We start from the raw sequence: 55,928 nt of genomic DNA on the forward strand, positions 1-55,928 counted from the left end.
CTACGTGGGCGCGCCCCTGCCGATCGCGGCCTACCTGTCCGTGGTCGGCAAGGCGGTCGGTTTCTCCGGCCTGATCCTCGTCACGGTCATCGCCCTCCCGTCCTACGCCGACGTCTGGGGGCCGGCCCTGGCGGTGCTGGCCGCCCTCACCATGACGGTCGGCAACGTCGGAGCCCTCCGCCAGCAGACCACGCGCGCGTACAGCGCGGTTCGACTGCTCGCCTGGTCGTCCGTCGGCCAGGCCGGCTACCTCCTGGTGCCGATCGCCGCCGCCGCGTACTCCGACGAGCCCGAGCGGGCGATCGGCTCCACCGTCGCCTACGCCCTCATGTACGCCGCGGTGAACCTCGGTGCCTTCGCGGTGGCCGCGCTCGTCGGCCGTACGCGGACCCGGAACCGTGTCGCCGACTACCGCGGCCTGTACGCCTCCCACCCGCTGACCGCCCTGCTCCTGGCGTTCTTCCTGCTGTGCCTCGCCGGGCTGCCGCCCGGCATCATCGGTCTCTTCGCCAAGGTCACGGTCTTCTCGGCAGCCGTCGAGGCGGGGCTCGGCTGGCTGGCCGTCGTCATGGCGGTCAACGTCGTCATCGCGCTGTACTACTACCTCCAGTGGACGGCCCTGCTGTTCCGGACGCCCGCGGACGCGACGGTGAAGCATCGCGTCCCCGCTCCCCTCACGGCCGCGCTCACCGTGACCGCGGTCCTGGCCGTCGCCCTGTCGGGAGCGCCCCAGCTGATCCTGCGCTTCGCCGACACCGGCCTCTTCTGAGCGCGGCGGCTTCGGGCACGCGCGCGTGCGGTACCCGCCCGCGGCGCGCGGCGCCCGCTGCGGCCGTCACCCGTACGGACCACGCGCGCCGCGGTGAACGGCAGGGAACTGGCGGCCCTCGCCTGGCGTTGACCAGTACGGAAGGGTCCACTGGACGTGATGCCACGGCACCGGTGGCATCACGAGGCCAGGAAGCAACCACAGCGAGCGACACCTGCAAGCAAAGGGTTCCCCTGCTGCACCACTTGGAGGGCGTACCGTGCACCGCCGGCACAACGGGCTCAGGACGGCAGTACTCCTCGGGGGACTGTCGGCGCTCATCATTGTCATCGGCAGCTTCTTCGGCCGAGCGGGGCTCGTCGTCGCCGTACTCGTCGCCCTGGGCACGAACGCGTACGCGTACTGGAACAGCGACAAGCTCGCACTCCGCGCGATGCGCGCCCGCCCGGTGAGCGAGTTCGAGGCCCCCGGGCTCTACCGCATGGTCCGCGAGCTCTCCACCCAGGCCCGCCAGCCCATGCCCCGCCTGTACATCTCGCCGACGGAGGCACCGAACGCCTTCGCGACCGGCCGCAACCCGCGCAACGCGGCCGTGTGCTGCACCGAGGGCATCATGCGCCTGCTCGACGAGCGCGAGCTGCGCGGCGTCATCGGCCATGAACTCAGCCACGTCTACAACCGCGACATCCTGATCTCGTCCGTCGCCGGCGCCCTGGCCTCCGTGATCATGTTCCTCGTCAACTTCGCCTGGTTGATCCCGGTCGGCCGGTCCAACGACGATGACGGGCCGGGTCTGCTGGGCATGCTCCTCATCATGATCCTCGGTCCGCTCGCCGCCACCGTCATCCAACTGGCGATCAGCCGCTCCAGGGAGTTCGAGGCCGACGCGTCCGGTGCCCAGCTGACCGGCGACCCGATCGCCCTCGCCGGCGCCCTGCGCAAGCTCGAGACGGGCACGAAGCAGCTGCCGCTGCCCCCCGAGCCCCGGATCGAGACCGCCAGCCACATGATGATCGCCAACCCGTTCCGGCCGGGACAGGGGGTTTCGAGAATGTTCTCCACCCACCCGCCGATGGCGGAGCGGATCGCCCGACTCGAAAAGATGGCAGGTCGACAGCAGTGAAGACCATCCTCAACGTCATTTGGCTCGTCCTCAGCGGCTTCTGGCTGTTCCTCGCCTACCTGGTCGCGGGTGTCCTGCTCTGCGTGACGATCATCGGTATCCCGTTCGGCATCGCGGCCTTCCGCATCGGCGTCTACGCCCTGTGGCCCTTCGGCTACACGGCGGTCGAGCGCCGCGACGCGGGAGCGCCCTCATGCATCGGCAACGTCCTCTGGCTGATCCTCGCGGGCTGGTGGCTGGCCATCGGCCACATCGTCACGGGTATCGCCCTGTGCGTCACGATCATCGGTATTCCGCTCGGCGTCGCCAACTTCAAGCTGATCCCGGTCTCCCTGCTCCCGCTCGGACGCGAGATCGTGCGCACCGACCAGCCGTTCACGGCCACCGGCTCCACGCAGCGGACCGGCTGGTAGAAGCCGCGGTTCTCCACAACCGTGGGGTTCTCCACAACCGCGGGGTTGTCCACAGGCTCGCCCGGCTGTCCGTGGCGGCCCGCATCATGAACCCATGACCGCGATCGAGCAGTTGCCGGCACGAGTGGCCCCCGAGGCGCGCAAGGCCCGCCCCGGGCACTGGTCTTCCCTCCCCGCGCCCGTGGACGGGGCGAGGCCCGCCCCCGCACGGACCGTCTGGTCCCGCGACGCCCCGAGCCTCCCGGAGCGCCCGCACGTCCGGACCCGCGGCGCGGGTCGGTACGAGGAGGCCGATCAGGGGCTGGAGTCCGCACCCCGGGCCGGCTTCCGCATACGTACGGCGCCCGGTCCCGTGGCACCGGGCGCGACCACCGCGCCGGCATCCCCCACCCACGGAACGCCGGCCGCGCGGTAACACGAACGCCGTGCCGCGAGCCCTTTCGCCCGGCCGAGGCACCCCAGCCGGCGTCTACCGCGGAGTCCTCCCCTCCCGGCCCCGCGTGCCCCCGTACGCCAGCGCGCTCGCAGCCAGCACACCCCCGCCCACGATCACCGAGTCCACCGGAAGGGAGAACGCGAGCACCAGGCATCCGATCAGGCCCAGCGCCGGTACCACCCGCGACGCCCGCGACGCGTCGAGCGTCCAGGCCGAGGCGTTGGCCACGGCGTAGTACGCCAGCACACCGAAGGAGGAGAAGCCGATGGCGCCGCGCACGTCCACGGTGGCGGCGAGGACCGCGACCACCACCCCCACGGTCAGCTCCGCGTGGTGCGGCACCCCGGAACGCGGGTGTACCGCGGCCAGCGCTCCGGGCAGGTGACGGTCCCGGGCCATGGCCAGCGTCGTCCGTGAGACGCCGAGGATCAGCGCCAGGAGGGCGCCCGACGCGGCCACAGCGGCGCCCACCCGCACGACCGGAGCGAGCTCCGGCAGACCGGCGGCCCCCACCGCGTCGGCCAGCGGCGCCGTCGCCTGTCCCAGGCCACCCGGGCCCAGCACGGACAGCACACCCACCGCCACACATCCGTACACGACCAGCGTGATGCCCAGGGCCAGCGGGATCGCGCGCGGGATGGTGCGCCGCGGGTCCCGCACCTCCTCGGCGAGCGTCGCGATGCGCGCGTATCCCGCGAAGGCGAAGAACAGCAGACCGGCCGCCTGGAGGACGCCGCCGATGCCGCCCGACACCCCGACGTCCAGCCGGCCGGCGTCGGCCCGGCCCGACCCGAGACACACCGCCACCACGGAAGCGAGGACCGCCAGCACGACCGCCACGATCACCCGCGTCACCCAGGCGGACTTCTGGATCCCGCCGTAGTTCACCGCGGTCAGCACCACCACGGCCGCGACCGCCACCAGGTGCGCCCGCTCCGGCCAGACGTAGGTGCCCACGGTGAGCGCCATGGCAGCACAGGAGGCCGTCTTGCCCACGATGAACGACCAGCCCGCCAGATGTCCCCAGAACTCCCCGAGCCGCTCCCGCCCGTAGACGTACGTGCCGCCCGAGGCCGGGTAGCGGGCGGCGAGCCGCGCCGAGGAGGTGGCGTTGCAGTAGGCGACGACGGCGGCCACGGCGAGGCCGAGCAGGAGCCCCGACCCGGCCGCGCGGGCCGCGGGCGCGAGAGCCGCGAAGACGCCGGCGCCGATCATCGAACCGAGCCCCACGACCACGGCGTCGCCCACGCCCAGGGTGCGTCGCAGCTCAGGACCCGCAGGTGTCATGCGTCGCACCCTACTGATCGGCGCAACCGCCGGGAGCGGCCGGGACGTCCCCCTGACCGAGAAGACACGAACACCCGCGGAAACCAGCCCGCCGAACGGGACTGCGCGGGTACTGCGCGAACGGGCAGGGGCACGGCATGACGATCATCAGCTGGATCATCCTGGGACTGCTGGCCGGGGCTGTCGCCAAGTTCCTGCTGCCGGGCCGTGATCCGGGAGGGCTCGTCGGCACGACCCTCATCGGCATCGCGGGCGCGTTCACCGGCGGCTGGATATCGGCCCGCTGGCTGGACCACCCGGTCAGCAAGGACTTCTACGACGGTGCCACGTGGGCGGCGGCGATCGGCGGCTCCCTGGTGCTCCTGATCGCCTACCGGCTCCTGTTCGGCAACTCGCGCGACTGACGCCGCGGCACGGCACTCGGCCAACGCGAAGGGCGGGCACCCGACGGCGCCCGCCCCTCCCCGTGAAACGAGACCCTGCGCATCGTCGCGCGCCGGATCAGCAGGTCACCGGTAGTTCACGAACTGCAGCGCGAAGTCGAAGTCCTGGTTCTTCAGCAGGCTGATCACGGCCTGCAGGTCGTCCCGGCTCTTGGAGGTGACCCGCAGCTCCTCACCCTGCACCTGGGCCTTCACGCCCTTGGGGCCCTCATCGCGGATGATCTTGGCGACCTTCTTCGCGTTCTCCTGGGAAATACCCTCCTCGATCGACGCGAAGATCTTGTAGTCCTTGCCGGAGAGCTGGGGCTCGCCGGCGTCCAGGGCCTTGAGCGAGATACCGCGCTTGACCAGCTTGGACTGGAAGACGTCGAGGACAGCGGTCACCCGGTCCTCGGAGTTGGCCTCCATGAGGATCTTCTCCCCGGACCAGGAGATCGAGGCGCCCACACCCTTGAAGTCGTAGCGCTGCGACAGCTCCTTGGCGGCCTGGTTGAGGGCGTTGTCGACCTCCTGCCGCTCGACCTTCGAGACGATGTCGAAACTGGAGTCGGCCATGTCCTGTGGCTCCTTGTATCTGGTGCGTGTCGGGCCGCGTATCGGGTCCGTACCGGCATACGTCGGCGACCGCCGGGCCCGCAGGGGTCCTCGGCCGCATCCGGACAAGACTAGCCACCCGCCGTCCCCCGGGTGGCGATCAATCGGGTGGCGAAGCACCCCTCCACATCGGGTATTGTTTACGTCGTTGCCACGGAGCACCGCCGCAAGACGGTTCAAAGGGCAGCGAACCCCGGCGGTGTGCCCGAGCGGCCAAAGGGAGCAGACTGTAAATCTGCCGGCTCAGCCTTCCCAGGTTCGAATCCTGGCGCCGCCACACGGGAACGAAGGGCCCCGTGACCTGTCCGAACAGCAGGTCACGGGGCCCTTCGTCATGTCCTGGACCGAAAGGGCGAGAGCGGCCCGGCCCGGGATGTCAGTGGGTCCGGGCAGACTGGTGCCATGGCCTCGTCCTCCCGTCGCAGAGTCTGCCCCGAGTGCAGCCGCGAGATCGCCGTCGTAGCGGGGCGGTACGCGCGGCACGATCCGTCCGGCGCGCGGGGAACCGGCGAGCTCGTCTCCTGCCCCGGCTCGCGTCGACCGGCGCAACTCGGCGCGGTGCAAGCCTCCCTGGACGGGTACGTCGTCCCCGACTTCCCCGGGCAACTGCCCCTGTTCTGACCGTTCGTCCCGACGCCTCGCGCGGTCTCTCACGGGGTCAGTTACCGGCCACCGACTTCACCGCCACCGACACCGGCGCCGAGCCGCCGATCAGCTCCAGGGTCAGGCCGGCCGTGGCCGGGCTGTCGATCAGCTCCGCCAGGACGGCGGCCACGTCGTCCCGTGCGACGGGGCCGCGGCCGGTGTGTGCCTCCAGGCGGACCAGACCGGTGCCGGCGTCGTCCGTCAGCTGGCCGGGACGCAGGATCGTCCAGTCCACCCCCTCCAGCGACCGCACGTACGCGTCGGCCTCGCCCTTGGCGCGCAGGTAGACGTCGAAGATCTCGTCCCCCTGGTGCCGCGGGTCGGCTCCCATGGAGGACACGACGACCAGACGCCGTACGCCGGCCCGGACCGCCCCGTCCGCGAAGAGGACGGCTGCGGCCTTGTCGACCGAGTCCTTGCGGGCCGCCCCGCTCCCGGGACCGGCGCCCGCCGCGAAGACCGCCGCGTCGGCGCCCCGCAGCCTCTCCGCGACCCCCTCGACCGAGGCCGACTCCAGGTCGAGCACGACCGGTTCGGCGCCGGCCTCACGCAAATCGTCGGCCTGCTCCGACTTGCGGATGATGCCCGCCACCTCGTCACCACGCGCGGCGAGCAACCGCTCCAGCCGCAGCGCGATCTGACCATGACCACCAGCGATGACAATGCGCATGTCTTCGACCGTACGCCCCGACGCCCGCCCGCGCCGCACGACTTCGGCCGCCTCCGACCGGCCCCGCCCCCGGCCCGCCCCGTCATGACGGTTCGCCACGCCCTCCGCGCCCCTGCCGGGGCAGGCCCAGGTCCGTCGGAGCCGTCGAGTCGCCGTACTCCCGTACCGCGCTCGTCCGTGCCACCAGGCGCCCCCGGTGCACCACGACGCGGCTGTACGCCAGGGAGAGCGCGGAGGCCAGCCGGTCCCCGCGTACCGCGAGGAGTTCGGCGGGGAACCCCGCCTCCACGCGTACCTCGGGCAGGCCCAGCGCCGCCCGCGCCGCCGTGCTCACCGCGTCGTACGCGTCCTCGGGGCGCAGCCCCTGGCGCGAGGCCAGGAGGTACGCCGCCTCCAGGGGGTCCCCGCGCCCGACGGGATTGGAAGCGTCCCGCAGCGCACCGCTCCCCGCCGCGATCCGCACACCGGCCGCCCGCAGCAGCCGCAGCGGAGCCATGCCGTCACGGGGGGCCGCGGTGCCGCAGGCGCCCTGGGGCAGGCACACCACCGTCACCCCGGCCGCCGCGAGCCCGTCCGCGGCCCGGGAGGCCACGTCGGAGGGGAGCCGCCCCAAGCCGTCGCAGGGGCCGAGCGCGACCCCGGGGCGCAGCCCGCCCGCCATCGCCGCCAGCCGGGCCAGCCGTGCCGGGTCGGCGGCGTCCGTGTGCAGGTCGACCGGGCAGCCGTGCTCGGCGGCGACCTCCAGGACCGCCTCCACGTACCCCGCCGGATCGGGGTCCAGGTCCGGGCACCCTCCGACGACGTCCGCGCCCATCTTGACCGCGTCCCGCAGCAGCGCCAGCCCGTCCGCCCCGGCCGCCCCGGTCAGCACCCTCGGCATCGCGACGGCGGTGAGCTCGACGAGCCCGCGCAGCGAGCGCCGCGCCCGCAGCACGCCGGTCAACGCGCCCAGCCCCGTGACGTCGCCCACGCGCACGTGCGCCCGCAGGGCTGTCGCCCCGTGCCCCAGCTGGAGCAGGGCGGCCTCCGTGGCCCGGCGCTGGACGTCCCGGGGGTCGTGGGAGTGGGGGGCCGGGGCGTCGGCCGTCAGCGCCGTGTCCCCGTGGAGGTGGGGCTCGGCGGGGGCGGGCAGGAGCAGGTAACCGGCGAGGTCCACGCGGGTGCCGGGGCCCGGCGTGCGGGCCGCCAGGCTGCCGGCCGTGCCGACCGCCTCGATGCGTCCGCCGTACAGCCGCACGTCCACGGTCCGGCCGTCGGTGAGCCGCGCTCCGGACAGCAGGAGCGAGCTCTGGCGGGCGGGGCCCGACGGGGAGGGCGAGTGGGGCGGCTGCGGCTGGCTGTCGGGCATCGCACTCCTCTGGGCTCGGGGCTGCGCAGTGGGGGACGCAAGATCACGCAGAGTGAGACGAGCCTAGGACGGTGATCAGCCCTTGGCGCGGAGGAGGGCAATAGTCGTACCGGCCGGGCTCCGCCCCGCGCACCGTCGGCGCCGTGGCGGCGCACCTGCGGCTCACCGTGCGGCGCGGTCCGTGCGGGGCGGCTGTGCGGGCCGGTTCCCGCCGCGGGCGCACCGAGGGGGACGGGCCGGGGCACGGGCGGCGAAACGGATTTGGGCGAACGGCGGGCGACCGTGTAATGTCTTCATCGCTCGCCCCAATAGCTCAGTCGGCAGAGCGTCTCCATGGTAAGGAGAAGGTCTACGGTTCGATTCCGTATTGGGGCTCTGGTGTGAAAGGTTCCCGCCGCGAGGCGGGGTCCGATCGCATCACAGCGGTGTAGCTCAGTCGGTAGAGCAAGCGGCTCATAATCGCTGTGTCACCGGTTCAAGTCCGGTCACCGCTACTCTCAGTAGCCGATTGCGGGGTCGGTCCTTCAATCGGCTACTCTTTTCTGCGTTACCATCATCAATCCGTTCGTCAAGGAGTGCACTCACGTGGCTGCCACCGACGTCCGCCCGAAGATCACGCTGGCCTGCGTGGAGTGCAAGGAGCGGAACTACATCACCAAGAAGAACCGGCGTAACAACCCGGACCGACTGGAGATGAAGAAGCACTGCCCGCGTTGCAACGCGCACACCGCGCACCGCGAAACGCGATAAACAAGGCTCGTACACGAGGCCGTCCCCGAAGCTTGGGGGCGGCCTCGTGTCGTTCTTGGTCATAAAGAAGAGCAGCAGGAGGTTGCCACCCGTGGCGCTCGACCAGACGTTCGTGGGGCGGAGCTATCCGCCGACCGCGCCCTATGAAGTGGGGCGGGAGAAGATCCGCGAGTTCGCGGAGGCCGTGGGGGACGCCAATCCGGCGTACACGGACACGGAGGCGGCGAAGGCGCTCGGTCATCCGGATGTGATCGCTCCGCCGACGTTCGTGTTCTCGATCACGTTCAAGGCGGCGGGTCAGGTCGTCGAGGACCCGCAGCTGGGTCTGGACTACAGCCGGGTGGTGCACGGCGACCAGAAGTTCGCCTACGTGCGTCCGGTGCGGGCCGGTGACCGGCTGACGGTCACCTCGACCATCGAGGCGGTCAAGTCGATGGCGGGCAACGACATCCTGGACATCCGTGGTGAGGTCCACGACGAGGCCGGCGAGCTCGTCGTGACCGCCTGGACCAAGCTCGTGGCCCGCGCGGCCGGGGAGGCGTGAGCATTCCATGACGGCGAAGGTCGCCTACAGCGACGTCGAGGTCGGTACCGAACTGCCCGCCCGGAGCTTTCCCGTGGACCGTGCCGCGCTCGTGCGGTACGCGGGTGCCTCCGGCGACTTCAACCCGATCCACTGGAACGAGCGGTTCGCCAGGGAGGTGGGTCTGCCGGACGTCATCGCGCACGGCATGTTCACGATGGCCGAGGCGATCCGCGTGGTCACCGACTGGACCGGTGATCCGGGCGCGGTCGTCGAGTACGGCGTCCGGTTCACCCGGCCGGTCGTGGTGCCCGACGACGGCCGGGGTGCCGTGATCGAGGTGAGCGGCAAGGTCGCGGCCAAGCTCGACGACCACACCGTCCGCGTCGACCTCACCGCCACCAGCGCAGGCCAGAAGGTCCTCGGCATGTCCCGCGCCGTCGTACGCCTCGCCTGAGGCGCTCCGGTCCGATCCGGTCCGGTCCGATCCGATCCGTCCGGGTCCGTCCTGGAGGCCCGTTCATGTGCCACCCGGTAAGGGGCGTTCTCCCTGGAGTGCGCCCCTTACCCCCGCTCGCACCCACGGTCTCCCGTCGCCGCGCTGCGGCACGGCGGCCCGGACGCCTTGACGAAGTTAGTGATTGAGTACTAACTTCGGCCTCATGGTCAGGATGAGTGCGGAGGAGCGGCGCGAGAGCGTCATCCGGGCGGCGACGAGCGAGTTCGCCCAGGGTGGCTTCTACGGCACGTCCACCGAGGCCATCGCCAAGCGGGTGGGGGTGTCCCAGCCGTACCTCTTCCGGCTCTTCCCGGGGAAGAAGGCGATCTTCCTGGCGGCGGCGGAGCGCTGTCTGGAGGACACGCGCAAGGTCTTCCAGGAGGCCTCCGACGGCCTGCACGGCGAAGAGGCGCTGCATGCCATGGCCGAGGCCTACATGCAGCTGATCGCCGATCAGCCCGAGAAGCTCCAGATGCAGTTGCAGGTGTACGTCGCCGTCGCGGCCGCCGAGGCGGCCGGTGACCACGAGTTCGGCAAGATGGTGCGCAAGGGCTGGCTGGAGCTCTGGGACGCCGTGCACCTGCCCCTCGGCGGGGACGTCTCCGAGACGACGACCTTCATGGCGTACGGCATGCTCATCAACGCGCTGGCCGGCATGGGCTTCCCGCCGGGGCACCGGATCTGGGACGGCTTCTACATCTCGGCCCGCCTCAAAGAGGGCCCGGAAAGCGCATCGGGCCCACAAGGCGCATCGGGTACGGACAGCGCATCGGGTCCGGACAGCACATAGGGGCGGTCAAGGCCCGCGGGAGCGGTGCTCTCGTGCGACCCCAAAAGTTAGTCATCAATTACTAACCAAAGTCGGCAAGCAGTGCACACCCTCTGGGGGAGAGATGTCACAGCACGGCACGCACCACGGATCACGCGGCGGGGGAGCGGTCTGGGCCCTGGTCATCACCTGCATCGCCGGTTTCATGGCGGCCCTGGACAATCTCGTCGTCACCACCGCCCTGCCCTCCATCCGCGAGGACCTGGGCGGGGCGATGCACGACCTGGAATGGACCGTGAGCGCCTACACGCTCACCTTCGCCGTCCTTCTGATGTTCGGCGCGGCCCTCGGTGACCGCTTCGGCCGCCGCCGCCTCTTCGTCGTCGGCCTCACCGTCTTCACCGGCGCCTCCGCCGCCGCGGCGATGGCGCCCGGTATCGACTCACTGATCGCCGCCCGCGCGGTCCAGGGCGTCGGCGCGGCGATCATGATGCCGCTGACGCTGACCCTGCTGACGGCCGCCGTGCCCGCCGAACGGCGCGGAATGGCGTACGGCATCTGGGGTGCCGTCAACGGGCTCGCCGTGGCCTCCGGTCCACTGGTCGGCGGCAGCCTCACCGAGCACGTCTCCTGGCAGTGGATCTTCTGGCTGAACGTACCGCTGGGCCTCGCGCTGCTGCCGCTCGCCCGCCTCCGCCTCGCCGAGTCGTACGGAAACGGCGCACCGCTCGACATCCCCGGCACCCTGCTCGCCAGCGGCGGCCTCTTCGGCATCGTCTACGGCCTGGTCCGCGGGCCCGTCGACGGCTGGACCGGCCCGGTGGTGCTGACGGCCCTGTTCGCCGGGGCCGCGCTGCTCGTCGGGTTCGTCCACCACGGGATCCGCGCCAGGAACCCCATGCTCCCGATGCGCCTCTTCCGCTCCCGCACCTTCTCGGGCATCAACGCGGCGAGCCTGCTCATGTTCCTCGGGATGTTCGGCTCGATCTTCCTGCTCAGTCAGTACATGCAGAACGTGCTCGGTTATTCGCCCACCGAGGCGGGCCTGCGCATGCTGCCCTGGACCGGCATGCCGATGCTGGTCGCACCGATCGCCGGCATCCTCTCGGACCGCGTCGGAGGACGCCCGGTCGTCGCCGCCGGGCTCTTCTTCCAGGCGGCCGGCCTCGGCCACCTCGCCTACGTGGTCACCACCGACGCCTCCTACGGCGTCCAGCTGCCCGGCCTGATCATGAGCGGCATCGGCATGGCCCTGTACTTCGCCCCCGCCTCCGCGCTCGTGATGGCCGGCGTCACCGCGAAGGAACAGGGCATCGCCTCCGGTGCCAACAACGCCCTGCGCGAGGTGGGCGGGGCGCTCGGCATCGCGGTCATGGCGTCGGTCTTCTCGGCACAGGGCGGCTACGAGACCCCGCAGGCCTTCGTCGACGGGCTGCGGCCCGCGGTCGCGGCGGGCGCCGGGATCGTGGCCCTGGGAGGCGTCGCGGCCCTGCTCATCCCGGGGCGCCGCCGCGGCGGCGAGCCGGTCACGGCCGAGGCCGCGGCGGAGCCCGTACCCGCGGGCGAGCCGACGCCGGCCGGCGTCGGGCAGCCGGCGTCCCGCTGACGCACACCAACGCCGGAAACGAAAGGAGCCCGACATGCCCACCCTTCCCTGGACCGTGCCCGACCGGCCGCCGCAGGCCACCGAGGTCCACGTCTTCGCCTCCCGTTTCGAGACCCGCACCCTCTGGGGGGCGCTGAAGTTCCTGGCCGGCACGCCGCGCGTGTGGCGGCAGGTCAGGGGAGCGCCCGGAGCGTACGGCGCCTCGCTGAAGGCCGAGCCCTTCCGGCGGACCTTCTGGACCCTGTCCGCCTGGGAGTCGCCCGAGGCGCTCAAGGCCTTCGCCCGCTCGGGCACCCACGCGCCGACCGCCCGAGGCCTGTCGGCCCAGATGCGGGACGTCAAGTTCGCCACCTGGCCGGCCTCCGCCGACGACCTCCCGGTGAGCTGGGCAGAGGTACGCCGACGCCTGACATGAGCACCGAATCGTGAGAGGGAACGCCCCGGCCGACCGGCCGGGGCGTTTCCCGCTGCCCGGGGCTGTCGGTGCCGTCTCGTAGTCTTGAGCGCGTGCAGGAACTCCATGACGCCCCCCTCGCCCCGCTGACCACCTTCCGGCTGGGAGGACCGGCGACCCGCCTGGTCACGGCCACGACCGACGCGGAGGTGATCGCCGCAGTCCGCGAGGCCGACGACACCGGCACGCCGCTGCTGCTCATCGGCGGCGGTTCCAACCTGGTCATCGGCGACAAGGGCTTCGACGGCACCGCCCTGCACATCGCCACGCGCGGCCTCTCCCTCGACGGGACGACGCTGGAGCTGGCGGCCGGCGAGATCTGGACCGACGCCGTCGCCCGCACCGTCGAGGCCGGACTCGCGGGCGTGGAGTGCCTGGCCGGCATCCCCGGCTCGGCCGGCGCCACCCCCATCCAGAACGTCGGGGCGTACGGCCAGGAGGTCTCCTCGACGATCACCGAGGTCACCGCGTACGACCGCCGGTCCCGCCAGACGGTCACCCTCACCAACGCCGCATGCGCCTTCTCCTACCGCCACAGCCGCTTCAAGGCCGAGCCCGAGCGGTATGTCGTCCTGCGCGTCCGCTTCGCCCTGGAGGACGCCGACGGCCTCTCCGCGCCCCTTCGCTACGCGGAGACGGCCCGCGCCCTGGGCGTCGAGCCCGGTGACCGGGTGCCGCTGACCACCGCCCGCGAGACCGTGCTGAAGCTGCGCGCGGGCAAGGGCATGGTCCTCGACCCGCAGGACCACGACACCTGGTCGGCGGGGTCGTTCTTCACCAACCCGATCCTCACGGACGAGGAGTTCGCGGCCTTCCGCGCGCGCGTGGACGAGCGCCTCGGCGAGGGCGTCGAGCCGCCCGCCTTCCCCGCGGGCGAGGGCCGCATCAAGACGTCCGCCGCCTGGCTGATCGACAAGGCCGGCTTCACCAAGGGGTACGGCAGCGGACCCGCCCGCATCTCCACCAAGCACACCCTCGCCCTCACCAACCGGGGCGAGGCGACCACGGAGGACCTGCTGGCCCTGGCCCGCGAGGTCGTCGCCGGCGTCCGCGAGGCCTTCGGCGTCACCCTGGTCAACGAGCCGGTGACGGTGGGCGTCAGCCTCTAGCCGGGTACGGCGTTTCGGGCGTCGGCGGACGTCCGGGCCTCAGTAGGCGACCCCCACGCCCTGCCGCACGGTCCTCGCGTCCTCGGCCATCGCGAGCATCGCGTGGGCGACGTCGGCGCGGCCCACGAAGCGGCCCTTGGTGGGGAAACCGCCGACCACCGTCCGGTACCGGCCGGTCAGCGGCTTGTCCTGGAGCCGCGGCGGCCGGACCACCGTCCAGTCCGTGTCACTGCGCGCCAGTTCCCCCTCCATGGCGCGCAGATCGGCGTAGACCTCCTTGAAGACCGCGGAGATCACGCGCCGCACCCCGCGGTCCAGCGGTCCGGCGTCCTGCGCCTGGGGTCCCACCGGCATGGCGCTGACCACCAGCAGTCGGCGCACGCCCTCCGCCTCCATCGCGTCGAGCACCCCGTGGGTCAGCCGCGCGACCACACCGGCATCGGCACGGCGACGGGGGCCGAGCGCGGACAGGACGGCGTCCCGCCCCGCCACGGCCTGCCGCACCGACGCCGGATCGCTCGGATCCGCGCGGAGCACCTCCAGGTGCTCGCCGGTCACGGGCAGCCGCGCGGGATCGCGCACGACGGCCGTGACGTGGTGCCCGGCGCCGAGGGCCTGCCGGACGACCTCCTGGCCGGTGCCTCCTGTGGCACCGAAGACGGTGAGCTTCACGGCGTACTCCATTCCGCACGGCGGCGTCCGGGGGGCTGGGGCGCGGGCCGATGAGCGCTCACTCACCGGCGCACCGCCTCCTGCCCATTCAAGGGAGGGGGTACTCACCCGCCGGTCGAGCCCGCCTCGAGCGCCGTACCGCCCGCCGGGCCGCACCCGCCGGTCAGGGGGCCTCCACCGGTCGGCCTCCGCCCCGGGGCGTCCGCTCGGCGCCCTCGTCGGCCAGCCAGTCGTCCACCCCCGCCAGCAGCTTCCGCTTCACGTCCTCCGGAGCCGCCGACCCCCGCACCGACTGGCGGGCGAGTTCCGCCAGCTCCGGGTCGGTGAAGCCGTGGTGCTCGCGCGCGATCTCGTACTGGGCGGCCAGCCGGGCCCCGAACAGCAGCGGGTCGTCGGCGCCCAGCGCCATCGGGACCCCGGCCTCGAACAGCGTCCGCAGCGGCACGTCCTCCGGCTTCTCGTACACGCCCAGGGCCACGTTCGACGCCGGGCACACCTCGCACGTCACCTGCCGGTCCGCGAGCCGCTTCAGCAGCCGCGGGTCCTCCGCCGCCCGAACCCCGTGCCCGATCCGGTCGGCCTCCAGGTCGTCCAGGCAGTCCCGCACGGACGCCGGACCGGTCAGCTCGCCGCCGTGCGGCGCCGACAGCAGCCCGCCCTCCCGGGCGATCGCGAACGCCCGGTCGAAGTCCCGGGCCATGCCGCGCCGTTCGTCGTTGGACAGCCCGAACCCGACGACCCCCCGGTCCCCGTACCGCACCGCCAGCCGGGCCAGGGTCCGCGCGTCCAGCGGATGCTTCATCCGGTTCGCGGCGACCAGCACCCGCATGCCGATGCCGGTGTCCCGCACGGCCGTCTCCACCGCGTCCAGGATGATCTCCAGCGCCGGGATCAGCCCGCCCAGCCGCGGCGCGTACGAGGTCGGGTCCACCTGGATCTCCAGCCACCCCGAGCCGTCCCGCAGATCCTCCTCCGCGGCCTCCCGCACCAGTCGCTGGATGTCCTCCGGCTCCTGGAGACACGACCGCGCCGCGTCGTACAGCCGCTGGAAGCGGAACCAGCCCCGCTCGTCCGTCGCCCGCAGTTTCGGCGACTCCCCGCGGCCCAGCGCCTCGGTCAGCGTCTCGGGCAGACGCACGCCGTGCTTGTCGGCCAGTTCCAGCAGGGTCGCGGGCCGCATCGACCCGGTGAAGTGCAGGTGGAGATGGGCCTTCGGCAGTTCAGAGACATCACGTACACGCTCCATTCCGTGATCCTGCCGTACGACACGCCCGACCCGACAGCACTTTCCCCGTACGTGGTCTTGCTCGCACAAACAAAGCAGGGGTCGCACCGGAACGTTCCGGTGCGACCCCTGCCGGGGAACCGCCGAGGAGACGGTCAGTCCCTGGCCTCCGCCAGCAGCTTCTGGATCCGGCTCACGCCCTCGACGAGGTCCTCGTCACCGAGCGCGTACGAGAGCCGCAGGTACCCGGGCGTGCCGAACGCCTCGCCCGGCACCACCGCGACCTCGGCCTCCTCCAGGATCAGCGCGGCCAGCTCGACGGAGTCCTGCGGACGCTTGCCGCGGATCTCCTTGCCGAGGAGCGCCTTCACCGACGGGTAGGCGTAGAACGCGCCCTTCGGTTCCGGGCACAGCACGCCGTCGATGTCGTTGAGCATCCGCACGATGGTCTGGCGGCGCCGGTCGAAGGCCTCCCGCATTTTCGCCACCGCGTCCAGGTCACCGGAGACCGCGGCCAGCGCCGCCGCCTGGGCCACGTTGGACACGTTGGACGTGGCGTGGGACTGGAGGTTCGTCGCGGCCTTGACGACGTCCTTCGGGCCGATGACCCAGCCGACCCGCCAGCCGGTCATCGCGTACGTCTTCGCGACGCCGTTGACCACGATGCACTTGTCGCGCAGCTCGGGCAGCAGCGCCGGCAGGGAGACGGAGAAGGCGTCGCCGTAGACGAGGTGCTCGTAGATCTCGTCGGTCAGCACCCACAGGCCGTGCTCGACGGCCCACTGGCCGATGGCCTCGGTCTCGGCCTCGGAGTACACGGAGCCCGTCGGGTTCGACGGGGACACGAAGAGGACGACCTTCGTCTTCTCCGTGCGCGCGGCCTCCAGCTGCTCCACGCTCACCCGGTAGCCGGTGGTCTCGTCGGCGACGACCTCGACGGGCACACCGCCGGCCAGCCGGATCGACTCCGGGTACGTGGTCCAGTAGGGCGCCGGGACGATGACCTCGTCGCCCGGGTCGAGGATCGCGGCGAACGCCTCGTAGATGGCCTGCTTGCCGCCGTTGGTGACCAGGATCTGCGAGGGGTCGACCTCGTAGCCGGAGTCGCGCAGCGTCTTCGCGGCGATCGCGGCCTTCAGCTCGGGCAGACCGCCGGCCGGCGTGTACCGGTGGAACTTCGGGTTCTTGCAGGCCTCGATCGCGGCCTCGACGATGTAGTCCGGCGTCGGGAAGTCGGGTTCGCCTGCGCCGAAGCCGATCACCGGACGCCCGGCGGCCTTGAGGGCCTTGGCCTTGGCGTCCACGGCGAGGGTGGCGGACTCGGAGATCGAGCCGACTCGGGCGGAGACCCGGCGCTCGGTGGGTGGGGTTGCAGCGCTCATGGCCCCATCGTTCCAGACCGGAAACCTCCCCGGCACAGGGGTTTCACGGACTGAACAGGACCGGACCACGCCCTGAACATCAGTCCGGGCGCGCTTTCTGTTCGACGCCCGGCCCGTGAGCACGTACACTCTCACCTCGTTGGCCTTCAGCGGCCCGCTGCCACTCGGTGCACACCAAGCATCCGGGCGGATGCGGTACGTTGGGGGGCACACAAAGGGTCGTAGCTCAATTGGTAGAGCACTGGTCTCCAAAACCAGCGGTTGGGGGTTCAAGTCCCTCCGGCCCTGCTACACACACCTTCGCCAGGATGTGTGCGCATGTACGTACAGCAATGCACCGCCGTGCGGCTCCAACCGGGCGCGGCACGGCCACGACCCGGAATCAGGTGAGGACGAGTGACGGACGCCGTGGGCTCCATCGACATGCCTGATGCCCAGGACGAGGCGCCGGACTCCAAGAAGTCGCGCAAAGGCGGCAAGCGCGCCAAGAAGGGCCCGCTGAAGCGCCTCGCTCTCTTCTACCGCCAGATCGTCGCGGAGCTCCGCAAGGTCGTCTGGCCGAGTCGCAACCAGCTGACGACGTACACCACCGTGGTGATCATCTTCGTGGTCATCATGATCGGCCTGGTGACTCTGATTGACTATGGCTTCTCTCACGCCGCCAAGTACGTCTTCGGCTGAGTCGAGAGCGAAGGGCGCCGAGGTACCCGGCGCCCCTTTCGCGTGTTCCACCCCTATGTATCCAGGAAGAAGCAGCCACAGTGTCTGACCCGAACGTGAACGACGCCATCGAGCCGGTCGAGTCCGTCGAGGACGAGCTCGGCACCGTCGAGGGCGCCGACAACGAGGACACCGAGGTCTCCGCCGAGACCGAGGCTGCCGACGACGCCGTCGTCGCGGACGCGGACGAGACCGCCGAGGCACAGGACGAGGCCGTCGAGGACGAGACCGTCGAGGACGGCACCGCCGAGGACGAGACCGCCGAGCCGGCGGACGAGGCCGCGGAGCCCGAGCCCGAGCTCGACCCGATCGATGCGCTCCGCCAGGAGCTGCGCGTCCTCCCCGGCGAGTGGTACGTCATCCACACCTACGCCGGTTACGAGAACCGCGTGAAGACCAACCTCGAGCAGCGCGCCGTCTCGCTGAACGTCGAGGACTACATCTTCCAGGCCGAGGTGCCGCAGGAAGAGGTCGTCCAGATCAAGAACGGCGACCGCAAGACGATCCGCCAGAACAAGCTGCCGGGTTACGTCCTGGTCCGCATGGACCTGACCAACGAGTCCTGGGGCGTCGTCCGCAACACCCCCGGCGTCACCGGCTTCGTCGGCAACGCCTACGACCCGTACCCGCTGACGCTGGACGAGATCGTCAAGATGCTCGCCCCCGAGGCCGAGGAGAAGGCCGCCCGCGAGGCCGCGGAGGCCGAGGGCAAGCCCGCTCCGCAGCGCAAGGTCGAGGTCCAGGTCCTGGACTTCGAGGTCGGCGACTCGGTCACCGTCACCGACGGCCCGTTCGCGACGCTGCAGGCCACGATCAACGAGATCAACGCCGACTCGAAGAAGGTCAAGGGCCTCGTCGAGATCTTCGGCCGCGAGACCCCGGTCGAGCTGAGCTTCGACCAGATCCAGAAGAACTAGTACCGCACACCGGTACCTCTCTGGACGTACTGCTTCCGAACCGGTCAGGCGGGCGCTCGCGCCCTGCCTGACCTGCTCGGTTTTTGGCCGCGCATCTATACCCGTTATCGTTGTGCGGTATGCCTGTGTCCGGGTCGCCCCGGGTGCGGGCAGGACCCGAATCGAAAGGACCCGGAGAGCTATGCCTCCCAAGAAGAAGAAGGTCACGGGGCTCATCAAGCTCCAGATCCAGGCCGGTGCCGCGAACCCGGCCCCGCCGGTCGGCCCCGCGCTGGGTCAGCACGGCGTCAACATCATGGAGTTCTGCAAGGCCTACAACGCCGCGACCGAGTCGCAGCGCGGTTGGGTCATCCCGGTGGAGATCACGGTCTACGAGGACCGCTCCTTCACCTTCATCACCAAGACCCCGCCGGCCGCGAAGATGATCCTCAAGGCCGCGGGCGTGGAGAAGGGCTCCGGCGAGCCGCACAAGACCAAGGTCGCGAAGATCACCCGCGACCAGGTCCGTGAGATCGCCACGACCAAGATGCCCGACCTGAACGCCAACGACCTGGACGCCGCCGAGAAGATCATCGCCGGCACCGCCCGTTCCATGGGCGTCACGGTCGAGGGCTGACCTCCACCCCCGTAATCCAGCAGTAGTAGTGGCAGGGCCTGCTCGGCCCGCACCACGACTCCTCAGAAGCCAACAGGAGCAGTAGTGAGCAAGCGCAGCAAGTCTCTCCGCGCTGCGGACGAGAAGATCGACCGGGACAAGCTCTACGCCCCGCTCGAGGCCGTCCGTCTCGCCAAGGAGACCTCCACGACCAAGTTCGACAGCACCGTCGAGGTCGCCTTCCGCCTGGGTGTCGACCCGCGCAAGGCGGACCAGATGGTCCGTGGCACCGTGAACCTCCCGCACGGCACCGGTAAGACCGCCCGGGTCCTGGTCTTCGCGACCGGTGACCGTGCCGAGGCCGCGCGTGCCGCGGGCGCCGACATCGTCGGCGCCGACGAACTGATCGACGAGGTGACGAAGGGCCGTCTGGACTTCGACGCCGTCGTCGCCACCCCGGACCTCATGGGCAAGGTCGGCCGCCTCGGCCGCGTCCTCGGCCCGCGTGGTCTGATGCCGAACCCGAAGACCGGCACCGTGACCCCGGACGTGGCCAAGGCCGTGACCGAGATCAAGGGCGGCAAGATCGAGTTCCGCGTCGACAAGCACTCGAACCTGCACTTCATCATCGGCAAGACGTCGTTCGACGACACCAAGCTGGTGGAGAACTACGGCGCCGCGCTGGAGGAAGTCCTCCGTCTGAAGCCGTCCGCCGCCAAGGGCCGGTACATCCGGAAGGCCGCCATCAGCACCACGATGGGCCCCGGCATCCCGCTCGACTCGAACCGCACCCGCAACCTCCTCGTCGAGGAGGACCCGGCGGCGGTCTGAGCCGACGGCTCGCCCCCAGGGTTCACGGGCCCCGCACCTTCCGAGGTGCGGGGCCCGTTCCGTTTTTCCGGTACGGGCCCGGGCTCTCTGGGCTAGCGTGCGGGCAGCGGACTCGCATACGGCGCACAGGGGTGGGGCGGATGACGCGCACGACGGCACGCCGTACGGTCTTCCGGGCAGCGGTGACGGCCGTGCTGTTCTCCGCCACCGCCTGCACCTCCGCCGCCGGGTCCGCCCCCTCCGGCGACGGCGCCCGTGCGGCCGACCCGTCGACGCGGCCCCTGCATGCCGTGGAGCGGGCCACCGGACGGGCGGGTTCGGCCAGGGTGGAGTCCACGACCGTCATGGGCGGGGAACTGTCCCTGAAGGCCGCCGGCACCCTCGGCTGGCGCGACGGTCTCACCGGCACCCTGACGATCACGTACACGGCCGGCACGACCGCCGAGACGATGCGCCGGCTCGGCACCACCGCCCTGGAGGCCCGCTACCTGCCCGACGCGTACTACGCCCGGCTGGGCGACCGGTTCGCCGACCGGGTGGGCGGCCGGCACTGGATCAGGTACGCCTACGAGGACCTGGAGCGGCTCGGCGGTGACGCGGGCGCCGGGTTCGCGGACCAGCTGCGCGAGACCACGCCGCACCTGGCGGTGAAGTCGCTGCTGGCCGCCGACGACGTGCGCGAGGTCGGTGCGGAGACGACCCGCGGCCGGCGCACCACGCACTGGACCGGCACGGTGGGCGGCGACACCGCCCGGACCGTCGACATCTGGGTCGACGACCGGGATCTGCTGGTCAAGAAGGTCGAGCGGGGCCGGACGGAGACCGGGAAGCTGACCCAGACCGTGTACTACAGCGACTACGGCGCCGGCGTCGTCCCCGAGCGCCCGCCGGCCGCGGACACGGCGGACTTCAGGGAGCTGCTGAAGGCGCGGGGCGACGGCTCCTGACCGGGTTCCCGGCCGCCGCGCTCCGCGGAACGTCCCCTCCCCTCTAAATCACAAGATCGTTCGAACCATCTCCGATACGCTCGCGTCCTTGCTGTGAAGAGGCAGTGCGCAGTGCGTGTGCCCTGCGATCCGTGTGTTTCCGTGGGGGGAATCCATGAAGACGTCCGTACGTGTGCCCGTGGGCGCCGGCCTGTCCGCTCTGCTGCTCGCCGCCGGAGCGGTGGGCTGTTCCGAGGGGGGCGGGGGCGAGGAGTCCCCGAAGATGACGCCGGCGGCGGCCGTCGCCAAGGCGGCGAAGAACACGGAGAAGATCGACTCCCTCCGCTACCGCATGACCGGTCGGGCTCCCGAAGAGGGCCGGGTCGAGGCCGAGGCCGAGATGCGGATGAAGCCCACGCTCGCGATGAGCATGAAGATGACGGCGCTCGACCAGGGTGCCGACGCCAAGGCGGAGATCCGGCTCGTCGGCAAGGCCATGTACATCGGCGGCGGCGCCGAGGCGGCCAAGGAGATGGACGGCAAGAGCTGGATCAAGTTCGACCTGGCCGCGCTGGGCGCCGACAAGGAGCTGAACCAGCTGGGCGGCGCCTCCCAGGCTGACAAGAACCCGGCGACCGAGTCCACCTTCCTCACCGGTGCCAAGGACGTCGAGAAGGTCGGCACCGAGACCGTCGAGGGTGTGGAGACCACCCACTACAAGGGCACGGTCGCCCTAGCCGACCTGGAGAAGTCCCTCGAAGGCGAGGACAAGGACACCCGGGACAAGCGCCGCAAGAGCCTCGAGCAGTACAAGGAGATGGGCGTCGACAAGCTCACGATGGACACGTGGATCGACGGCGACGACCACACCAAGCGTTTCCGCGTGCGCGGCGACGCCGACAAGGGTCCGCTGGACATGACGATCACCTTCCTCGGTTTCAACGAGCCCGTTAAGGTCACCGCTCCGCCCGCCAAGGACACCGTCGACCTGGCCGAGATGATGCAGGAGTCCCAGACGGGCTGAACGGCCCGGGCGCCCGCCCTCGGGTCGCCGTAAGGGCGGATTTGCTTGACACTGCCCCGTTCACGTACGCTTCCCCAGAAGCCAAAGACCGCTGGTCGTTGCCGTGTGCTCTTCAGAGGGCACGGTGGCCGAAGGATTCGCTGAACTGCGGACGACCCGCGCAGGTGACTGTGGATGAGCTCCCGGACCTCACGCCCCATGGGTGTGTTCAGACGGTCGAGCCACGCCCCGTGCGCCTGCGCCGGGGCGTTTCGTTTTCCCCAGTCCTCCTTCGGGTCCGCGCGGTCCGAATCACCCGGAAGGAGGCCGAGGCTCTATGGCGACGCCCGACAAGGCTGCCGCGGTTGCCGAGCTGACGGACAAGTTCCGCAGCTCCAACGCCGCCGTGCTGACCGAGTACCGCGGTCTCACCGTGGCGCAGCTCAAGACGCTGCGCCGGTCGCTCGGTGAGAACGCCCAGTACGCCGTGGTGAAGAACACGCTGACCAAGATTGCGGCCAACGAGGCCGGGATCACGACGCTGGACGACCAGTTCAATGGTCCGACGGCTGTCGCCTTCATCACCGGTGACCCGGTGGTGTCGGCGAAGGGTCTGCGCGACTTCGCCAAGGACAACCCCAACCTCGTCATCAAGGGCGGTGTCCTTGACGGCAAGGCGCTGTCCGCCGACGAGATCAAGAAGCTTGCGGACCTCGAGTCCCGCGAGGTTCTGCTCGCCAAGCTGGCGGGCGCCTTCAAGGGCAAGCAGACGCAGACTGCTCAGCTCTTCCAGGCGCTTCCCTCGAAGCTCGTCCGCACCGTGGACGCGCTCCGTGCCAAGCAGGACGAGCAGGGCGGTGCCGAGTAACTCGGCTCGCTTTCTGACTCACGCCGCCTAGCGGCGCGGGTCGCAGCGGGCCCGACGTACGCCCGCCTCACCCAGTACATCCGGCACCCCCTGCCGAATAGTGGAAGGACCGCCATCATGGCGAAGCTCAGCCAGGACGACCTGCTCGCCCAGTTCGAGGAGATGACCCTCATCGAGCTCTCCGAGTTCGTGAAGGCCTTCGAGGAGAAGTTCGACGTCACCGCCGCCGCGGCCGTCGCCGCCGCCCCGGCCGGCCCGGCCGCCGCCGCCCCCGCCGAGGAGGAGAAGGACGAGTTCGACGTCATCCTCACCGGTGCCGGCGACAAGAAGATCCAGGTCATCAAGGTCGTGCGTGAGCTGACCTCCCTGGGTCTGAAGGAGGCCAAGGACCTCGTGGACGGCGCCCCGAAGCCCGTCCTCGAGAAGGTCGCCAAGGACGCCGCCGAGAAGGCCGCCGAGTCCCTCAAGGGCGCCGGCGCCTCCGTCGAGGTCAAGTAAGACCGCACCGGCACCACGGATCCGTCAGGGTCTGTAACGCCGTAGCACCGAAGAGCGATCATCCATCCGGGTGGTCGCTCTTCGGCGTATCCGAGGGTGCGGCGGCGGCTGCCTTGCACGCGTGACGGCGGAGAGTATGGTGATCTTCGTCGTGCCGTCTCCAGGGCCCTGAGAGCCGCTGGAGGCAACCGGTTCGGGCCTAGGGGGGCCTTGACGAACCGCACGCAGCGCGCAATTCTCAGGGCGTCGTCAAAGGATCCGAATCCGAGGCATGGATCGACGACGAAGAGGGCAGTATCAACGTGCGTTGAGGGCGAGGCCTTGCCGCAGGTGGTGAGAACAACGAGGAGTGAACACGGTCCCCGAGAACCGCACTGGACATCAGTGAGCCAAGTGGCTACACTGTCCCTTTGCGCTGCCTGTTAGCTGCCCCCTGCCCGTCACCAGGGGTCTACCCTCGCCCGAGCACTGACGACCAGAGCATGTCCGACCTGGCTTTCCGCCACGTCAGGCACCCCCTGTCTTCGTGCACGGAAGAGGGGCCGGTACGCGCGTAGTGAGTCCGAGCCCTCGGAAGGACCCCCTCTTGGCCGCCTCGCGCAATGCCTCGACCGCGAATACGAACAACGCTGCCAGCACCGCCCCGCTGCGCATCTCCTTTGCAAAGATCAAGGAGCCCCTCGAGGTTCCGAACCTTCTCGCGCTGCAAACCGAGAGCTTCGACTGGCTGCTCGGCAACGACGCGTGGAAGGCTCGCGTCGAGTCGGCTCTGGAGTCCGGTCAGGACGTCCCCACCAAGTCCGGTCTGGAAGAGATCTTCGAGGAGATCTCGCCGATCGAGGACTTCTCCGGGTCGATGTCGCTGACGTTCCGCGACCACCGCTTCGAGCCCCCCAAGAACAGCATCGACGAGTGCAAGGACCGCGACTTCACGTACGCGGCCCCGCTCTTCGTCACCGCCGAGTTCACCAACAACGAGACCGGCGAGATCAAGTCCCAGACGGTCTTCATGGGCGACTTCCCGCTCATGACCAACAAGGGCACCTTCGTCATCAACGGCACCGAGCGTGTCGTGGTGTCGCAGCTGGTCCGTTCGCCGGGTGTCTACTTCGACTCCTCCATCGACAAGACGTCCGACAAGGACATCTTCTCGGCCAAGATCATCCCGTCCCGGGGTGCCTGGCTGGAGATGGAGATCGACAAGCGCGACATGGTCGGTGTGCGCATCGACCGCAAGCGCAAGCAGTCCGTGACCGTCCTGCTCAAGGCTCTCGGTTGGACCACCGAGCAGATCCTGGAGGAGTTCGGCGAGTACGAGTCCATGCGCGCCACCCTGGAGAAGGACCACACCCAGGGCCAGGACGACGCGCTGCTCGACATCTACCGCAAGCTGCGTCCGGGCGAGCCCCCCACGCGTGAGGCCGCGCAGACGCTGCTCGAGAACCTCTACTTCAACCCGAAGCGCTACGACCTCGCCAAGGTCGGCCGCTACAAGGTGAACAAGAAGCTCGGCGCCGACGAGCCCCTGGACGCCGGCGTCCTCACCACCGACGACGTCATCGCCACGATCAAGTACCTGGTGAAGCTGCACGCCGGTGAGACCGAGACGGTCGGCGAGTCGGGCCGGGAGATCGTCGTCGAGACCGACGACATCGACCACTTCGGCAACCGCCGCATCCGCAACGTCGGCGAGCTGATCCAGAACCAGGTCCGTACGGGTCTCGCCCGTATGGAGCGGGTCGTGCGCGAGCGCATGACCACCCAGGACGTCGAGGCGATCACGCCGCAGACCCTGATCAACATCCGGCCGGTCGTCGCCTCCATCAAGGAGTTCTTCGGCACCAGCCAGCTGTCCCAGTTCATGGACCAGAACAACCCGCTGTCGGGGCTGACGCACAAGCGTCGTCTGAACGCCCTCGGCCCGGGTGGTCTCTCCCGTGAGCGGGCCGGCTTCGAGGTCCGCGACGTCCACCCGTCGCACTACGGCCGCATGTGCCCGATCGAGACGCCGGAAGGCCCGAACATCGGTCTGATCGGCTCGCTCGCCTCGTACGGCCGGATCAACCCGTTCGGTTTCATCGAGACGCCGTACCGCAAGGTCGTCGACGGCCAGGTCACGGACGACGTGGACTACCTGACCGCCGACGAGGAGGACCGCTTCGTCATCGCGCAGGCCAACGCCACGCTCAACGACGACATGCGGTTCTCCGAGGCCCGTGTCCTGGTCCGCCGCCGTGGCGGCGAGGTCGACTACGTCCCCGGTGACGACGTCGACTACATGGACGTCTCGCCGCGCCAGATGGTGTCGGTCGCGACCGCCATGATCCCGTTCCTCGAGCACGACGACGCCAACCGCGCCCTCATGGGCGCGAACATGATGCGTCAGGCGGTGCCGCTCATCAAGAGCGAGTCCCCGCTGGTCGGCACCGGCATGGAGTACCGCTCCGCCGCCGACGCCGGCGACGTGGTCAAGGCCGAGAAGGCGGGTGTGGTCCAGGAGGTCTCCGCGGACTACATCACCACGACCAACGACGACGGCACGTACATCACGTACCGCCTGGCCAAGTTCTCCCGGTCCAACCAGGGAACCTCGGTCAACCAGAAGGTCATCGTCGCCGAGGGCGACCGGGTCATCGAGGGCCAGGTCCTGGCCGACGGCCCGGCCACCGAGAACGGCGAGATGGCGCTCGGCAAGAACCTGCTGGTCGCGTTCATGCCGTGGGAGGGTCACAACTACGAGGACGCGATCATCCTGTCGCAGCGCCTCGTGCAGGACGACGTCCTCTCCTCGATCCACATCGAGGAGCACGAGGTCGACGCCCGTGACACCAAGCTCGGCCCCGAGGAGATCACCCGGGACATCCCGAACGTCTCCGAGGAGGTCCTCGCCGACCTCGACGAGCGCGGCATCATCCGCATCGGTGCCGAGGTCGTCGCCGGCGACATCCTCGTCGGCAAGGTCACGCCCAAGGGTGAGACCGAGCTGACCCCGGAGGAGCGCCTGCTCCGCGCGATCTTCGGTGAGAAGGCGCGCGAGGTGCGCGACACCTCCCTGAAGGTGCCGCACGGTGAGATCGGCAAGGTCATCGGCGTCCGCGTCTTCGACCGCGAGGAGGGCGACGAGCTTCCCCCCGGTGTGAACCAGCTGGTGCGCGTGTACGTGGCGCAGAAGCGCAAGATCACCGACGGTGACAAGCTCGCCGGCCGTCACGGCAACAAGGGCGTCATCTCCAAGATCAACCCGATCGAGGACATGCCGTTCCTGGAGGACGGCACGCCCGTCGACATCATCCTGAACCCGCTGGGTGTCCCGTCCCGAATGAACCCGGGGCAGGTCCTGGAGATCCACCTCGGCTGGCTCGCCAGCCGCGGCTGGGACGTCTCCGGCCTCGCGGAGGAGTGGGCCCAGCGTCTGCAGGCCATCGGCGCCGACAAGGTCGAGCCCGGCACCAACGTCGCCACCCCGGTCTTCGACGGTGCGCGTGAGGACGAGCTGGCCGGCCTGCTCCAGCACACCATCCCGAACCGCGACGGCGAGCGCATGGTGCTCCCGTCCGGCAAGGCGCGGCTGTTCGACGGCCGCTCCGGTGAGCCGTTCCCGGAGCCGATCTCGGTCGGCTACATGTACATCCTCAAGCTCCACCACCTGGTCGACGACAAGCTGCACGCCCGGTCGACCGGTCCGTACTCGATGATCACCCAGCAGCCGCTGGGTGGTAAGGCCCAGTTCGGTGGCCAGCGCTTCGGTGAGATGGAGGTGTGGGCGCTGGAGGCTTACGGCGCCGCGTACGCCCTCCAGGAGCTGCTGACCATCAAGTCCGACGACGTGACCGGCCGCGTGAAGGTCTACGAGGCCATCGTCAAGGGCGAGAACATCCCTGAGCCCGGCATCCCCGAGTCCTTCAAGGTGCTCATCAAGGAGATGCAGTCCCTGTGCCTCAACGTGGAGGTGCTGTCCTCGGACGGCATGTCCATCGAGATGCGTGACACCGACGAGGACGTCTTCCGCGCAGCGGAGGAGCTCGGCATCGACCTGTCACGGCGCGAGCCGAGCAGCGTCGAAGAGGTCTGACGGGAGTCAGGCGGGGCCTCTCACGCAGAGGCCCCGCCGATCCCGCGACCCCCGTTTCAGACCACAGACTTACAACCCTGAGAGGGATTGACGCATAGTGCTCGACGTCAACTTCTTCGACGAGCTCCGGATCGGCCTGGCCACCGCTGACGACATCCGTCAGTGGAGCCACGGCGAGGTCAAGAAGCCCGAGACGATCAACTACCGCACGCTCAAGCCCGAGAAGGACGGACTCTTCTGCGAGAAGATCTTCGGTCCGACCCGGGACTGGGAGTGCTACTGCGGCAAGTACAAGCGCGTCCGCTTCAAGGGCATCATCTGTGAGCGCTGTGGCGTCGAGGTCACGCGCGCCAAGGTGCGCCGTGAGCGGATGGGCCACATCGAGCTCGCCGCCCCCGTCACCCACATCTGGTACTTCAAGGGCGTCCCGTCGCGCCTCGGCTACCTGCTCGACCTCGCCCCGAAGGACCTCGAGAAGGTCATCTACTTCGCGGCGTACATGATCACGTTCGTGGACGAGGAGCGTCGTACCCGCGACCTGCCGTCCCTGGAGGCGCACGTCTCCGTCGAGCGTCAGCAGATCGAGAACCGTCGCGACTCCGACCTGGAGGCCCGCGCCAAGAAGCTCGAGACGGACCTCGCCGAGCTGGAGGCCGAGGGTGCCAAGGCCGACGTGCGCCGCAAGGTGCGCGAGGGTGCCGAGCGTGAGATGAAGCAGCTGCGCGACCGTGCGCAGCGCGAGATCGACCGCCTCGACGAGGTGTGGAACCGGTTCAAGAACCTCAAGGTCCAGGACCTGGAGGGCGACGAGCTGCTCTACCGCGAGCTGCGTGACCGCTTCGGCACGTACTTCGACGGCTCGATGGGCGCCGCCGCCCTGCAGAAGCGCCTGGAGTCCTTCGACCTCGACGAGGAGGCCGAGCGCCTCCGCGAGATCATCCGCACCGGCAAGGGCCAGAAGAAGACCCGTGCGCTCAAGCGCCTCAAGGTCGTCTCCGCGTTCCTGCAGACCAGCAACAGCCCCAAGGGCATGGTGCTGGACTGCGTGCCGGTCATCCCGCCGGACCTGCGTCCGATGGTGCAGCTGGACGGTGGCCGCTTCGCGACCTCCGACCTGAACGACCTGTACCGCCGTGTCATCAACCGCAACAACCGCCTGAAGCGGCTTCTCGACCTCGGCGCGCCCGAGATCATCGTGAACAACGAGAAGCGCATGCTCCAGGAGGCCGTGGACGCCCTCTTCGACAACGGTCGTCGTGGTCGCCCGGTGACCGGTCCCGGCAACCGCCCGCTGAAGTCCCTGAGCGACATGCTCAAGGGCAAGCAGGGCCGCTTCCGTCAGAACCTGCTCGGTAAGCGAGTCGACTACTCGGCGCGTTCCGTCATCGTCGTCGGCCCGCAGCTGAAGCTGCACCAGTGCGGTCTGCCCAAGGCCATGGCGCTGGAGCTCTTCAAGCCGTTCGTGATGAAGCGCCTGGTCGACCTGAACCACGCGCAGAACATCAAGAGCGCCAAGCGCATGGTCGAGCGCGGCCGCACGGTCGTGTACGACGTGCTGGAAGAGGTCATCGCGGAGCACCCGGTTCTGCTGAACCGTGCGCCCACGCTGCACCGCCTCGGCATCCAGGCCTTCGAGCCGCAGCTGGTCGAGGGCAAGGCCATCCAGATCCACCCGCTCGTCTGCACCGCGTTCAACGCGGACTTCGACGGTGACCAGATGGCCGTCCACCTGCCGCTCTCCGCGGAGGCGCAGGCCGAGGCCCGCATCCTGATGCTGTCCTCGAACAACATCCTCAAGCCGGCCGACGGCCGTCCGGTGACGATGCCGACCCAGGACATGGTCCTCGGTCTGTTCTTCCTCACCACCGACGGCGAGGGCCGCGACCTCAAGGGCGAGGGCCGTGCCTTCGGTTCCGCCGCCGAGGCGATCATGGCGTTCGACGCGGGCGACCTGTCGCTCCAGTCGAAGGTCGACATCCGCTTCCCGGTGGGCACCATCCCGCCCCGCGGCTGGGAGCCCCCGGCCCGCGAGGAGGGTGAGCCGGAGTGGCAGCAGGGTGACACCTTCACCCTGAAGACCACGCTGGGCCGCGCGCTCTTCAACGAGCTGCTGCCCGAGGACTACCCCTTCGTCGACTACGAGGTCGGCAAGAAGCAGCTCTCGGAGATCGTCAACGACCTCGCCGAGCGCTACCCGAAGGTCATCGTGGCGGCGACGCTCGACAACCTGAAGGCGTCCGGCTTCTTCTGGGCCACCCGCTCCGGCGTCACCGTGGCCATCTCCGACGTCGTCGTTCCCGAGGCGAAGAAGGAGATCGTCAAGGGCTACGAGGCTCAGGACGAGAAGGTCCAGAAGCAGTACGAGCGCGGTCTGATCACCAAGGACGAGCGCACGCAGGAACTCATCGCGATCTGGACCAAGGCGACCAACGAGGTCGCCGAGGCGATGAACGAGAACTTCCCGAAGACCAACCCGATCTTCATGATGGTGAACTCGGGTGCACGAGGCAACATGATGCAGATGCGTCAGATCGCCGGTATGCGTGGTCTCGTGTCGAACGCCAAGAACGAGACGATCCCGCGTCCGATCAAGGCCTCGTTCCGTGAGGGCCTGTCCGTGCTGGAGTACTTCATCTCCACGCACGGTGCCCGTAAGGGTCTGGCGGACACCGCTCTGCGTACCGCCGACTCGGGTTACCTCACCCGTCGTCTGGTCGACGTCTCCCAGGACGTCATCATTCGCGAGGAGGACTGCGGCACCGAGCGCGGCCTCAAGCTGCCGATCGCCACGCGCGACGCCGACGGCACGCTGCGCAAGGCCGAGGACGTCGAGACCAGCGTGTACGCCCGCATGCTCGCCGAGGACGTCGTCATCGACGGCAAGGTGATCGCGCCGGCCAACGTCGACCTCGGTGACGTCCTGATCGACGCCCTGGTCGCCAACGGTGTCGAGGAGGTCAAGACCCGTTCGATCCTGACCTGCGAGTCCCAGGTCGGCACCTGCGCCATGTGCTACGGCCGCTCGCTGGCCACCGGCAAGCTGGTCGACATCGGTGAGGCGGTCGGCATCATCGCCGCCCAGTCCATCGGTGAGCCCGGCACCCAGCTGACGATGCGTACCTTCCACACCGGTGGTGTGGCCGGTGACGACATCACCCAGGGTCTGCCGCGTGTCGTCGAGCTCTTCGAGGCCCGTACCCCGAAGGGTGTCGCCCCGATCTCCGAGGCCTCCGGCCGCGTCCGGATCGAGGAGACCGAGAAGACCAAGAAGCTCGTCGTCACCCCCGACGACGGCAGCGACGAGACGGCGTTCCCGATCTCGAAGCGTGCCCGTCTGCTGGTGGGCGAGGGCGACCACGTCGAGGTGGGCCAGAAGCTCACCGTGGGTGCCACCAACCCGCACGACGTGCTGCGCATCCTGGGTCAGCGTGCCGTCCAGGTCCACCTGGTCGGCGAGGTCCAGAAGGTCTACAACTCGCAGGGTGTGTCGATCCACGACAAGCACATCGAGATCATCATCCGGCAGATGCTGCGCCGCGTGACGATCATCGAGTCGGGCGACGCGGAGCTGCTCCCCGGCGAGCTGGTCGAGCGCTCGAAGTTCGAGACCGAGAACCGTCGTGTGGTCCAGGAGGGCGGTCACCCGGCCTCCGGTCGTCCGCAGCTGATGGGTATCACCAAGGCCTCGCTGGCGACGGAATCCTGGCTGTCGGCCGCCTCCTTCCAGGAGACGACCCGAGTTCTGACGGACGCGGCGATCAACGCCAAGTCCGACAGCCTCATCGGCCTCAAGGAGAACGTCATCATCGGTAAGCTCATCCCGGCCGGTACGGGTCTGTCCCGCTACCGCAACATCCGGGTGGAGCCCACCGAGGAGGCCAAGGCCGCGATGTACTCGGCCGTCGGCTACGACGACATCGACTACTCGCCGTTCGGCACCGGCTCCGGCCAGGCCGTTCCGCTGGAGGACTACGACTACGGTCCGTACAACCAGTAAGCGAGTGTCCGCTTGAACGCCGAAGGGCGGTCACCCCGGGAGGGGTGGCCGCCCTTCGGCGTGTGCGGACGCGGTGGCTACGGCACGCCCAGCTCGAAGATGACGTAGTGCGCGTACCAGCCCGAGGCGAGGGCGGCGGTGGTGAAGAAGACCGCGAGGCCCGGGAGCCTCAGGCGGGCGAGGGCCGCGGCCGGCGCGAGGAGCAGGGGGAAGGCCGGGAGCAGGTAGCGCATGGTGTTGCCGAACATCTGCTGGGTGCCGAGGACCGTGATGATCGTGGCCAGGGTGTAGGCGACGAGGACCAGCGGGGGCTTCTTGCGCAGCATCAGGGCGATCAGGAAGGGCAGCGCCAGGACCAGCTGGAGGGAGAGCAGGTCCGGGGTGGAGAAGGCGAAGACGTAGTCGCCCTTGCCGACGGCGAGGTTGCGCAGCACGTCCAGGGTGTAGGCGCCGTAGTCGAAGAAGTGCGCCCAGCCCTCGCGCTGGAGCGTGAAGTACGCCGTGGCCTCGCCGGTGCGGTAGCCGACCCAGGCGATGTAGCCGAGCAGGCCCAGCGGCGCCACGACCATGGCGTACACCGGGCCCCGCACGCCGTGCTCGCGCCGGGACGCCGGGCGGGCCAGGGTCACCAGGGCGGCCAGGCCCACGGCGCCTATGAGGACGGCGGACGTGGGACGGTTCAGGCCCGCGGTGAAGGCCAGCAGCCCGGCCGTCACCCAGCGGCCGGTCATCACGGCGTAGCAGGCCCAGGCGGCGATGGCGACGAACAGGGACTCGGAGTACACCGCCCACTCGACGCCCGCGCCGGGCGCGACGGCCCACAGCCCGGCGGCGATGGTGCCCGCGCGGGCCCCGGCCACGAGGCGGACCACGGCGAAGACGCCCGCCGCCGCGACGAACGAGCAGAGGACGGAGACGAGGATGCCGGAGCCGTACAGGCCGAGGCCGGTGACCTCCGAGACCATCCGGATCAGGGCCGGGTAGAGCGGGAAGAAGGCGACCGAGTTCTGCTGGACGGTGAACAGGCCGTCGCCGCCGAGCCGTACCAGGGAGGGGCTGTACCCGTGCTCGGCGACCTGGAGGTACCACCAGCCGTCCCAGGTGGCCAGGACGTCCCACCAGTGGGCGCCGCCGCCGAAGCGCGGGTTCTTGCCCTCGTAGTCCCCGGCGTACTCCAGCAGGGAGGCGAAGACCGCGAGGCCGACGAGCTTGGTGACGCCGTACAGGACCAGCGCGGGCAGGTAGGGGCGGGCGCGGTCGGGGAGGACGGGACGCCAGGACCTCCAGGAGCGCTCCGGACGGTCCTCGGACTGCCCGTCCGGTGCGCCGGCGGGCCTGTCGGTCACCGTGTCGTCGGCAGCCGTGTCCATGGCTGTCATCCCCCTCGGTCCGTGCTCAAGCGTCAATTGCTGCCATAAGATCGCACAAGAGTCGCACATCTGTGCTCAGGATCAGGGTGAGGGGAGGCGCGGTGCCCGAGGAACGGGACGCCGACCGGCACGGGCCGGTCGTGCTGTCGGTCGTCATACCGATGTACAACGAGGAAGAAGTCCTCCCCGCGCTGGTCAGCCGACTGCGGCCGGTCCTGACGGAGCTGGGCGTGGCCCACGAGGTCGTGGCGGTCGACGACGGCAGCGGCGACCGTACGGCGGAGCTCCTCGCCGCCTTCCGCCTGGGCTGGCCGGAACTGCGCGTGGTCGCGCTGCGGCGCAACTCCGGGCACCAGGCGGCCCTCACCGCCGGACTGGACCGGGCCGTCGGCGCCTACGTCGTCAGCCTCGACGCCGACCTCCAGGACCCGCCGGAGAAGATCCCCGACATGCTGGCGCTGGCCCGTGCCGAGGGCCTCGACATCGTCTACGGCGTCCGCGACGACCGCAGCAGCGACTCCGGGTTCAAGCGGTGGACCGCGGGCTTCTACTACCGGCTCATGCGGCGCCTCGCGGGTCCCTCGGTCCCGGCCCAGGCGGGGGACTTCCGGCTGCTCAGCCGGGCCGCCGTCGACGCCCTGAAGGCCCTGCCGGACCAGCAGCGGGTCTACCGGCTGCTGGTGCCCTGGCTGGGTTTCCCGAGCGGGCGGGTGACGTACGAGCGCGCTCCGCGTACCGCGGGGCGGACCAAGTACCCGCTGGGCCGGATGATCCGGCTCGGGGTCGACAGCGTCACCGGCTTCTCGGCGGCCCCGCTGCGCATCGCCACCTGGCTGGGCGCCGGCGCCTTCGTGGTCTGCCTGGGCCTGCTGGTCTACACCCTGACCGCCTTCGCGCTGGGCCGGACGGTGCCGGGGTGGACCTCCCTGTTCACCGGCATCGTGTTCATCGGCGGCGTGCAGCTGATCTGCGTCGGTCTGCTGGGCGAGTACGTCGGGCGCATCTACACGGCCGTGCAGAACCGGCCGACGTACTTCGTCCGGCACGACACGGCGGTGCCGGCGCCGACGCCACCGGCACCCCCGGCGCGGGAGCAGGGCGCGGCCGAGGGGAACGGGGCGCGGGTGCCCGCCCCCCGGGCCTGAGGCGCCCGGCGCCGATCGGTGCGAACCGGGACGGAACGGGTGGCCCTGTCGGTCCAGCGCATTTGTTTTGACCGCAGCGAATGCGATAGGTACGCTCAGACCTTGTGCCTGGGGTGTGCCCTGGCCCCCGTGCGTGCCTTTCAACCGCGGTGGGGGTCGTCACCGGCCACCGTGATCCGCGCTTCCTTCCGCCTGGCGGCAAGGGTCCGCGGGTCCGACACACCCGACCGCGTGGGTCGGCAAAGTCCCAGGTTAGCTTCACCATTCGGCACACAGAAACCGGAGAAGTAGTGCCTACGATCCAGCAGCTGGTCCGGAAGGGCCGGCAGGACAAGGTCGAGAAGAACAAGACGCCCGCACTCGAGGGTTCGCCCCAGCGTCGCGGCGTCTGCACGCGTGTGTTCACGACCACCCCGAAGAAGCCGAACTCGGCCCTGCGTAAGGTCGCGCGTGTGCGTCTGACCAGCGGGATCGAGGTCACTGCTTACATTCCGGGTGAGGGGCACAACCTGCAGGAGCACTCCATCGTGCTCGTGCGCGGCGGCCGTGTGAAGGACCTGCCGGGTGTTCGTTACAAGATCATCCGCGGTTCGCTTGACACCCAGGGTGTGAAGAACCGCAAGCAGGCCCGCAGCCGCTACGGCGCCAAGAAGGAGAAGTAAGAATGCCTCGTAAGGGCCCCGCCCCGAAGCGCCCGGTCATCATCGACCCGGTCTACGGTTCTCCTCTGGTGACCTCCCTGATCAACAAGGTGCTGCTGAACGGCAAGCGCTCCACCGCCGAGCGCATCGTCTACGGCGCCATGGAGGGTCTGCGCGAGAAGACCGGCAACGACCCGGTCATCACGCTGAAGCGCGCTCTCGAGAACATCAAGCCGACCCTCGAGGTCAAGTCCCGCCGTGTCGGTGGTGCGACCTACCAGGTCCCGATCGAGGTCAAGCCGGGCCGTGCGAACACGCTCGCCCTGCGCTGGCTGGTCGGTTACTCCCGCGCCCGTCGCGAGAAGACCATGACCGAGCGTCTGCTCAACGAGCTCCTCGACGCCTCCAACGGCCTCGGTGCCGCTGTGAAGAAGCGCGAGGACACGCACAAGATGGCCGAGTCCAACAAGGCCTTCGCGCACTACCGCTGGTAGTCGCTACCCACATCGAGACCGAGAGAAGACTGAAGCCTTATGGCTACCACTTCACTTGACCTGGCCAAGGTCCGCAACATCGGGATCATGGCCCACATCGACGCGGGCAAGACGACCACCACCGAGCGGATCCTGTTCTACACCGGTGTGTCGTACAAGATCGGTGAGGTCCACGACGGCGCCGCCACGATGGACTGGATGGAGCAGGAGCAGGAGCGTGGCATCACGATCACGTCTGCTGCGACCACCTGTCACTGGCCGCTCGAGGACAACGACTACACGATCAACATCATCGACACCCCGGGGCACGTCGACTTCACCGTCGAGGTGGAGCGTTCCCTGCGCGTGCTCGACGGTGCCGTGACCGTGTTCGACGGTGTCGCCGGTGTCGAGCCGCAGTCCGAGACGGTGTGGCGTCAGGCCGACCGTTACGGCGTGCCGCGCATCTGCTTCGTGAACAAGCTGGACCGTACCGGCGCCGAGTTCCACCGCTGCGTGGAGATGATCTCGGACCGCCTGGGCGCCCAGCCGCTCGTCATGCAGCTCCCGATCGGTGCCGAGGCCGACTTCAAGGGCGTCGTGGACCTGGTCCGCATGAAGGCGCTCGTGTGGTCCGCCGAGGCCGCCAAGGGCGAGATGTACGACACCGTCGACATCCCGGCCACGCACACCGAGGCCGCCGAGGAGTGGCGCGGCAAGCTGGTCGAGGGTGTCGCGGAGAACGACGAAGAGATCATGGAGCTGTTCCTGGAGGGCCAGGAGCCCACCGAGGAGCAGCTGTACGCCGCGATCCGTCGCATCACCATCGCGTCCGGCAAGTCCAGCGACACCACGGTCACCCCGGTGTTCTGCGGCACCGCGTTCAAGAACAAGGGCGTCCAGCCCCTGCTCGACGCGGTCGTGCGCTACCTGCCGACCCCGCTCGACGTCGAGGCCATCGAGGGCCACGACGTCAAGGACCCCGAGGTCGTCGTCCGGCGCAAGCCGTCCGAGGACGAGCCGCTGGCCGCGCTCGCGTTCAAGATCATGAGCGACCCGCACCTCGGCAAGCTCACCTTCGTCCGGGTCTACTCGGGCCGCCTGGAGTCCGGCACCGCGGTGCTGAACCCCGTCAAGGGCAAGAAGGAGCGCATCGGCAAGATCTACCGCATGCACGCCAACAAGCGTGAGGAGATCGAGTCGGTGGGCGCCGGTGACATCGTCGCCGTCATGGGCCTGAAGCAGACCACCACCGGTGAGACGCTGTCCGACGACAAGAACCCGGTGATCCTGGAGTCCATGGACTTCCCGGCGCCGGTCATCGAGGTCGCCATCGAGCCCAAGTCGAAGGGCGACCAGGAGAAGCTCGGCGTCGCGATCCAGCGTCTGGCCGAGGAGGACCCGTCCTTCCAGGTCCACTCCGACGAGGAGACCGGCCAGACCATCATCGGTGGTATGGGCGAGCTGCACCTTGAGGTGCTGGTCGACCGTATGCGCCGTGAGTTCCGCGTCGAGGCCAACGTCGGCAAGCCCCAGGTCGCGTACCGTGAGACGATCCGCAAGGCCGTCGAGCGCGTGGACTACACCCACAAGAAGCAGACCGGTGGTACCGGTCAGTTCGCCAAGGTGCAGATCGCGATCGAGCCGATCGAGGGTGGCGACAGCTCGTACGAGTTCGTCAACAAGGTCACCGGTGGTCGTATCCCGAAGGAGTACATTCCTTCGGTCGACGCCGGTGCGCAGGAGGCCATGCAGTTCGGCATCCTGGCCGGCTACGAGATGACGGGCGTCCGCGTCACGCTCATCGACGGTGGCTACCACGAGGTCGACTCCTCCGAGCTCGCCTTCAAGATCGCCGGTTCGCAGGCCTTCAAGGAGGCCGCGCGCAAGGCTTCGCCGGTCCTCATGGAGCCGATGATGTCCGTGGAGGTCACGACCCCCGAGGACTACATGGGCGAGGTCATCGGCGACATCAACTCCCGCCGTGGTCAGATCCAGGCCATGGAGGAGCGGATGGGTGCCCGCGTCGTGAAGGGCCTTGTACCGCTGTCGGAGATGTTCGGCTACGTCGGAGACCTCCGCAGCAAGACGTCGGGTCGCGCAAGCTACTCGATGCAGTTCGACTCCTACGCCGAGGTTCCCCGGAACGTCGCCGAGGAGATCATCGCGAAGGCCAAGGGCGAGTAACGGACTCCGTTCAACGGACCCCGTGCTCACGCTTTAGGCTTGACCCCGGAGCCTGCATGGGGCATTCCACCGCGAACCCGGTGGAATGCCCCCGGCACCCGGGCTTTCCAGCAAAGATCACCTGGCGCCGATGAGTAAGGCGTACAGAACCACTCCACAGGAGGACCCCAGTGGCGAAGGCGAAGTTCGAGCGGACTAAGCCGCACGTCAACATCGGCACCATCGGTCACATCGACCACGGTAAGACGACCCTCACGGCCGCCATTACCAAGGTGCTGCACGACGCGTACCCGGACCTGAACGAGGCCTCGGCCTTCGACCAGATCGACAAGGCTCCTGAGGAGCGCCAGCGCGGTATCACCATCTCCATCGCGCACGTCGAGTACCAGACGGAGACCCGTCACTACGCCCACGTCGACTGCCCCGGTCACGCGGACTACATCAAGAACATGATCACGGGTGCGGCGCAGATGGACGGCGCCATCCTCGTGGTCGCCGCCACCGACGGCCCGATGCCGCAGACCAAGGAGCACGTGCTCCTGGCCCGCCAGGTCGGTGTTCCGTACATCGTCGTCGCCCTGAACAAGGCCGACATGGTGGACGACGAGGAGATCCTGGAGCTCGTCGAGCTCGAGGTGCGTGAGCTCCTCTCCGAGTACGAGTTCCCGGGCGACGAGCTTCCGGTCGTCAAGGTCTCCGCTCTGAAGGCCCTCGAGGGCGACAAGGAGTGGGGCAACTCGGTCCTCGAGCTCATGAAGGCCGTGGACGAGTCCATCCCGGAGCCCGAGCGCGACGTCGACAAGCCGTTCCTGATGCCGATCGAGGACGTCTTCACCATCACCGGTCGCGGTACGGTCGTCACCGGCCGCATCGAGCGTGGTGTCCTCAAGGTCAACGAGACCGTCGACATCATCGGCATCAAGACCGAGAAGACCACCACCACGGTCACCGGCATCGAGATGTTCCGCAAGCTCCTCGACGAGGGCCAGGCCGGTGAGAACGTCGGTCTGCTCCTCCGTGGCATCAAGCGCGAGGACGTCGAGCGCGGCCAGGTCATCATCAAGCCGGGCTCGGTCACCCCGCACACCGAGTTCGAGGCCCAGGCCTACATCCTGTCGAAGGACGAGGGTGGCCGTCACACCCCCTTCTTCAACAACTACCGTCCGCAGTTCTACTTCCGTACGACGGACGTGACCGGCGTCGTGACCCTCCCCGAGGGCACCGAGATGGTCATGCCGGGTGACAACACCGAGATGAAGGTGGAGCTCATCCAGCCCGTCGCCATGGAAGAGGGCCTGAAGTTCGCCATCCGCGAGGGTGGCCGGACCGTGGGCGCCGGCCAGGTCACCAAGATCAACAAGTAAGCTCCGCTTGCTTGTCGGTCCACCGACCTGACATGGGCTGATGCCTGAGAAAGGGCCCGCACGACTTCGGTCGTGCGGGCCCTTTCGCATGGGTGGCGGGGGGTGAGGCCAGGGACGGGGGCGGGACTGGGCGCTGGGCCGCGCGCGTCAAGCCGGGTCCCGGTCTGTCACTCGATCGGCGGCATTGCTGGCATATGTGGCTGGCAAGGCCCGTCACTCTTCTACGTTCGGTGCATGGTCAGTTCATCTCACGAGGCGTTGCACCGGATCTTCCAGGAGGATCCGGCCCTCTTCGCCCGGGCCGTCCGGGCCCTCGGCGTCACCTTCGCCGAACCGGTCTCCGCGGTACCGCTCACCACCGACCTCACCGAGAACCGCCCGGTGGAGCGACGCGTGGACACGCTGCTGCGCATGGAGACGAGCGACAACGGCAGCTTCCTGCTCGCCGTCGAGTCCCAGGGCAAGCAGGACCCCGACAAGCACGCGAGCTGGGCCTACTATCTGGCGCATCTCTACGCCAAGTACGGGTTGCCGCCGGTCCTGCTGGTCGTCTGCGCCGATCGGCGCACCGCCTCCTGGGCGGCCCGACAGGTGGACCTCGGGCCCCCGCAGTGGCCCTCCCTCACCGTGCGTCCCTTGGTCCTCGGGCCCGACCACGTGCCCGTGATCGACAGTGCCGACGAAGCGGCGCGCGACATCCCGCTGACCGTCCTCTCCGCGGCGCTGCACCGCCGGGATCCGGGCGCCGATGCGATACTGAAGGCGCTGGCCTCGGCCTTGAAAGGCCTGTCGGCCGAGGACGAGAGCACGGCAAGCATCTACATCGAACTCACGGAACAAGGACTCGGCAAGACGCCGGCCGCAGACTTCTGGAGGCAGATCATGGCCGCCGACCTTTCCTTCTTCCAGTCGGAGACCGCGCAGAGCTTGAGGGCGGAGGGGCGCGCTGAGGGGCGTGCGGAGGGGCGTGCGGAGGACATTCTGCTGTTGTTGGAGCGGCGGGGTGTCCCGGTGTCGGGTGGTGAGCGGGAGCGCATCGTGGGGTGTGGGGACCTTGATGTGCTGGGGGTCTGGTTCACGCGGGCGATCACGGCTGGGTCGGTGGCGGAGGTTTTCGGGCCCGCGGAGGGCGAGTGAGCCGCTTGGCCGCCGACCTTTCCTTCTTCCAGTCGGAGACCGCGCAGAGCTTGAGGGCGGAGGGCGCGCGCTGAGGGGGCGTGCGGCGGGGCGTGCGGAGGACATTCTGCTGTTGTTGGAGCGGCGGGGTGTCCGGTGTCGGGTGGTGAGCGGGAGCGCATCGTGGGGTGTGGGGACCTTGATGTGCTGGGGGTCTGGTTCACGCGGGCGATCACGGCTGGGTCGGTGGCGGAGGTTTTCGGGCCGCGGGAGGGCGAGTGAGCCGCTTGGCCGCCGACCTTTCCTTCTTCCAGTCGGAGACCGCGCAGAGCTTGAGGGCGGACGGGCGGGGGGGCGTGCGGAGGACATTCTGCTGTTGTTGGAGCGGCGGGGTGTCCCGGTGTCGGGTGGTGAGCGGGAGCGCATCGTGGGGTGTGGGGACCTTGATGTGCTGGGGGTCTGGTTCACGCGGGCGATCACGGCTGGGTCGGTGGCGGAGGTTTTCGAGCCCGCCGAGGGGTGAGGCGCGGCGGCGCGGTGGTCACGGGCGGGTGCCCGCGAGGCGTACCGCGGTGCGTCGCAGGGCCAGGGCCGAGGGGATGACCGAGGCGAGTACCGCGAGCACCGCGCAGGCGCCGACGGCCGTGCCGAGGGCCGTCCACGGGACCGCCGGCGTGGGACGTACCGCGAGCAGGCCCAGCGCCGCCCACATCCCGGCCAGGTTGAGCCCGGCGACGACCAGGCCGAGGACCGCGCCCACCGCGACGACCACCAGCGACTCTGCCCCCACCAGCCGCAGTACCTGTCCGCCCGTGGCCCCGGTCAGCCGCAGCGCCGCCAGGTCGCGGACGCGGTCGGAGGTGGCCATCACCATCGTGTTGACCAGCGAGATGCCGGTGTAGAGCAGGGCGATGCCGAGGACCAGCAGCAGGCCGAGCCGGGTCGGGCGGTTGGTCTCCGGGTAGGTGGCCGCGACCCACTCGTCCGTGTCGTGCACCCGCCCGCCGGCCGAGCGCACCGCCTCCCGCAGCCCGGCGGCCACCGCCCCGGTGCCGGCGCCGTCGGCCAGGGCCACGTCCACCCGGTCGACGAGGGCGCCGGGGGCGTTGGCGGGCGTGACCCAGACGCCGTTGCCGCCGGTGCCCGTGTGCATCACGGCGGCGATGCGCAGGGTCTTCTCGGTGCCGTCCCCCAGCCACACCCGCACGCTTTCGCCCACGGAGTGCCGTTCCCACTCCTCGTTGACGATGAGGGAGCCGTCGTCGAGGTCGGCCGCGTTCCCCGCGGCGAGCGGCAGCCGGGCGGTGGCGGCGAGGGCGTCGGGGCCGGCGACGGCGCGCGCCTCGGACCTGACGAGTGCGACGCCCTCCTCCAGGACGTGGACCGAGCCCGAGGAGGTCGGGGAGACGATGGCCCCGGGCACGGCGCGCAGCCGCTCCAGGGTCCGCGCGTCGAAGCCCGTGCCGTCCGGCGCGGTCACCACGAAGGCGGCGACGGTCCGCTCGCGCGTCTCGGTGGCCTTCGCCTCGTTCAGCGTCGCGGTGGCGCCGAGCAGCGAACCCGCCAGAGCGACCGTGACCAGCACGGGTGCCGCCACGGCCGCGGTACGGCGCACACCGGCGGCCGCGTTCTCGCGGACCAGCATGCCCGTGGCGCCCGGCAGGCGGGCGGGCAGCCACGCCAGGAGCCGGGCCAGCGGACGCACCACGACCGGCGCGAGCAGAGCCGCCGCCGTGATCAGCAGCATCGGACGGACGATGTACGTCTTGCGGTGCAGCAGGTCGCCGGGGTCGTCCGCGAGGGCGATGCCGAGCGTCACCAGGGCCGTCAGCAGCAGCGCGAGGCCGCACAGCCACCGGCCCCGGGTCATCTCCCCGGCGTCCACGGCGGCCTCGCGCAGCGCCTCGACGGGGCCGGTCCGGCCCGCCCGCCAGGACGCCGCGAGCACCCCGCACAGGGCGACGAGCAGGCCGGTCCAGAAGGCCATGTGGTACGGCCAGGTGTGGTGGCCGACGGTGAACCAGGCCGGCGCCAGGCCTGCGTCGACCACCCACCCGGCGAGCGGCGGCGCACCGTACCTGCCCAGTACGCACCCCGTGGCCGAGGCCAGGACGCCGACCAGGAGGGCCTCGGCCAGCACCGTCCGGCGGATCTGTCCCGGTGTGGCCCCCGCCGTGCGCAGCAGCCCGAACTCGCGTCGGCGCTGGGCGACCGTGAAGGCGAACGTGGACGCCACGACGAACACCGAGACGAACGCGGTGACGCCGCCGGCCGTGCCGAACAGGGCGTTCATCGCGGTCAGCGCCTCGCCGTCCCGGCCGGGGTCGGCGTCGGCGTACCGGCGGTCGTCCCCGGTGAGCACCCGGACACCGGCGCTGCCCCGCACCGCTTCCCGTACGGCGGACGGGTCCGCGTCCACCACGAGCTGGAGGCTGACGGGGGACAGCCGGGCGGCACGCGGGTCGGTGAAGAAGACGGCGTCCTCGAACCCGAGGTCGGGGACGGTGCCCACGACCCGCACGGTGCCGCGGTCGGTCCGGACGCGGTCGCCCGGCGCCGCCCAGCCGCCGGTGACGACGACCTCGTCGGCCGTGCGGGGCGCGCGGCCCGCGTCGATCGCGTACGGAGCGAACGGGGCCGTGGACCACGGGTGGCCCACCAGGGAGCGGGGCCCGCCGTCGGCCCGTACCGGGAAGGAGCGGTCCTCGACGACGGTGCCGAGTCGCTTCAGCCGGGCCACGGCCGGAGCCGGCACGGCACGGGGCTGCGTGAGCGCCGCCGTACGGTCGCCGATCGGCGTGGACACCGTCAGGGTGTCCTGGCCCCGGACCACGACCGGCGCGGCGGCGAACCGTTCCGGGGCGCGGTCGGGGGCGTCCGTCGAGGAGGCGAGGACCAGCCCCATGACGGTGAGCAGGGCGACGCCCAGCGACAGCGCGACGAAGCTGCCGGTGAAGGCGGCCCAGCGGAAGCGCAGGGTGCGCAGGGCTACGGTCAGCACGGGGTGGCCTCCGGCCGGGGGGTGTGAGGGGCGACGGTCAGCACGGGGCGGTCTCCAGGTGGGTCATGTGGGTGGCGATGGCGTCGGCGCCCGCTGCGGTCAGTTCGCCGTTGACCCGGCCGTCGACGAGGAAGACCACGCGGTCGGCGTAGGAGGCGGCGACCGGGTCGTGGGTGACCACGACGACCGTCTGGCCCGCGTCGTCGACCATGGCGCGCAGCAGTGCCAGCACCTCACGCCCGGTCCGTGTGTCCAGGGCGCCGGTCGGCTCGTCGCCGAAGAGGATCTCGGGGCGGGTGATCAGCGCGCGGGCCAGGGCGACGCGCTGCTGCTGGCCGCCGGACAGCTCCGCGGGCCGGTGCCGGGCCCGGTCGGCGAGTCCGACCTGGGCGAGTGCCTCGCGCACCCGGGCCCGGGAGGGGCGGCGGCCGGCCAGGCGCAGGGGGAGCGCGACGTTCTGCGCGGCGGTCAGCGACGGCAGCAGGTTGAAGGCCTGGAACACGAACCCGACGCGCTCACGGCGCAGCAGGGTCAGCCGTCGCTCGCTCAGCCGGGTCAGGTCGGTGCCGCCGACGACCACCGCTCCCGACGTCGGCCGGTCCAGACCGGCGGCGCACTGGAGGAGGGACGACTTGCCCGAGCCCGAGGGGCCCATGACGGCGGTGAACGTGCCCCGGGGGAAGGCGAGGGAGACCTCGTCGAGGGCCGTCACGGCGCTGTCGCCCGCCCCGTACCGTCTGCTGACGGAGCACAGCCGGATCGCGTGGTCCGCGTCGACCGCATGGACCGTCCTGTCGTTCATCTGTCTCCACTCCGTCGGCTCCTGGCTGATGACTCCACGAAACCGTCCGTGACCACGCCGGCGCAGTGCGGCAGGGGTGAGAAACGGGGTAGGGCAGGCCATACCCCCGGGACGCCCCCTGGGCCGATGGTGCGCTCGTGCGCGGGAGCCCTACGGTGATCCGCATGCACCCTCGGAACCTGTGGCAGGCCATGTCCGGGCCCGGCCCCGGCTTCCTGCTGTCGGCCTGGCCGTGGCGCGCGGTCGCCTACCTGGCGACCGGGGCGGTGGCCGGCGCCGTGACCCTGGTGGGCGTCGTGACCGCCGCCGCCGTCGGCGGTGTCCTCGCCGTCGTCGTGGTGGGACTGCCGCTGCTGGTGCTTCTCGCCCTCGCGGGCGTACCGGTCGCCCACCTGGAGCGGTACCGGCTGCGTCTGGTCGACCGCGAGCCCGCGCCCGGCCGGCACCGGCAGCCCGCCGCCGCGGGCCTGTGGGCCTGGCTGACCACCCGGCTGCGGGAACCGGCGACCTGGCGTGAGCTCGGGTACGCGCTGCTGTTCGCCTTCCTGCTCTGGCCGGTGGACGCCCTCGTCCTCGGCGCCGCCCTGGTCCTGCCGCTCTCCACGGCCGCCACGCCGCTGCTGATGGCCACCGTGGGCGACGGTGAGGAGGCGAAGGTGCTCAAGCAGTGGACGGTGACCACCTGGCCGACCGCGTGCGGCGTGGCGGTGCTCGGGCTGCTGCTCCTCGCCGTCGGCGCCTACGCGCTGGGCCTGGCGGCGGGCGCGCGGGCCGAGCTGGCCCGCGTCCTCGTGGGCACCCCGCGCGGCGGCGACCCGGTCGACCGGGTGGTCGAACTCACCCGCTCCCGCGTGCGGTTGGTGGACGCCTTCGAGGCCGAGCGCCGCCGGATCGAGCGCGACCTGCACGACGGCGCCCAACAGCGCCTGGTCGCCCTGACGATGGCCCTGGGCCTGGCCCGCCTGGACGCGCCGCCCGGCCCGCTCGCCGACCAGCTGGCCAGGGCCCACGGGGAGGCGGGGAAGGCGCTCGGGGAACTGCGGGAGCTGATCCACGGCATCCACCCCAAGGTGCTCGCCGACTACGGCCTGGCGGCGGCCGTCGAGGACGCGGCCGACCGGTCGGCCGTCCCCGTGGACGTCCGCCTGGAGCTGCCCGGCCGTCTGCCGCAGGCCGTGGAGGCCGCCGCCTACTTCGTGGTCTGCGAGGCCCTCGCCAACGTCGCCAGGCACAGTGGCGCCGACCGCGCGGAGGTGACCGGCGGGCACCAAGACGGACGGCTGTCCCTGGAGGTCCGCGACGGCGGCCGGGGTGGCGCGGAGCCCGGGGCGGGCAGCGGGCTGACCGGGCTCGCCGACCGGGTGTCCGTACTGGATGGCAGACTCTCCCTGTCCAGTCCGCCGGGCGGACCGACCCTGTTGCGCGTGGAGATTCCTTGCGAGTGGACCGAACGCTTCGGGTAGTGCTGGCCGAGGACAGCGTGCTGCTGCGGGACGGGCTGGTCGGCCTGCTCGGCCGCTGCGGACACCAGGTGGTCGCGGCCGTCGGCGACGCGGAGGCGCTCGTCGCGGCCGTGGAGGAGCACACCCCGGACATCGTCGTGACGGACGTCCGCATGCCGCCCGGCTTCCAGGACGAGGGCCTGCACGCGGCCGTGCGGCTGCGCGAGAAGCGCCCCACCCTGCCCGTCCTCGTCCTGAGCCAGTACGTGCAGCGGGCCTACGCCGCCGAACTGCTGGACTCCGCCGACGGCACCGGCGTCGGCTACCTGCTGAAGGACCGCGTCGGCCAGGTCGAGGAGTTCGTCGACGCGCTCGCCGAGGTCGCGGCCGGCGGCACGGTCGTCGACCCCGAGGTGGTACGCCAGTTGCTGCGCCGCCGCCGGGACCCCCTGGAGCGGCTCAGCCCGCGCGAGCGGGAGGTGCTGGCCCTGATCGCCGAGGGCCGGTCCAACGGGGCCATCGCCCGCGAACTCGTCGTCTCCGAGGCGGCCGTGGGCAAGCACGTCGGCAGCATCCTCACCAAGCTCGACCTGCCCCCGGCGGACGGGACGCACCGCAGGGTACTGGCGGTGCTGGCGTTCCTGCGGGCCTGATCCGGTGGGTGCGCGCCGTCGGCCCCGCCGCCCCGCGCCCGCGGTGCGCGCCGTCGGTCCGCCGCCCCGCGCCCGAGGCGGAGGGCGTGCGCGACCGGGCCCGGGCGCTCTCCCACCGCGCACCCGGGCCCGTCCCCGTCGTTCCCCGTGCGACGCCCTGCGCGGGTCGTCCCGGGGGCCGTCCCCCGTGGGTCGGTCAGCCGCTCACACCCGCTGCCACAGCGCCGGTACGTTCGACGGCTCCCAGCCTGGCTGGGCCTGGTGGCCCTGGAGGCAGCGGTAGGTGGCGCCGCCGTACGTCACCGTGTCGCCCGGCTGGTAGACGGTGCCGGCCGCCCAGGTGCCGCCACCGGGCGGCGGCTCCTCCGGGCCACCGCCGTCACCGGTCGTCTTCAGGGTGAGGCCGTAGTTCTGGAGCAGCGGGTTGATCGGCTGGAAGTACGTCGTACCGCCGCTGCGGCAGTCGCCCGAGCCGCCCGAGGTGACGCCCTGCGCCTGGCTGCCGGAGATGTAGGAGCCGCCCGAGTCGCCGGGCTCGGCGCACACCGTGGTGCGGGTGACGCCGGTGATGGTGCCCTCCGGGTAGGTCACGCTGGTGTTGTGCTGCTGGACGGTGCCGCAGTGCCAGCCGGTGGTGGAGCCGGAGCGGCACACGGACGCGCCGACCGGGGCCTGGGTGGACCCGGCGACCTGCACGTTCTGACCGCCCGCGCCGCTGACGTACGGGGTCGCCGTCCACTGGGAGTTGGTCGCCACCCACGCCATGTCACGGCCGGGGAAGGTGGACCCCTGGAAGGTGCCCTGGGCCACCCGGTTGGCGCCGCTGGTGCTCGCCCCGGCCCGTCCGCAGTGACCGGCGGTGGCGTAGCCCTGCTGGGTCCCCTTGGTGACCGGGAAGCCGATCGAGCAGCGCCCGCTGTTGTTGATGTAGTACGCCTCGCCGCCCCGCAGGTCGTACAGCGGGCGGGGCTTCTCGGCCGACTTCTCGACGCGGGCGAGCCCGGCCCGGACCCCGGCCGCGTCGAGCAGGGCACGGGCCGCGGACGGGTGCGGGGTCCGCACGGTGACCGTGTTGGTGCGTACGTCGACGTACCGGACGGGTGCGGCGGTGGCGTCCCGGCCGGTGGCGGCCCGGTCGAGGCGGGACGTGGCCGCGTCCAGGTCGGCGAGGGAGTGCCGTACGACCTTCGCCACGGCGCCCTCGGCCTCGATCACCGCCACGTCGGCCGCGTCGGTGGTCGCCACGGTCAGCGTGCCGGACTCGGCGCCCCGCACCCACGCGCCCGCGAAGGCGGCGCCGAGCGCGGCCCGCAGCCGGCCCGCCGCGGCGCCCGCGTCGGCCTCGTTGGCGAGCCGGCGCTCGGCCTGCCGCCGGTCGAGGCCGAGGTCGCGCTCCATGGCCCGGAGCAGCGCGGTCGGGGTGGTGTCGGTGCGGAGGGACTCGGCCGCGGTGGGTGCCGCGTCGGCGGGGGCCGTCCCGGCGCTCGCGGAGCCGCTGAGCCCGGCCACGAGCAGGGCGGCCGTCGCGGCGACGGCGGCACCCACGGCTCTGGTGTGTCGGTGGGGCATGGGGGATCTCCTCGGTCTCGGTGGGGAGGTGCCGAAACCGTAGGGAGGGACGCCCGGTGGTCATAAGACGTCGGTCGGCCCTCTCCCCGGTGTTATGGATGGCGTACGGGGGTCAGGGCACCCGGTTCGCCGCCATCCACTGCGTGTAGCTGTCGCTGCCCGCCGCCACGCCCGCGTGCGCCATGCGCGCCTGCGCGAGCACGGTGGCGGCCGTGTCCCGCCGCTGCGTCACCGCGTGCCAGCCGAGCAGGTGCCGCCAGGCCAGCGGCGTCCCGGTGAGCGGCCGGGTGACGATGCCGGGCGTGGTCGGGAACGTCGCCCGGCACAGGCCCACCGCCCGCCCCACCTGCACCAGGTGCACGAGGGACGCGGTGTCCGTCTCGTACATGCGGCGCGGGGTGAACCCGGCACGGGCGCAGGAGGCGGTGAAGCAGTCGCCGAAGCAGCCGTCGCCGGGTACGCAGGCCCACTCCTCGCCCGCCAGCTCGGTCAGGTCCACCTCCGGACGGTGGGCGAGCGGGTGGCCACCGGGCACCATGACGAAGACCGGGTCGACGGCGACCTCCCGCCAGACCAGGCCTTCGGCGCCGGGCGGGGAGGCGGAGCCGCAGGTCCCGGCCAGGGCGAAGTCCAGCCGTCCGTCCGCCAGCTGCTCGGCCAGCGCCCGTTCCGACCAGGAGGTGCAGGTCGTCATCCGGGCGTCCGGAGCCACGTCCGCGAGCCGGTCCACCAGGGCGCCCAGCAAGGGCCCGTGCGTGCCGCCCAGCCGCAGGTGGCGCGCGGTACGGGGCGCCCGCGCGAACCGCGCCGCCTCCTGCTGCAACTCGGTCACCGCGGGCAGTACGATCCGGCTGCGCTCCAGCACCAGTTCGCCCAGCGCGGTGGCCCGCACCCCGTGCCGGCCCCGCACGAACAGCGCGCCGCCCAGCGCCCGTTCGATCCGCTTCAGCTGTGCGCTCAGCGCGGGCTGCGCGAGACCGAGCGCCGTCGCCGCCCGGGTGAGGCTGCCGGCGTCGGCGATGGCCCGGACCGTCCTGAGATGCCGCAACTCCAGCTCCATACGGGGAGCTTGCGTCGGGGGAGGGGCGGGGGCAAGGGGTTGGTCCGGACCTGTGACGGTGCGCTCGTCTCGGTGTTCGAAAGCCGGTTCCCGTGCGCGACCCGCCTGCTCGTCGAGTCCCGGCCCACCGGAGCCTCAGAACACGGGTCCCGGTGGGGCGCACCGCAGCTCGGCCCACACCGTCTTGCGCGGGAACCGGCCTTCCGTGACTCCCCAGCGGTCGGCGAGGGCCTCCACGAGGAGCAGGCCACGGCCCGATTCCGCGTCGGGGGCGGGTGCCTGCGGGTGGGGGAGGCGCTCCCCCCGGGTGTCGGTGACCTCGATACGGAGGGTGCCGCCGACGACGTAGAGCGTGAGCCGGAAATCGCGGCCGGCGACGCGCCCGTGTGCCGCCGCGTTGGAGGCCAGTTCGGCGATGAGCTGGCGGGCCGGGTCCTGAGGCAGGCCCCAGGAGCGGAGCTGCTCGGTCGCCAGCAGGCGGGCGAGGCGGGCGCCGCGTGGCGTGGAGGAGAGCCGCACGCTGAAGTTGCGCACGGGCGTCGGCAGTTCGGCGGATTTCTGGTTCACGTCACTCAGCGTGGCGGTGCACACCTACCGTGAGAAGTGACGCGGCGCATGCGTACGGTCACTGTCCGGGGCTTGTCCACCGCTGTCGTGACTGTCGGGGCGGGGCGTACGGGTAGGGCGCCGGGGGCAGCACGGCGCGTACGACGAAGGGGCGCGGGATGACGGTCGAGACGGACGAGCCGGGGTGGGAGGTCGACCCCGACGACGAGTGGGGTGTCGCGGTCATCGCCACGGTGGGACGGCAGTTGAAGCTCCGCCGCGAGGCGGTGGGGATGCGGGCCGCCGACTTCGGAGTGGCGGTCGGGTACGGGGAGGACCTGGTCTACAAGGTCGAGGGCGGGAAGCGGATCCCCCGGCAGGAGTACCTGGACAGGGCCGACGAGGTCCTGGGCGCGGGCGGGCTGATCGCGGCGGCCTGGGAGGACGTGAAGAAGGTCCGCTACCCGAAGAAGGTGCGGGAGCTGGGGAAGCTGGAGGCGAAGGCGGTCGAGATCGGCGTGTACGAATGCAACATCATCGCGGGGTTGTTGCAGACGCCGGAGCACGCGCGGGTCCTGATGGAGGCCCGGCAGCCTCCGTACTCCCCGGACGGCCTCGAGCGCATGGTGGCCGCGCGGATGGCTCGGCAGTCGGTCTTCGAACGCGACCCGGCGCCGTCGATGCACTTCGTGCTGGAAGAGGCGCCCCTGCGGCGGCGAGTCGGACGCACAATGGTGTGGCGGCGACAACTCGAACGGCTGCTGGAGGTGGGACGGTTGCACCACGTCACGCTTCAGGTCATGCCGACGAACACCGACGCCCACCCCGGGCTGGACGGCAGGATCGAGTTGCTGAAATTCGAGGACGGCTCAGCGGTCGGACGATCCGAAGGAGCGTTCAACGGACGACCGATCACCGACCCGAAACAACTGCGCATTGTCGAACTGCGATATGGCACGATCCGAGCACAGGCGCTCTCGCCGCGGGAGTCGCTGGCCTTCATCGAACAACTGCTGGGAGAGACATGATCCGCGAGGCCGAACTGGTCTGGTTCAAGAGCAGCTACAGCGGCGGCACGGACGGCGAGTCCTGCGTCGAGATCGCGACCACCCCCGCCACCGTCCACATCCGCGACTCCAAGCACGCGGACGGCGGCCCCCGCCTGGCGCTCACCCCGAACGCGTGGACGGACTTCCTCCCGTACGCGTCGGAGGGCTGACGACCTCCTGCGTCCCCACCACCGACAGCAGCTCCAGCAGCCCCGCGCTCTCCGTCCCCACGGCCGGTGTGAACCAGAGCAACCGCTGGCGGCCGTCCTCGCTGAACAGGTTGAGGCAGTTGACCTCGACGACGCCGAGCGCGGGGTGCACGATGCGCTTGCGGTCGTCCCGCCGGAAGGCCACGTCGTGGTCGGCCCACAGCGCGGCGAACTCGGGCGACACGGCGAGCAGCGTACGGATCATCGAGCCGACCTCGGGGTCCTTCGCGGCCCGGCGCGCGGCGGCGGCCCGCAGGTCGGCGACGAAGGCACGGGACTGGCTCTCGTGGTCGGCCTCAGGGTGCAGGCGCCGGACCTCGGGCTCCGTGAACCACCGGTGCACGAAGCTGGCCCGGGGCCCCGTCAGACCGGAGTGGTCCCCGACCAGCGCCACGGCCAGCGGATTCTGCACGAGGGTGACGTGCAGGTCGGTGATCACCTGCGCGGGGGTCGACGTCAGGCGCCCGAGCAGGTCGAGCATGCCGGGATGCACGTGCGAGGCGGCCCCGCCCTGCGCGGGCACCGGGCGGTCCGCGAGCCGGTAGAGGTAGTCGCGCTCGTCGGCGGACAACCGCAGCGCCCTCGCCAGCGCGGCGACCATCTGCTCGGACGGCTGGGACCCGGCGCCGCGCTCCAACTCGTTGTAGTAGTCCACCGACGCCCCGGCGAGCTGGGCGACCTCCTCGCGCCGCAGCCCCGGCACCCGGCGCCGCGGCCCGGCCGGGAACCCGACGTCGGCCGGCCGGATGCGTTCCCGCCGCGACCGCAGGAACGCTCCCAGCTCGGCGTACTTCACAGCGCTCATGCCGTCCATTCTGCGCCGGGCCGGGCCGGTGACCCAGGGGATGGCATCCCCTGGCTCCGCCACCGTGCGCCGCGCATCGTGGAGACATGACTACGAACGCGAAGCAGCACACCCCGGCACCGCCGGACCCCCGGGTCGCCGTCGTCACGGGCGGATCACGCGGCATCGGACGGGCGGTCTCGCTCAGACTCGCCCAGGACGGCCTGGCGGTCGTCGTGAACTACGCCCGGGAGGCGGCGTCCGCCGACGAGACGGTCGCGGCGATCACCGAGGCCGGCGGGCGGGCGATCGCCGTACGGGCGGACGTGGCGGAGGAGAAGGAGATCGCGGCGCTGTTCGACCGGGCGGAGGAGGAGTTCGGCGGCGTCGACGTGGTGGTGAACTCGGCCGGGCGGATGACCCTGTCGACCATCGCCGACCTGGACCTGGAGGCACTGGACGCCATGCACCGCACCAACATCCGCGGTGCCTTCGTGGTCGCCCGGGAGGCGGCCCGGCGGCTGCGGGCGGGCGGTTCCTTCGTGGGCTTCTCGACATCCGTGGTCGGCGCGCAGTTCCCCACCTACGGGGCCTACACGGCGAGCAAGGGCGCGGTGGAGGCCATGATCCTGATCATGGCGCGTGAGCTGCGCGGCCGGGACGTCACGGTGAACGCCGTGGCGCCCGGTCCCACGGCCACGGACCTGTTCCTCACGGGCAAGACGCCCGAGCAGATCGACACGCTCGCGAAGACCCCGCCCCTGGAGCGGCTCGGCACCCCGGACGACATCGCCGCCGTGGTCGCCTTCCTCGGCAGCCCCGCCGGCCACTGGGTGAACGGCCAGGTCCTGCGTGCCAACGGAGGCCTGGTCTGATGCCCTTCGCCCACTTCAAGGTCCCCGCGGGCACCGTCACCGCCGAGGACAAGCGGAAGATCGTCGAACGCACCACCGACCTGTACGCGGAGATCTACGGCGAGCGGGCCCGGCCCACCACCGTGGTCCTCGTCGACGAGGTCGCCGACGGCGGCTGGGGCGTCGCCGGGAACGTCCTCACCGCCGAGATGCTCAACGGGGACGGGGCGTGACCCGGGCGCGGGAGGCGGCGGCCCAGGGCCAGGTGCGGGAGCACAGCACCGGCCGGTAGCCGTCCGGGCGAGGGCGCGGCCTGCCCGGGCCTTCGTCCCTTATGATCCCAAGCAGCCGGTATGTGGCGTACGCGTCTCACATAGTGGTCGCGCTCAAGACCGCACCCTGGCCAGGGTGTTTACATGCGCGTAACACTTATGGGTCCCCGCGCGCGGCAACGGCGCCGAGCGCCCCCCACCGGACGGGACCGGAGCGCCGCCCCGGCGCTTCCGCCCGGTCCCGGTGTCCGCCGTGCCAGAAAGGGCTTCCGTGACGACGCGATCCGCATCGACGAGCACGCTCGACCACCTGCTCACCGAGATCGAACACCGCAACCCGGCGCAGCCCGAGTTCCTCCAGGCCGCCCACGAGGTGCTGGAGACGCTCGCGCCCGTGCTCGCGGCCCGGCCCGAGTACGCGGAGGCGGGGCTCGTCGAGCGCCTGGTCGAACCCGAGCGGCAGGTGATCTTCCGGGTGCCGTGGCAGGACGACAGGGGCCGCGTCCACGTCAACCGGGGCTTCCGCGTCGAGTTCAACAGCGCGCTCGGCCCGTACAAGGGCGGCCTGCGCTTCCACCCCTCGGTCGACCTGGGCGTCATCAAGTTCCTGGGCTTCGAGCAGATCTTCAAGAACGCGCTGACCGGCCTCGGCATCGGCGGCGGCAAGGGCGGCAGCGACTTCGACCCGCACGGGCGCAGCGACGCGGAGGTCATGCGGTTCTGCCAGTCGTTCATGACGGAGCTGTACCGGCACATCGGCGAGCACACGGACGTTCCGGCCGGCGACATCGGCGTCGGCGGCCGCGAGATCGGCTACCTGTTCGGGCAGTACCGCCGGATCACCAACCGCTGGGAGGCGGGCGTGCTCACCGGCAAGGGCGCCGGCTGGGGCGGCTCGCTGATCCGCCCGGAGGCCACCGGCTACGGCAACGTGCTCTTCGCCGCGGCGATGCTGCGCGAGCGCGGAGAGGACCTGGAGGGCCAGACGGCCGTCGTCTCCGGCTCCGGCAACGTCGCGATTTACACGATCGAGAAGCTCGCCGCCCTCGGTGCGAACGCCGTGACCTGCTCGGACTCCTCCGGCTACGTCGTCGACGAGAAGGGCATCGACCTCGGCCTGCTCAAGCAGGTCAAGGAGGTCGAGCGCGGCCGCGTCGACAGCTACGCCGAGCGCCGGGGCTCCTCCGCCCGCTTCGTGCCCGGCGGACGGGTCTGGGAGGTCCCGGCCGACATCGCGCTCCCCTCCGCCACGCAGAACGAACTCGACGAGAACGACGCCGCGGCCCTGATCCGCAACGGCGTCAAGGCCGTCTCCGAGGGCGCCAACATGCCGGCCACCCCCGAGGCCGTCCACCTGCTCCAGCGCTCCGGCGTCGCCTTCGGCCCCGGCAAGGCGGCCAACGCGGGCGGCGTCGCGGTCAGCGCCCTGGAGATGGCCCAGAACCACGCCCGTACGTCGTGGACGGCGGCGCGGGTCGAGGAAGAGCTGACCCGCATCATGAACGACATCCACACCACCTGCCACGAGACCGCCGAGCGCTACGGCGCCCCCGGCGACTACGTCACGGGCGCCAACATCGCCGGTTTCGAGCGCGTCGCCGACGCGATGCTGGCGCAGGGAGTCATCTGAGCCGCCGGGGCACGCTCCCCCTCCCGGGGTGCGGGACCGAAATCCCGGGAAGGGGAGGGGCGGAAGCCGGGGCCGGAGCGTCCTGAGAGCCGACAGGTGTGGTCCTCGGTGACGTGGGGTACAGTCATCCGCTTCGATTGGCCAGCGCGGTGCCCCGTATGGCAGACTAGCGGAGTTGCTCGGTCGAGTGCCGATGCTGCGCGCCTCCCGCCGGGGGGACCGGAAGCGAGTCCCACAGTACTCGTCGCCCCATGCTGTACATCGCGAGATGTAGGGGCGGACGTACGGGAATCTTCCGGGAAGTGTCAGCGGGGTACCGGCCAGGCACCCGGTGGGCCTCTCGCCCCCGGTCCGCGGTTCCGGAAGGGCCCGCACCTCCCAGAGCAGGGATGTTCGAACAAGGGACATCTGTGTCAGCGAGAGTGCGACACGCCCGACCGCGTGGGTCGGAGGGGGAGCGGAATGACAAGGGACCACCGGGTCCAGAGCGTTACGAGAGACAGGACTACTGAGTAGCCATGGCGGGACAGAAGATCCGCATCCGGCTCAAGGCCTACGACCACGAGGTCATCGACTCTTCGGCGAAGAAGATCGTCGAGACGGTGACTCGCACTGGTGCGTCGGTCGCGGGCCCGGTGCCGCTGCCCACTGAGAAGAACGTGTACTGCGTCATCAAGTCGCCGCACAAGTACAAGGACTCGCGCGAGCACTTCGAGATGCGCACGCACAAGCGCCTGATCGACATCCTCGACCCGACCCCCAAGACCGTTGACTCTCTGATGCGACTCGACCTCCCGGCCGGTGTCGACATCGAGATCAAGCTCTGAGGGCGGTGATCTGAAGATGACCAAGCAGATCAAGGGCATCCTGGGCGAGAAGCTCGGCATGACGCAGGTGTGGGACGAGAACAACCGTGTTGTTCCGGTCACCGTCGTCAAGGCCGGCCCCAACGTCGTCACCCAGGTCCGCACGAACGACGTCGACGGCTACGAGTCCGTCCAGATCGCTTTCGGCGAGATCGACCCGCGCAAGGTGAACAAGCCCCTCAAGGGTCACTTCGCCAAGGCCGACGTCACCCCCCGCCGCCACCTCGTCGAGATCCGTACCGCTGGTGCCAGCGAGTACACCCTCGGCCAGGAGATCACCGCTGAGACCTTCGAGTCCGGCGTGAAGGTCGACGTCACCGCGAAGAGCAAGGGCAAGGGCTTCGCCGGCGTCATGAAGCGCCACAACTTCAAGGGTGGCAAGGCGTCGCACGGTGCCCACCGTGTGCACCGCATGCCCGGATCCATCGGTGGCTGTGCCACCCCCGGCCGTGTCTTCAAGGGCATGCGCATGGCGGGTCGCATGGGCAACGAGCGGGTCACCACCCAGAACCTGACCGTTCACGCCGTTGACGCGGAGAAGGGCCTGCTCCTCATCAAGGGCGCGGTTCCTGGTCCGAACGGCGGCCTCGTCCTGGTCCGCACCGCGGCCAAGGGGGCCTGAGGTACCGATGAGCACTGTTGACATCCTTTCGCCTGCAGGCGAGAAGACCGGTAGCGTCGAGCTCCCCGCGGAGATCTTCGGCGTGGAGAAGATCAGCATCCCGCTGATCCACCAGGTCGTCGTCGCGCAGAACGCCGCTGCCCGCCAGGGCACGCACAAGACCAAGCGTCGTGGCGAGGTCCGTGGTGGCGGCAAGAAGCCGTACCGCCAGAAGGGCACCGGCCGCGCCCGCCAGGGTTCGACCCGTGCGCCGCAGTTCGCCGGCGGTGGCGTCGTCCACGGCCCGCAGCCGCGTGACTACTCGCAGCGGACCCCGAAGAAGATGAAGGCCGCGGCCCTGCGCCACGCCCTCACCGACCGGGCCCGCCACAACCGCATCCACGTCGTCTCCGGCGTCATCGAGGGCGACAGCCCGTCGACGAAGGCCGCCCGGACGCTGTTCGGCAAGATCTCGGAGCGCAAGAACCTGCTCCTGGTCGCCGACCGCGCCGACGAGGCCGCGTGGCTGTCCGCCCGCAACCTGCCCCAGATCCACATTCTGGAGCCGGGCCAGCTGAACACGTACGACGTTCTCGTCTCGGACGACGTGGTCTTCACCCAGGCCGCTTTCGAGTCCTTCGTGTCTGGCCCCAAGGCCGCTGACACCGAAGGGAGCGAAGCCTGATGGCTACGCGTCACCCGAGCATCGCCTCGAAGGCGGCCAAGGCCGCCAAGGCCGCGCGCGTCGCCAAGGCGCGTCGCCACGAGGCCGAAGGCAAGAACACCGTCGTCACCCCGGCCAGCAAGGCGTTCACGGACCCCCGTGACGTGCTGCTGAAGCCGGTCGTGTCCGAGAAGAGCTACGCGCTCCTCGACGAGAACAAGTACACGTTCATCGTCGCGCCGGGCTCCAACAAGACCCAGATCAAGGAGGCCGTCCAGGCGGTCTTCTCGGTCAAGGTCACCGGGGTCAACACGATCAACCGCCAGGGCAAGCGCAAGCGGACCCGCACCGGCTTCGGCAAGCGTGCCGACAGCAAGCGCGCGATCGTGACCCTTGCCGAGGGCGACCGTATCGACATCTTCGGCGGTCCGACCTCCTGACGGAGGTCCGGATCGTCCGGAATCGGACGAGGACTGAGAAATGGGA

At 70.5% G+C, this 55,928-nt stretch carries 54 protein-coding genes and 4 tRNA genes (2 of these 58 cut by a window edge); 44 read left to right on the forward strand and 14 right to left on the reverse strand.

The genetic code is table 11. The features are described 5' to 3' along the window. The 3 genes from SAM23877_RS21050 to SAM23877_RS21060 all read left to right on the forward strand — a co-directional run. Positions 1 to 769, forward strand: partial view of an NADH-quinone oxidoreductase subunit N gene (locus SAM23877_RS21050; RefSeq protein ID WP_053135503.1) — the end only. The gene continues 779 nt to the left of window position 1, outside the view; only the last 769 of its 1,548 coding nucleotides appear in the window; the start codon falls outside the window, past its left edge; it ends in the stop codon at positions 767 to 769. Between the two features lie 259 nt (positions 770 to 1,028). Next, positions 1,029 to 1,892, forward strand: a complete 864-nt coding sequence (gene htpX, locus SAM23877_RS21055) for a zinc metalloprotease HtpX (protein ID WP_053135506.1) — start codon at positions 1,029 to 1,031, stop codon at positions 1,890 to 1,892. Further along, positions 1,889 to 2,305, forward strand: a complete 417-nt coding sequence (locus SAM23877_RS21060) for a YccF domain-containing protein (protein WP_053135509.1) — start codon at positions 1,889 to 1,891, stop codon at positions 2,303 to 2,305. Before htpX ends, SAM23877_RS21060 begins: the two co-directional genes overlap by 4 nt. Positions 2,306 to 2,774: 469 nt before the next feature. Here SAM23877_RS21060 and SAM23877_RS21070 read toward each other — a convergent pair whose 3' ends face one another. Further along, complete coding sequence (locus SAM23877_RS21070; protein WP_053135515.1) at positions 2,775 to 4,028, reverse strand: APC family permease; 1,254 nt, start codon at positions 4,026 to 4,028, stop codon at positions 2,775 to 2,777. A 137-nt stretch (positions 4,029 to 4,165) separates the two neighbouring features. Here SAM23877_RS21070 and SAM23877_RS21075 point away from each other — a divergent pair, with 137 nt between their 5' ends. After that, entirely contained in the window at positions 4,166 to 4,432 is a 267-nt protein-coding gene (locus SAM23877_RS21075) for a GlsB/YeaQ/YmgE family stress response membrane protein (RefSeq protein WP_053135517.1), read from the forward strand. Positions 4,433 to 4,537: 105 nt separating this feature from the next. On the opposite strand, the gene SAM23877_RS21080 is transcribed toward SAM23877_RS21075, so the two are convergent. Continuing rightward, positions 4,538 to 5,026, reverse strand: coding sequence for a YajQ family cyclic di-GMP-binding protein (locus tag SAM23877_RS21080; RefSeq protein WP_053135519.1), 489 nt, complete (start codon positions 5,024 to 5,026; stop codon positions 4,538 to 4,540). A gap of 234 nt (positions 5,027 to 5,260) precedes the next feature. On the opposite strand from SAM23877_RS21080, the gene SAM23877_RS21085 reads away from it, so the two are divergent. Then, positions 5,261 to 5,342: transfer RNA gene (locus SAM23877_RS21085), tRNA-Tyr, on the forward strand. Positions 5,343 to 5,467: 125 nt separating this feature from the next. Then, complete coding sequence (locus SAM23877_RS37670; RefSeq protein WP_079030341.1) at positions 5,468 to 5,686, forward strand: hypothetical protein; 219 nt, start codon at positions 5,468 to 5,470, stop codon at positions 5,684 to 5,686. 37 nt (positions 5,687 to 5,723) lie between these two features. Here SAM23877_RS37670 and SAM23877_RS21090 read toward each other — a convergent pair whose 3' ends face one another. Beyond that, positions 5,724 to 6,380: an SDR family oxidoreductase gene (locus SAM23877_RS21090; protein WP_053135524.1), complete on the reverse strand. Its 657-nt coding sequence runs from the start codon at positions 6,378 to 6,380 to the stop codon at positions 5,724 to 5,726. Between the two features lie 82 nt (positions 6,381 to 6,462). Then, positions 6,463 to 7,728, reverse strand: coding sequence for an amidohydrolase family protein (locus SAM23877_RS21095; RefSeq protein ID WP_053135526.1), 1,266 nt, complete (start codon positions 7,726 to 7,728; stop codon positions 6,463 to 6,465). Between the two features lie 302 nt (positions 7,729 to 8,030). On the opposite strand from SAM23877_RS21095, the gene SAM23877_RS21100 reads away from it, so the two are divergent. The 9 genes from SAM23877_RS21100 to SAM23877_RS21140 all read left to right on the forward strand — a co-directional run bounded on the left by SAM23877_RS21100 (position 8,031) and on the right by SAM23877_RS21140 (position 13,438). Continuing rightward, positions 8,031 to 8,103 (forward strand) — tRNA-Thr (locus tag SAM23877_RS21100). A gap of 46 nt (positions 8,104 to 8,149) precedes the next feature. After that, positions 8,150 to 8,222, forward strand: a tRNA-Met gene (locus SAM23877_RS21105). Between the two features lie 91 nt (positions 8,223 to 8,313). Then, a complete protein-coding gene (gene rpmG / locus SAM23877_RS21110; RefSeq protein ID WP_003948671.1) occupies positions 8,314 to 8,478 on the forward strand; it encodes a 50S ribosomal protein L33 in 165 nt (54 codons plus the stop codon). A 91-nt stretch (positions 8,479 to 8,569) separates the two neighbouring features. Next, positions 8,570 to 9,022 (forward strand): MaoC family dehydratase N-terminal domain-containing protein, encoded by a 453-nt coding sequence (locus SAM23877_RS21115; protein ID WP_053135529.1) that lies wholly within the window; start codon positions 8,570 to 8,572, stop codon positions 9,020 to 9,022. A gap of 7 nt (positions 9,023 to 9,029) precedes the next feature. Next, positions 9,030 to 9,458 (forward strand): MaoC family dehydratase, encoded by a 429-nt coding sequence (locus SAM23877_RS21120; RefSeq protein WP_053135532.1) that lies wholly within the window; start codon positions 9,030 to 9,032, stop codon positions 9,456 to 9,458. Between the two features lie 205 nt (positions 9,459 to 9,663). Beyond that, a complete protein-coding gene (locus SAM23877_RS21125) occupies positions 9,664 to 10,290 on the forward strand; it encodes a TetR/AcrR family transcriptional regulator (RefSeq protein ID WP_079030342.1) in 627 nt (208 codons plus the stop codon). Between the two features lie 103 nt (positions 10,291 to 10,393). Beyond that, positions 10,394 to 11,875 (forward strand): MFS transporter, encoded by a 1,482-nt coding sequence (locus SAM23877_RS21130; protein WP_053135535.1) that lies wholly within the window; start codon positions 10,394 to 10,396, stop codon positions 11,873 to 11,875. A 34-nt stretch (positions 11,876 to 11,909) separates the two neighbouring features. Continuing rightward, positions 11,910 to 12,290 (forward strand): hypothetical protein, encoded by a 381-nt coding sequence (locus SAM23877_RS21135; protein WP_053135538.1) that lies wholly within the window; start codon positions 11,910 to 11,912, stop codon positions 12,288 to 12,290. 92 nt (positions 12,291 to 12,382) lie between these two features. Beyond that, a complete protein-coding gene (locus tag SAM23877_RS21140) occupies positions 12,383 to 13,438 on the forward strand; it encodes a UDP-N-acetylmuramate dehydrogenase (RefSeq protein ID WP_053135542.1) in 1,056 nt (351 codons plus the stop codon). A 39-nt stretch (positions 13,439 to 13,477) separates the two neighbouring features. On the opposite strand, the gene SAM23877_RS21145 is transcribed toward SAM23877_RS21140, so the two are convergent. The 3 genes from SAM23877_RS21145 to SAM23877_RS21155 all read right to left on the reverse strand — a co-directional run bounded on the left by SAM23877_RS21145 (position 13,478) and on the right by SAM23877_RS21155 (position 16,717). Continuing rightward, positions 13,478 to 14,110, reverse strand: coding sequence for an NAD(P)-dependent oxidoreductase (locus SAM23877_RS21145; protein WP_053142713.1), 633 nt, complete (start codon positions 14,108 to 14,110; stop codon positions 13,478 to 13,480). A 163-nt stretch (positions 14,111 to 14,273) separates the two neighbouring features. Next, a complete protein-coding gene (locus SAM23877_RS21150; protein WP_053135544.1) occupies positions 14,274 to 15,356 on the reverse strand; it encodes an adenosine deaminase in 1,083 nt (360 codons plus the stop codon). Between the two features lie 134 nt (positions 15,357 to 15,490). Continuing rightward, entirely contained in the window at positions 15,491 to 16,717 is a 1,227-nt protein-coding gene (locus SAM23877_RS21155) for a pyridoxal phosphate-dependent aminotransferase (protein ID WP_053135547.1), read from the reverse strand. A gap of 215 nt (positions 16,718 to 16,932) precedes the next feature. Between SAM23877_RS21155 and SAM23877_RS21160 the strand changes: the two genes are divergently transcribed. The 11 genes from SAM23877_RS21160 to SAM23877_RS21210 all read left to right on the forward strand — a co-directional run bounded on the left by SAM23877_RS21160 (position 16,933) and on the right by SAM23877_RS21210 (position 31,144). Next, positions 16,933 to 17,005 (forward strand) — tRNA-Trp (locus SAM23877_RS21160). A gap of 108 nt (positions 17,006 to 17,113) precedes the next feature. Next, entirely contained in the window at positions 17,114 to 17,398 is a 285-nt protein-coding gene (gene secE, locus SAM23877_RS21165) for a preprotein translocase subunit SecE (protein ID WP_053135550.1), read from the forward strand. 80 nt (positions 17,399 to 17,478) lie between these two features. Next, positions 17,479 to 18,354, forward strand: coding sequence for a transcription termination/antitermination protein NusG (gene nusG / locus SAM23877_RS21170; protein ID WP_053135553.1), 876 nt, complete (start codon positions 17,479 to 17,481; stop codon positions 18,352 to 18,354). A gap of 181 nt (positions 18,355 to 18,535) precedes the next feature. Continuing rightward, entirely contained in the window at positions 18,536 to 18,970 is a 435-nt protein-coding gene (rplK, locus tag SAM23877_RS21175) for a 50S ribosomal protein L11 (RefSeq protein WP_006130605.1), read from the forward strand. An 84-nt stretch (positions 18,971 to 19,054) separates the two neighbouring features. Further along, positions 19,055 to 19,780, forward strand: a complete 726-nt coding sequence (rplA, locus tag SAM23877_RS21180) for a 50S ribosomal protein L1 (RefSeq protein ID WP_053135556.1) — start codon at positions 19,055 to 19,057, stop codon at positions 19,778 to 19,780. A 140-nt stretch (positions 19,781 to 19,920) separates the two neighbouring features. Then, positions 19,921 to 20,727 (forward strand): SCO4651 family lipoprotein, encoded by an 807-nt coding sequence (locus SAM23877_RS21185; protein ID WP_053135558.1) that lies wholly within the window; start codon positions 19,921 to 19,923, stop codon positions 20,725 to 20,727. 154 nt (positions 20,728 to 20,881) lie between these two features. Further along, entirely contained in the window at positions 20,882 to 21,730 is an 849-nt protein-coding gene (locus SAM23877_RS21190) for an SCO4651 family lipoprotein (RefSeq protein WP_053135561.1), read from the forward strand. A gap of 316 nt (positions 21,731 to 22,046) precedes the next feature. Next, positions 22,047 to 22,577, forward strand: coding sequence for a 50S ribosomal protein L10 (gene rplJ, locus SAM23877_RS21195; RefSeq protein WP_053135564.1), 531 nt, complete (start codon positions 22,047 to 22,049; stop codon positions 22,575 to 22,577). Positions 22,578 to 22,694: 117 nt separating this feature from the next. Then, positions 22,695 to 23,075 (forward strand): 50S ribosomal protein L7/L12, encoded by a 381-nt coding sequence (gene rplL, locus SAM23877_RS21200; RefSeq protein WP_053135567.1) that lies wholly within the window; start codon positions 22,695 to 22,697, stop codon positions 23,073 to 23,075. 586 nt (positions 23,076 to 23,661) lie between these two features. Further along, on the forward strand, positions 23,662 to 27,147 hold the full coding sequence (rpoB, locus tag SAM23877_RS21205; RefSeq protein ID WP_053135571.1) for a DNA-directed RNA polymerase subunit beta: 3,486 nt from the start codon (positions 23,662 to 23,664) through the stop codon (positions 27,145 to 27,147). 97 nt (positions 27,148 to 27,244) lie between these two features. Further along, complete coding sequence (locus tag SAM23877_RS21210; protein ID WP_053135573.1) at positions 27,245 to 31,144, forward strand: DNA-directed RNA polymerase subunit beta'; 3,900 nt, start codon at positions 27,245 to 27,247, stop codon at positions 31,142 to 31,144. Positions 31,145 to 31,221: 77 nt separating this feature from the next. Here SAM23877_RS21210 and SAM23877_RS21215 read toward each other — a convergent pair whose 3' ends face one another. Further along, positions 31,222 to 32,514: a glycosyltransferase family protein gene (locus SAM23877_RS21215; RefSeq protein WP_053135577.1), complete on the reverse strand. Its 1,293-nt coding sequence runs from the start codon at positions 32,512 to 32,514 to the stop codon at positions 31,222 to 31,224. 101 nt (positions 32,515 to 32,615) lie between these two features. On the opposite strand from SAM23877_RS21215, the gene SAM23877_RS21220 reads away from it, so the two are divergent. From SAM23877_RS21220 to SAM23877_RS21245, 6 genes are all read left to right on the forward strand, one after another. Further along, a complete protein-coding gene (locus tag SAM23877_RS21220; RefSeq protein WP_053135580.1) occupies positions 32,616 to 33,659 on the forward strand; it encodes a glycosyltransferase family 2 protein in 1,044 nt (347 codons plus the stop codon). Positions 33,660 to 33,949: 290 nt separating this feature from the next. Continuing rightward, positions 33,950 to 34,321, forward strand: a complete 372-nt coding sequence (gene rpsL, locus SAM23877_RS21225) for a 30S ribosomal protein S12 (RefSeq protein ID WP_003948652.1) — start codon at positions 33,950 to 33,952, stop codon at positions 34,319 to 34,321. 2 nt (positions 34,322 to 34,323) lie between these two features. Next, positions 34,324 to 34,794 carry a 30S ribosomal protein S7 gene (rpsG, locus tag SAM23877_RS21230; protein WP_003974303.1) on the forward strand — a complete coding sequence of 157 codons (471 nt, stop codon included), beginning with the start codon at positions 34,324 to 34,326 and terminating at the stop codon, positions 34,792 to 34,794. Between the two features lie 39 nt (positions 34,795 to 34,833). Further along, positions 34,834 to 36,960 (forward strand): elongation factor G, encoded by a 2,127-nt coding sequence (gene fusA, locus SAM23877_RS21235; RefSeq protein WP_053135583.1) that lies wholly within the window; start codon positions 34,834 to 34,836, stop codon positions 36,958 to 36,960. 170 nt (positions 36,961 to 37,130) lie between these two features. Next, the gene (tuf, locus tag SAM23877_RS21240) at positions 37,131 to 38,324 is read left to right on the forward strand and encodes an elongation factor Tu (protein WP_053135585.1); all 1,194 of its coding nucleotides are present in this window, start codon (positions 37,131 to 37,133) and stop codon (positions 38,322 to 38,324) included. A gap of 234 nt (positions 38,325 to 38,558) precedes the next feature. After that, a complete protein-coding gene (locus tag SAM23877_RS21245; RefSeq protein WP_053135587.1) occupies positions 38,559 to 39,461 on the forward strand; it encodes an RpnC/YadD family protein in 903 nt (300 codons plus the stop codon). 520 nt (positions 39,462 to 39,981) lie between these two features. Here SAM23877_RS21245 and SAM23877_RS21260 read toward each other — a convergent pair. Both SAM23877_RS21260 and SAM23877_RS21265 read right to left on the reverse strand, forming a co-directional pair. Next, positions 39,982 to 42,441 carry an ABC transporter permease gene (locus tag SAM23877_RS21260; protein ID WP_053135590.1) on the reverse strand — a complete coding sequence of 820 codons (2,460 nt, stop codon included), beginning with the start codon at positions 42,439 to 42,441 and terminating at the stop codon, positions 39,982 to 39,984. Positions 42,442 to 42,478: 37 nt separating this feature from the next. Beyond that, positions 42,479 to 43,243, reverse strand: a complete 765-nt coding sequence (locus SAM23877_RS21265) for an ABC transporter ATP-binding protein (RefSeq protein WP_053135593.1) — start codon at positions 43,241 to 43,243, stop codon at positions 42,479 to 42,481. A gap of 164 nt (positions 43,244 to 43,407) precedes the next feature. On the opposite strand from SAM23877_RS21265, the gene SAM23877_RS21270 reads away from it, so the two are divergent. Beyond that, a complete protein-coding gene (locus tag SAM23877_RS21270) occupies positions 43,408 to 44,706 on the forward strand; it encodes a sensor histidine kinase (protein WP_053142715.1) in 1,299 nt (432 codons plus the stop codon). After that, positions 44,706 to 45,338 (forward strand): response regulator transcription factor, encoded by a 633-nt coding sequence (locus SAM23877_RS21275; RefSeq protein WP_053135596.1) that lies wholly within the window; start codon positions 44,706 to 44,708, stop codon positions 45,336 to 45,338. Before SAM23877_RS21270 ends, SAM23877_RS21275 begins: the two co-directional genes overlap by 1 nt. Before the next feature lie 204 nt (positions 45,339 to 45,542). On the opposite strand, the gene SAM23877_RS21280 is transcribed toward SAM23877_RS21275, so the two are convergent. The 3 genes from SAM23877_RS21280 to SAM23877_RS21290 all read right to left on the reverse strand — a co-directional run bounded on the left by SAM23877_RS21280 (position 45,543) and on the right by SAM23877_RS21290 (position 48,534). Next, complete coding sequence (locus SAM23877_RS21280) at positions 45,543 to 46,907, reverse strand: carbohydrate-binding protein (protein WP_053135598.1); 1,365 nt, start codon at positions 46,905 to 46,907, stop codon at positions 45,543 to 45,545. Between the two features lie 112 nt (positions 46,908 to 47,019). After that, positions 47,020 to 47,967, reverse strand: coding sequence for a LysR family transcriptional regulator (locus SAM23877_RS21285; RefSeq protein WP_053135601.1), 948 nt, complete (start codon positions 47,965 to 47,967; stop codon positions 47,020 to 47,022). A 135-nt stretch (positions 47,968 to 48,102) separates the two neighbouring features. Further along, the gene (locus SAM23877_RS21290) at positions 48,103 to 48,534 is read right to left on the reverse strand and encodes an ATP-binding protein (RefSeq protein ID WP_053142717.1); all 432 of its coding nucleotides are present in this window, start codon (positions 48,532 to 48,534) and stop codon (positions 48,103 to 48,105) included. Positions 48,535 to 48,692: 158 nt separating this feature from the next. On the opposite strand from SAM23877_RS21290, the gene SAM23877_RS21295 reads away from it, so the two are divergent. Further along, complete coding sequence (locus SAM23877_RS21295) at positions 48,693 to 49,541, forward strand: helix-turn-helix domain-containing protein (protein WP_053135604.1); 849 nt, start codon at positions 48,693 to 48,695, stop codon at positions 49,539 to 49,541. Further along, complete coding sequence (locus tag SAM23877_RS21300) at positions 49,538 to 49,732, forward strand: DUF397 domain-containing protein (protein ID WP_053135607.1); 195 nt, start codon at positions 49,538 to 49,540, stop codon at positions 49,730 to 49,732. Before SAM23877_RS21295 ends, SAM23877_RS21300 begins: the two co-directional genes overlap by 4 nt. Here SAM23877_RS21300 and SAM23877_RS21305 read toward each other — a convergent pair. After that, a complete protein-coding gene (locus tag SAM23877_RS21305) occupies positions 49,683 to 50,585 on the reverse strand; it encodes a helix-turn-helix transcriptional regulator (RefSeq protein ID WP_174532298.1) in 903 nt (300 codons plus the stop codon). The genes SAM23877_RS21300 and SAM23877_RS21305 overlap by 50 nt on opposite strands. Positions 50,586 to 50,662: 77 nt before the next feature. Between SAM23877_RS21305 and SAM23877_RS21310 the strand changes: the two genes are divergently transcribed. From SAM23877_RS21310 to rplB, 8 genes are all read left to right on the forward strand, one after another. Beyond that, positions 50,663 to 51,430, forward strand: coding sequence for an SDR family oxidoreductase (locus tag SAM23877_RS21310; protein WP_053135611.1), 768 nt, complete (start codon positions 50,663 to 50,665; stop codon positions 51,428 to 51,430). Next, a complete protein-coding gene (locus SAM23877_RS21315) occupies positions 51,430 to 51,642 on the forward strand; it encodes a 4-oxalocrotonate tautomerase family protein (RefSeq protein ID WP_053135613.1) in 213 nt (70 codons plus the stop codon). The genes SAM23877_RS21310 and SAM23877_RS21315 overlap by 1 nt, the downstream gene beginning before the upstream one ends. A 310-nt stretch (positions 51,643 to 51,952) precedes the next feature. Further along, entirely contained in the window at positions 51,953 to 53,311 is a 1,359-nt protein-coding gene (gene gdhA / locus SAM23877_RS21320) for an NADP-specific glutamate dehydrogenase (RefSeq protein WP_053135615.1), read from the forward strand. A gap of 518 nt (positions 53,312 to 53,829) precedes the next feature. Next, a complete protein-coding gene (rpsJ, locus tag SAM23877_RS21325; protein ID WP_003948644.1) occupies positions 53,830 to 54,138 on the forward strand; it encodes a 30S ribosomal protein S10 in 309 nt (102 codons plus the stop codon). A gap of 16 nt (positions 54,139 to 54,154) precedes the next feature. Continuing rightward, on the forward strand, positions 54,155 to 54,799 hold the full coding sequence (rplC, locus tag SAM23877_RS21330; protein ID WP_053135618.1) for a 50S ribosomal protein L3: 645 nt from the start codon (positions 54,155 to 54,157) through the stop codon (positions 54,797 to 54,799). A 7-nt stretch (positions 54,800 to 54,806) separates the two neighbouring features. After that, positions 54,807 to 55,463 (forward strand): 50S ribosomal protein L4, encoded by a 657-nt coding sequence (rplD, locus tag SAM23877_RS21335; protein ID WP_053135621.1) that lies wholly within the window; start codon positions 54,807 to 54,809, stop codon positions 55,461 to 55,463. After that, on the forward strand, positions 55,463 to 55,882 hold the full coding sequence (rplW, locus tag SAM23877_RS21340; protein ID WP_007443985.1) for a 50S ribosomal protein L23: 420 nt from the start codon (positions 55,463 to 55,465) through the stop codon (positions 55,880 to 55,882). The genes rplD and rplW overlap by 1 nt, the downstream gene beginning before the upstream one ends. Positions 55,883 to 55,922: 40 nt before the next feature. Continuing rightward, a protein-coding gene (rplB, locus tag SAM23877_RS21345) for a 50S ribosomal protein L2 (RefSeq protein ID WP_053135624.1) crosses the window boundary here: on the forward strand, positions 55,923 to 55,928 show its start. It continues 831 nt past the right edge of the window; 6 of the gene's 837 nt are visible here — the first part of the coding sequence; the start codon lies at positions 55,923 to 55,925; the stop codon falls past the right edge of the window.

Origin of the sequence: Streptomyces ambofaciens ATCC 23877 (assembly GCF_001267885.1) — a bacterium.
Lineage (GTDB): Bacteria > Actinomycetota > Actinomycetes > Streptomycetales > Streptomycetaceae > Streptomyces > Streptomyces ambofaciens.

Excerpts from the sequence above, each read along its gene's own strand:
- SAM23877_RS21070 (WP_053135515.1), bottom strand. The coding sequence starts at position 4,028 with ATGACACCTGCGGGTCCTGAGCTGCGACGCACCCTGGGCGTGGGCGAC.
- SAM23877_RS21075 (WP_053135517.1), top strand. The coding sequence starts at position 4,166 with ATGACGATCATCAGCTGGATCATCCTGGGACTGCTGGCCGGGGCTGTC.
- SAM23877_RS21080 (WP_053135519.1), bottom strand. The coding sequence starts at position 5,026 with ATGGCCGACTCCAGTTTCGACATCGTCTCGAAGGTCGAGCGGCAGGAG.
- SAM23877_RS37670 (WP_079030341.1), top strand. The coding sequence starts at position 5,468 with ATGGCCTCGTCCTCCCGTCGCAGAGTCTGCCCCGAGTGCAGCCGCGAG.
- SAM23877_RS21090 (WP_053135524.1), bottom strand. The coding sequence starts at position 6,380 with ATGCGCATTGTCATCGCTGGTGGTCATGGTCAGATCGCGCTGCGGCTG.
- SAM23877_RS21095 (WP_053135526.1), bottom strand. The coding sequence starts at position 7,728 with ATGCCCGACAGCCAGCCGCAGCCGCCCCACTCGCCCTCCCCGTCGGGC.
- SAM23877_RS21120 (WP_053135532.1), top strand. The coding sequence starts at position 9,030 with ATGACGGCGAAGGTCGCCTACAGCGACGTCGAGGTCGGTACCGAACTG.
- SAM23877_RS21125 (WP_079030342.1), top strand. The coding sequence starts at position 9,664 with ATGGTCAGGATGAGTGCGGAGGAGCGGCGCGAGAGCGTCATCCGGGCG.
- SAM23877_RS21130 (WP_053135535.1), top strand. The coding sequence starts at position 10,394 with ATGTCACAGCACGGCACGCACCACGGATCACGCGGCGGGGGAGCGGTC.
- SAM23877_RS21135 (WP_053135538.1), top strand. The coding sequence starts at position 11,910 with ATGCCCACCCTTCCCTGGACCGTGCCCGACCGGCCGCCGCAGGCCACC.
- SAM23877_RS21150 (WP_053135544.1), bottom strand. The coding sequence starts at position 15,356 with ATGGAGCGTGTACGTGATGTCTCTGAACTGCCGAAGGCCCATCTCCAC.
- SAM23877_RS21155 (WP_053135547.1), bottom strand. The coding sequence starts at position 16,717 with ATGAGCGCTGCAACCCCACCCACCGAGCGCCGGGTCTCCGCCCGAGTC.
- rplK (WP_006130605.1), top strand. The coding sequence starts at position 18,536 with ATGCCTCCCAAGAAGAAGAAGGTCACGGGGCTCATCAAGCTCCAGATC.
- SAM23877_RS21185 (WP_053135558.1), top strand. The coding sequence starts at position 19,921 with ATGACGCGCACGACGGCACGCCGTACGGTCTTCCGGGCAGCGGTGACG.
- SAM23877_RS21190 (WP_053135561.1), top strand. The coding sequence starts at position 20,882 with ATGAAGACGTCCGTACGTGTGCCCGTGGGCGCCGGCCTGTCCGCTCTG.
- rplJ (WP_053135564.1), top strand. The coding sequence starts at position 22,047 with ATGGCGACGCCCGACAAGGCTGCCGCGGTTGCCGAGCTGACGGACAAG.
- rplL (WP_053135567.1), top strand. The coding sequence starts at position 22,695 with ATGGCGAAGCTCAGCCAGGACGACCTGCTCGCCCAGTTCGAGGAGATG.
- SAM23877_RS21215 (WP_053135577.1), bottom strand. The coding sequence starts at position 32,514 with ATGGACACGGCTGCCGACGACACGGTGACCGACAGGCCCGCCGGCGCA.
- rpsG (WP_003974303.1), top strand. The coding sequence starts at position 34,324 with ATGCCTCGTAAGGGCCCCGCCCCGAAGCGCCCGGTCATCATCGACCCG.
- fusA (WP_053135583.1), top strand. The coding sequence starts at position 34,834 with ATGGCTACCACTTCACTTGACCTGGCCAAGGTCCGCAACATCGGGATC.
- SAM23877_RS21245 (WP_053135587.1), top strand. The coding sequence starts at position 38,559 with ATGGTCAGTTCATCTCACGAGGCGTTGCACCGGATCTTCCAGGAGGAT.
- SAM23877_RS21265 (WP_053135593.1), bottom strand. The coding sequence starts at position 43,243 with ATGAACGACAGGACGGTCCATGCGGTCGACGCGGACCACGCGATCCGG.
- SAM23877_RS21270 (WP_053142715.1), top strand. The coding sequence starts at position 43,408 with ATGCACCCTCGGAACCTGTGGCAGGCCATGTCCGGGCCCGGCCCCGGC.
- SAM23877_RS21280 (WP_053135598.1), bottom strand. The coding sequence starts at position 46,907 with ATGCCCCACCGACACACCAGAGCCGTGGGTGCCGCCGTCGCCGCGACG.
- SAM23877_RS21285 (WP_053135601.1), bottom strand. The coding sequence starts at position 47,967 with ATGGAGCTGGAGTTGCGGCATCTCAGGACGGTCCGGGCCATCGCCGAC.
- SAM23877_RS21295 (WP_053135604.1), top strand. The coding sequence starts at position 48,693 with ATGACGGTCGAGACGGACGAGCCGGGGTGGGAGGTCGACCCCGACGAC.
- SAM23877_RS21300 (WP_053135607.1), top strand. The coding sequence starts at position 49,538 with ATGATCCGCGAGGCCGAACTGGTCTGGTTCAAGAGCAGCTACAGCGGC.
- SAM23877_RS21305 (WP_174532298.1), bottom strand. The coding sequence starts at position 50,585 with ATGGACGGCATGAGCGCTGTGAAGTACGCCGAGCTGGGAGCGTTCCTG.
- SAM23877_RS21310 (WP_053135611.1), top strand. The coding sequence starts at position 50,663 with ATGACTACGAACGCGAAGCAGCACACCCCGGCACCGCCGGACCCCCGG.
- SAM23877_RS21315 (WP_053135613.1), top strand. The coding sequence starts at position 51,430 with ATGCCCTTCGCCCACTTCAAGGTCCCCGCGGGCACCGTCACCGCCGAG.
- rpsJ (WP_003948644.1), top strand. The coding sequence starts at position 53,830 with ATGGCGGGACAGAAGATCCGCATCCGGCTCAAGGCCTACGACCACGAG.
- rplC (WP_053135618.1), top strand. The coding sequence starts at position 54,155 with ATGACCAAGCAGATCAAGGGCATCCTGGGCGAGAAGCTCGGCATGACG.
- rplD (WP_053135621.1), top strand. The coding sequence starts at position 54,807 with ATGAGCACTGTTGACATCCTTTCGCCTGCAGGCGAGAAGACCGGTAGC.
- rplW (WP_007443985.1), top strand. The coding sequence starts at position 55,463 with ATGGCTACGCGTCACCCGAGCATCGCCTCGAAGGCGGCCAAGGCCGCC.